The organism is Gracilimonas amylolytica (assembly GCF_002911695.1).
GTDB classification, from domain to species: domain Bacteria; phylum Bacteroidota; class Rhodothermia; order Balneolales; family Balneolaceae; genus Gracilimonas; species Gracilimonas amylolytica.
In genome coordinates this window covers 57,672-104,124 of sequence record NZ_PQBS01000016.1, presented here as the reverse complement: position 1 = coordinate 104,124, position 46,453 = coordinate 57,672, and the positions used below count along the sequence as shown (strand labels likewise).

Below are 46,453 nucleotides of genomic sequence, written 5' to 3'. Positions count from 1 at the left end.
GGGTCTTATGAAGTATAGCATGTTATAAAATCTTGTAACATATTGCTATACAATGAATAACAAGTATTATAAACGGTCACATATTTCAGAAGCTAAATTTCGGCATCTGATCAAGTGTTTTTCGTTAGATTTAACCGCAACGGAAACGGCTGAGTTAACCGGCATTTCATTGCGATCGGTTACCGTGATCTTTGACAAACTGCGCCATCACATCGCTCGATGGTCTGAGCAATCGGCTCGGATCCAAGGCATCATTGAGGTTGACGAGTCTTATTTTGGTCCACGACGAATTCCTGGTAAACGAGGACGAGGAGCTTCGGGTAAAACCATTGTCTTTGGCATTTTCAAACGTAAGGGCAAAGTCTATACCGAAATTGTCCCTGATGCAAGAAAAAAGACACTCCAGTGTATTATACGTGGAAAAGTGGCCCCGGCCAGTGTGATTCACAGTGATGGTTGGCGAGGCTATAATGGCCTAGTGGATGTGGGCTATGACAAACATTATCGTGTTCAACATGGCCAGGATGAATTCGCCAATTCCTCGAGTCACATTAATGGCATTGAATCTTTTTGGAGTTATGCCAAACGCCGGTTGGCTCAATTTAATGGGGTATCGAAATCTCATTTTTATGTGTATTTAAAAGAAACTGAATATCGCTTTAATCATCGAAATCAAAACTTATACAAGATCTTACTGAAGAAGCTTAGAGAAGAACCTCTTTGAGCTCTAAACTTCATAAGACCCTTCTCTAAATCCTTTAAAAATATTCGTTCAAACTTTGTTGATTTGTTGTTTCATGGCTGCAGTAAAGCGGGCAATTTCTTCCCGGGTGGTATAAACATTAGGAGTAACCCGAATTCCTTTGAACTGATCATGAACGATCGGTGTCGTGATGATACGGTGTTCATTCCACAACGCTCCGTTCAATTTTCCGGGTTCTACTCCCTTGATCTCAACCGTGGCGATACCACAGGCGTACTTTGGATTTCGGCTGGTGTGTAGTACCACTTTGTCTCCATCCACGATCTCATCGATCCAAAGATCATTCAGATATTTGAGGCGGGCTTCTTTTCGTTTTGAACCGATTCCCTCATGGAACGTCAGGGCTTCACCGATCGCCAGATAATTGGCTGCGGGATGCGTGCCGATCTCCTCAAATTTTCGGATATCATCATCCTGAGATTCAGCCGCAGCCATCAGTGGCCAAAGATCTTTGATCTTATTCTTTCTCACATATAAAAGGCCGGTACCATGCGGAGCAAACAACCATTTGTGAAGACTGCTGGTATAAAAATCACAATCGAGGTCTTCATGTTTGAAATCAAAATGGGCATAGGCATGGGCCCCATCTACTATAACAGGGATACTTTTTTTGCGGGCCATTTGAACCACTTTCTTTACAGGAAGGATCTGTCCGGTCAGATTGATGATATGGCACATCAGGATGAGCTTTGTTTTAGGGGTGATCGCTTGCTCAAAGCGATGCACGATCTCCTCATCATTTTCAGCCGGAACCGGAATACTGATCTGATTGAGTTTGATACCATCACGCCGTTCCCTTTGTTTGAACGTATTGATCATGCGTGGGTAATCCTGATCGGTTGTCAGAACTTCATCACCGGGATTCAGGTCAAATCCTAACTGACAGATCTGAAGGCTTTCTGAGGCATTTCTTGTCAAGGCAATTTCTTCTGTATCAACCCCGAAATTTCTGGCGAGACGTTGGCGAACGCCCTCCCTACGAGGTTCAAGGATCCGCCACATGTTGTACACGGGTGCCTGATTGGAAAAATCGAGATGCTTTTTCATGGCTGCCTGCACAAAATCGGGTGAGGGACTCACGCCTCCGTTGTTCAGGTTGATGAGGCTTCGGTCAACCGTAAAAGCCTGTTGAACGCGTGCCCAGTAGTCTTCATTTTTAGCGATATCGGTCGCCGAGCCTGTGAATCCTTTGAGATCTTGAGTGATCTCATGGGCTTTGATCGGACTAAAGAAGGTACTTGCTCCAAATGCGGCCGCTCCGGCTCCGAGTTTTTTCAGAAATTGTTTTCGTGATTCCATGTTCCCGATAGGTTGATTAGAGAGTATCGGGAATTACCCAATGACAGTGAAAAATGCAAGGGCTAAAGGCCTTGGCCTACAAAGTTTTGCAGTTTGGGTAATGGACATAAAAAAAGTCCCTGACACAATTGTGAAAGGGACTCTTTAGAAATTTGGTGTGATCTAACGTATCAGGCTTTCTTTTTGGCCGTTTCAATAGATTCCAGAAGTTGCTCAGCTTCGGCAATAAGGCCTTCAGCCTTTTCCTTGGCATCAAGAACTACCTTGTCGCCTTTTTCTTTGGCTTCTGATACAAGGATCTCTTTTTCTTCTTTTAGCTGATCGATAAGGTCGTTCAGCTCGTCGTAATATTCACTGAGTTTGTAGGACAATCGATCCCGTGTATTTTTTCCCGAATCGGGTGCGTAAAGGAGCGCAAAAACAGCTCCTACCAATGCTCCTGATACTATTCCTGAAATAAAATCTGATGATCTACTCATAATTTTTCTCCTTTTTATTATTTAAAACAAGTATAGGCAGAACAAGTTCCAATTTCCATATGTGCAATAGGTATTTGGAGGATTTTCACCGGCATATGACCCGATCAAGAATTCACGGTCTCAGTTTTTCTCCCTTTGAATAATTCTTTGAACCATTCGATCGTCATGCTCAACGAAACAGACAACACAGGGGTGATAAAAAGCGTCAGAAGTGAACCGAACATCAATCCACCGATCACAGCCTTCGCTAATGGTGACCAGGTTTCAGCTCCGGAGCCGATCTCTAAAGAAAGTGGGATCATAGAACAGATCGTGGTAATGGCGGTTAACAAAATTGGCCGCATTCGTCGACGGCAGGCTTCAAGGATCTCCTTTAACAGTTTAGAGTCTTTCACAGTTGGTTTCTCTTTCCAGAAGAAAACAGGTATGAATAAGTTTTTCCAGCTTACGGATCTTCGGTTCAGCATATCATAATCCATGCCTTTGGTATAAAGGTGCATGTAATCCACCAGTACAATACCATTGTTCACGATAATTCCCACCAACATAAACATTCCAATATTGGCTGTGGTACTCAGTGGATCGCCGATCATAAATAGATAGGCGAGTGCACCGAACATGGCAAGCGGAATACACAGCCAGATCACAAATGGATCCCTGAAGTTCTCAAACAGGGAGGCCATGATCATGAACATGAGTACGAGGGCTGCAAGCAGTGCAAAGCCAAATTCAGCTTGCCCTTGCTGCGTTTCTGCAGTCCCTCCGGTAAATTCATATCGATATCCATCAGGCAGAACGATCTCTGATTCTATAAATTCGCGGATCACCCCTTCATATTCCAGTGCATTTCCCTGAACCTGAATGTTCACATCAAGTACTGTTTCCCGGTCTCTGCGCTGAAACGAATCTACGCCACGAACCGGAATGAACTCACCCACAGCTGAAACCGGTATGCGTTGATCTTCAAATTGAAAGACTTCCAGATCAAACAATTCTTCTCGACTTGTAAGTGCTTCTCTCTGAGTTCGAACTTCAATAGGGATCTCACGCCCATCGTTTATAAAATAACCGGCCTGATTACCAAGCGTCTGTGTTCTTAAGGCACTGGCTACAGTATTGAGATTTGTGCCAAGACGTGCCAAACGCTCCCGGTCTGCTATAAAGTGAAGTTCAGGGGTTGGGTCCGTTCGCCCGTTATCTACGTCGATCACTTTTGGATCGCTCATGAGATTGGCTTCGATCTTTTGCGAGATAGCTAATAATTGCTCGATCTCGGCTCCGATAAGGCTTAGGCGAATGGAGTTGCCGCCTGAATCCCATCCACGTCCGAAACGCAAACCTCCGCCTTCAACACGAACCCGAACATCTACTCCGGGAGAGGTTAGTTCCTGCCGCAGTTTGGCTGCAAAATCTGTACTGCTTATTTCACGCTCGGTTTCAGGAACCAGGGTCAAGCTGATCTCACCACGGTTGCTGTTGGCACTCCACCGGCTGCGACCAATGTTCGAGATAATGGTCTCAACTTCCGGCATTTCATCCACGCGTCGGCTGAATTCATCGAGTACATCGGCCGTTCTGATGAGTTGACTTCCTTCCGGCAAGCTTATATTGACATCGATCTGACCGGAATCAGCCTCAGGGAATCCGGACTTCTGGATATTGGTGTAAAGGAGGAATGTACCTGCTGCGATAAGCAACATGGCCGTGAGAGGGATCCATTTATGTTGGAATAGCCAACCCAGGGCTGCCGTATATAACCGTTCAAGTTTGGCAATGCCTCTGAAGGCAAAATTCTTGGTATTAAACTGTTTGGCATCCAGGGCAAGCAGGGAAATGACCGGAACCAAAATAATGGAAGACAAAAAAGAAAAACCAATGGCGAAACAGATGGCGTAGGCAAACTCTCTGAAAAAGGCTCCCTGTGTTCCTGATATCAGGATGATAGGTACAAACACCCCAAGAGTGGTTAAGGTTGAACCGAGCAGGGCGCCGATCACTTCGTTGGTTCCTTTCAGGGCTGCCTCAAACCTTGAAAGACCTTCCTCAAGCTTTCTTGCAATACTCTCGGTTACCACGATCGAGTTATCAACCAGCAAACCGATCGCCAGCGCAAGAGCCGATATCGTTAAAATATTCAGGGTGAGGTCTGCGGCATACATAGCGGCAAAGGTAGCGGCAATGGAAACCGGAATAGTGGAAGCCACCACCAGCGAAATTCTCCATCCACCCATAAAGATCAGGATCACAAGAATTACTACCACAAGTGCTCCAAGTGCTGATTGAGACAGGTTATTGATGGAATCCTCAATGGTCTTTCCTTCATCAGACAGTACTCGCAGGGTTACTCCGGGCGGCAGGATCTCATTGATCTCCGGAACAAGGGCTTTAACTTCGTTCACCACGTCAAGGGTGTTGGCATCAGAGTTCTTTTGAATTTCAACCGATACACTGTTCTTGCCATTAACTTTAACCAGAGAGGTTATATCAGTGAAACCGTCAGAAACATCAGCCACATCACTCACACGGATCGGGATACCATTTTCAGACATTCTGATGATCGTATTCCTGATCTGTTCCACGGTTTCGTAAGTCGATTCAGCACGGATACTGTAATTGATCTTATCTGAGATCACATTTCCGATAGGAAGCTGAACATTGTTTGATCTCAGTGCCCCTTCTATATCCTGTGGAACAAGATTATACTGAGCCAGCGACATGGGGGAGACATCTACATAAATTCTTCGCTCAAGCCCACCCTGTGTTTCTGCCGAAGCCAGTCCCTCGATTCGCTCTAATCGAGTTTCAACGAGTTCCAGACCAATATTTCGAAGTTCATCAAGGCCACGGTTCTCTGCATCAATACTGAGGCGCATGATCGGCCGGTTTTCCGGATCGAATTGAAAAATGACCGGTTCCTGAGCCTGTTGCGGAAGATCGCCCCTGATCTGATCAAGAGCTTTCCGGACCTTCAATTCAGTTTTTCGAATATCGGAACCGTCACGCAGGCGAAGGATGATAAAGGCACTGCCACGACTTACACGGGCTTCGAGGGTTTCAATGCCTTCAATGGCAGATAAGGCACCCTCTATAGGATTTACAATGATCCGGTTGATATCTTCAGGTGCGACGTTTTTATAACCGGCTGATACGGCGAGTACCGGAATATTAAAGGATGGGTATAGGGTCACCTTTAGGTTGGTGAGAGAAAATACTCCAAACCCAATAACGATCAGGGTCATCATGATCACCGTGATCGGTCGTTTTAAAATACTGCCGGCTACTGAGAATTTTTTCATGCGAGGGCCTCTTGGGTTTTAGCAAGTGGGTCTTCTTTGTGAACCGCATCAAAACCAAGGCGTTCAACCAACCCATTGATGATGTTGTAAAAACACGGTACCACAAATAACATAAGCAGGGTACTCATGGTCAAGCCACCGATCACAGTTCGTGCCATGGGACTCCAGGTTTCAGAACCTGAACCAAGTTCAAGTGCCAGGGGCACCATGGAAAGGATGGTAGTGAAGGCGGTCATAAGAATCGGTCGTAAACGACGTGTAGCTCCATCAACAATGGCTTTTTCACGCTTCATTCCCCGTGCCTGCAAGATCTTGATGTAGTCGATCATTACAATACCATTGTTTACCACAATACCGGTGAGCAGGATCAAACCTACCATAGAGGTGACACTGATGGAGGTGCCGGTGATCCAAAGCATAACCAAGACACCGGTGAGGGCGAGTGGAATGGTCAGGATAATGATGAAAGGCTCGACTAGACTTTCAAACTGTGAAGCCATCACCATGTATGTTAAAATACCGGCGATCATGAATGCAAACATCAGGTAGCTGAAAGATTCCGCCTGTTCCTCTGCCGTTCCGGATATCTCATAGCGGTATTCGTCCGGCCAGTTGACCTGATCTAAGGTAGCCCGGGCTCGTTCTGAAGCCGTTGCAAGGTCTATACCTGCAAGCTCTGCCGTAACTTCGGCCACGCGTTCCTGATCAATTCTAAGCACATTAGTTGGGCCTGTAAACCTCTCTACTCGTGCAAGGTTCTTAAGTGGCATCCATTCTCCACCGGGAGTTTGAATTTGAATGTTGGCAAGATCGACGGATTGAGATTTGTCTTTTGGATCCAGTTCCACCACCACTTCAAATTCAATACCCTGATCTACAAAAGAAGTCGCTACGTTGCCCTTAACGGCATTACTAACAGCACTGGCTACCTGATTGGTGGTCATGCCTACACGTGAAATTCGCTCGCGGTCCATGACCAGCCTCAACTCAGGCCGCCCCTGATCCGCAGAACTGAATACATTGTTGATGCCATCTATCTCGAGAAGTCGTTCCTTTACACCCTCAGCTAATTCTTTTTTGATCTCGGGATCGTATCCAAATATCTGAACGATCAAGCCATTTTCACCATCCGGACTGAGGGGATCTATGATCACTTCCTGTATTTCCACTCCGGGTACGACCTGAAGTTCTTGCATTAAATTACTTGTGATCTCAGCCTGTGTGCGTTCACGTTCATTTTGTGAAACCAGTTCAATACGTACAGTTCCTGTAAACCCTCCGGGATCATCGGCTCCCTCTATCCCTTCTTTATCGCCATAATCTGATACGATCAGCCTGGCTTCAGGTACTTCTTGCCGGACAATTGACTCCACCTGCCCCATAGATCGTTCCAGTTCGAATAAGTTGACTCCCGGTTCACGCTGAATTTCCAGAACAAAGGCATTTTCATCCACTCGGGGGAAAAACTCACCACCGATCACATAGAAAAGGGGAACGGAGGCCGCAAAAAGTATGACTGCTGCAGTTACCACTAACCCGCTTTTACCGATCACTTTTTGTAACTGATCATTGTATGTGGTTTCAAGCTTTTCAAGGAGATCACCAAAGTAGTTGGCGATCTTGTTTTTCGCACTGATGTTTTGAGTCTTCTCTTTGTAGAATTGAGAAGCCATAAGTGGAATGAGTGTCAAAGCCACAAGGGTAGAAACGATCAGTGAAAATGAAATAGTTAGCGCCAGATCTCTGAATAAAAACCCGGCGATGCCCGGTACAAACAGAATGGGCAGGAAAACCACGAGGGTAGTCAATGTCGATACAATGATAGGAACAGCGACTTCCTTAGCCCCGCTCACAGAGGCTTCGTCCCGGTTGGCTCCCTGTTCACGGAAACGGAATATGTTTTCGAGAACCACCACGGCATTATCCACAACAAGTCCAACCGCAAGGGTCAAGCCGGAAAGTGATATGATATTCAAACTCAGGTCGGCAATATCCATAACCATGAATGTGGTAATGATGGATACAGGTATGGAAATGGCAATGATGGTTGCAGAACGCCCGCTTCTCAGGAAAACGAGCAGGATCAATACTACCAGAAAGATGGCCTGAACCCCTGTCCATAGCAGGTTACTGATCGACTGTTCAATAAAATCAGCTTTGTTGGTGAGTACACTCACTTCAATATCACCGGGCAGAGTGGTGCGGATCTGATCCAGCCCGCCAACCACGGCATTGGCAGCGGTTACCACATTGGCATCACTTTGCCGGTACACATTAAGGACGATCCCATTTTCACCGTTGACACGCACATTACCGATCGGTTGTTCGATGCCATCCACTACATCGGCTACATCCTTAAGTAAGAGGGGTTGCCCTTCTCTGACCGTGATAATAGTGTTTCGGATCTGATCTACATTCTTGAATTCCCCCAGAGTTCGAAGTGAGTAATTGATATTACCCTCCGTAAGCTGACCGGCCGGAACCTGAATATTTTCCTGTTGTAATTTTTGAGCGATATCAGCAATGCTGATGTTATAGAGCCGCATCTTTTCGTTGTCGATGCGAACATTGATCTGCCGTTCAAGTCCACCCGAGGTTTCTGCTGAGGCGATCCCGTTAATGCGTTCAATGCGTTGTTCCAGAACCTGTTTAGAGTACGTACGCAGTTCGCGTGCACTCCGGGCATTCGAGGTCAGGGTAAGTACAACAATCGGTTCCTGATTGGGGTCGTAGGAAAAAACAAGGGGGGTTTCGGCATCATCAGGGATGGAGCGCTCTACGAACCCGAGTTCTTTACGAACATCATTTTCTGCTTCATACAGATCGGTTCCCCATTCAAAATTCAATTTAACAACCGATGCTCCCTGGCTCGAAAGCGAACGGACTCGTCTGATACCACTTATACTGCCAACCGATTCCTCAATAGGCCGGGTGACCAATGTCTCAATATCTTCAGGTGCTACACCCTCATAACTGGTATATACAGTGATAGTTGGGAAGGATACATCAGGATAGAGATTCAGCCTCAGGTTTTGCAGCCCGAACAGGCCAAAGCCCAACAGGATGAGGGTCCCCATTAAAAAAGTTATCGGACGGTCTACCGCCAGTTTGGATAAAGATCCCATTGTTTCCTTTTAGTTTGAGGTTGAATCGGAGTTCACTGATTGATCCTGTCTGAGCTCACGCAAAAAGGCTCTGCGCTCTTCTTGCGACATGCCCTGCATCTTTTCTCTGGCATCGGCTCGTTCTTCCTCACTCATATTAGCCAGTGGGTTTTGGCCACCCATGGCATTATTTCCGTTAGGTGCGTCACCTTCGGTGCTTATTTGTCGCTCTTCAGGTGTTCGAAAGCGTTCACCGGTAGCAACAGAAATTCGTGATCCGTCTTCAAGTCCACTCTGACCGGTAACAATGATCTTGTCACTTGGTAGTAAACCGGACAAGACCTCAATTCTTTCCCCTTGTTCAATTCCTAACTCAAGAGGCCGGCGTTCAGCAACACTGTCACCTTTGGAAACGAATACCGAATAGGTTCTTTCAAGGTCGATGGTATTTGTTTCCGGGTTGATGACCGTTTCAACCTGTTCCACTAAGGCACTTCTTGGCACGATCATAACCTCATTTTTAGTCGTAATATTGATCACGTTTTCAACCAATACACCCGGGTAAATAGAATTGCCGGTAGAGGTGAGAGTGATAACCACTTCACCCAATCCTGTAGTGGCGTCTAACTGAGGGCTTTTTCTGGATACCACGCCCCGGGCACTGATATCACTTTCATTTGAAACCCTGAGATTTACCTCCTGTCCGATCTCTACGGCACGCCAATCCTGCACAGGCAGGTAGATGCGTGATTCATAGCCGTTGGTGCTGGCGATCTGAAATAGTTCGGTACCGGTGCTGGCAAGATCACCTTCTTCCAGTGCTCTGGATACCACAACCCCATTTACCGGAGACTTCACTTCGGTATTATTGAAATTCTCCTGAGCCTGAGTCAGAGAAGCACGTGCGGCTTCAAATTGTGAGAGTGAACTCTGATAAGCAGCTTCCGCGATCTCAAGTTCTGATTCGCTTGTCAGGTCACGCTCCATTAGGGTTTGCTGACGAACATATTCGGCACTGTCTCTTTTTACAGCGATCCTGCTTTGTTCTAACTGAGAGCGAGCTTGTGCTAATTGATCCCTGAACGTGACATCATATATCTTGGCAAGGGTTTGTCCTTGTCTTACGGTATCTCCAAGATCCACGTAGAGGTTGGTGATACGGTTACTAACCTGCGGGAGCACAGACACGACATTTTGTGCCTTTACATTGCCATAAGAGCGAACCTGTTCAGCAATATTACCAATTTGAATATCACTGGTTTCTACACTTGTTGTGCGCTGCCCCGGCCCGCCAAAGGCTCCAAAACCCGGCATCCCGTTACCTTCTGAGTTATCACTACCACAACTGATTAGAGTTACGCTCAGTAAGGCGAATAAAATAAATTGTTTTTTCACTTGATCTGTGTCTGTTTTTAGTGTTTTCAAGTATTGTATGTTATACACCAAAGTTCTTGAGAAAGTTTGGTTTTATAAGGTGTTATTTTGTAAAAAAAAGAAAGCAGATAACTTGATGAACTCTTTGATTCACAATGAATGAGAGGAATGAAATACTTATCTTTATATTTGATGCTAATTCTTAATTAAACTTTCTCCCGCTGATGAAATTTTTTATTGATACCGCTGATCTAGATGAAATCAAAGAAGCCAACGATCTCGGTGTTCTTGATGGTGTAACCACGAACCCCAGCTTGTGTGCTAAAATTGGGGTCAAAGACTTTGAAGGACACATTGCCAAGATATGTGATATTGTTGATGGTGATGTTTCAGCTGAAGTTGTTTCCACCTCATACGAAGAAATGGTTGAAGAAGGGCGCAAGATCGCGGCCATCGCTGATAATGTGGTTGTTAAGGTGCCTTTGATCAAAGATGGGATAAAAGCCATCAAAACATTCTCTGACGAGGGTATCAAAACAAACTGCACGCTTTGCTTTTCCCCTACTCAGGCATTGATCGCCGCAAAAGCCGGGGCCACCTACATTTCTCCATTCCTGGGCAGGCTGGATGATATATCAACAGAAGGCATGCAGTTGATCCGGGATATTGTAACTATTTATGACAATTACGGATACGAAACAGAAGTACTTGCCGCCAGTATTCGCCACCCAATGCACCTGCTTGAATGTGCCAAAGAAGGAGCCGATGTGGCAACCATGCCATTGAATGTGATCAAGAGCTTGTTGAAGCATCCATTGACCGATATTGGATTGGAACGGTTTCTAAAGGATTGGGAAGATCTTCAGGAAAGCCTGAAATAACTTTCGGAACATATTTATTAAACAAAAAGGGCCCTCAAATGAGAGCCCTTTTTTATTTCAGGAATATTTTCAGGAGATCAAAATTTTGGAGCTTTCCTCACATTTGTAGCCTGTTCAAAAGAATAGGCCATTTCAATAAGGAGGGGTTCACTCCAGGCCCGGCCAAAGAACGAGATGCCAACAGGTAATTCATCAATGAAACCCATAGGCACCGTTATGTTTGGATACCCGGCACGGGCTGCCGGGGAGCTTGAGGATACCGCAAAGTTATCGCCATTGGTGAGATCCGTTTTCCAGGCCGGACCACCGGTCGGGCCGATAATGGCATCCAGGTCAAATTCATCCATCACCCGATCAATGCCTTCTTCACGGGTTATTCTGAGCATACGTTCCAAGGCTTCCTGATATTCCTCTGATTCCAGACTTCCTTTTTTACTGGCCTGAATGAGAATGTCATGGTCGAAATATTTCATTTCTTCAGGATCATTCAGGGTAGCTTCAACCAGCTCCTCCATATTTTTGACGGGAGCATCTTCGCCTAAAGATTCGAAGTATTTGTTCAATCCGTCCTTGAACTCAAACAGCATAATGTTGTAAGAATCACCACCGGCATTCTGTTCAGAAATTTGTTCGATCTCCACGATCTCGGCACCTTGTTCTTGGAGTAAACGAACCGTTTCATGCATAAGGGTATCTACCCTGAAATGCCCTCCCAATGAGCCTGTCCAAAGTCCGATACGTTTTCCTTCTAATCCGTTTTCATTCAGAAATTGGGTGTAATCGGTATGAGAATTTCCCTCACTCAGTTGGGTTTTGTCATCAGTCGGGTCGACCCCAACCATAGCTCCAAGAGCGATGGCTGCATCAGTGACGGTACGAGCCATAGGGCCGGCTGTGTCTTGTGTGTAAGAAATTGGGATGATTCCTGACCGGCTTAAAAGACCTACGGTAGGTTTGATCCCAACCAATCCGTTAGCAGATGAAGGGCAGGTTATGGAACCGTTGGTTTCTGTGCCGATCGCAAACACGGCCATGTTAGCTGATGCGGCTGCACCCGAACCGGCACTCGAGCCGCATGGATTTCGTGTCAGGTCGTAGGGGTTGTGAACCTGACCGCCCAGGGCACTCCATCCACTGGAAGAGAAACTGCTGTGAAAATTAGCCCATTCACTCAAATTGGCTTTCCCAAGAATAATGGCTCCCGCATCCCGAAGCTTTTTGGTGATGAAGGCATCCTCATCAGGTATGGAACCGTCTAAAACATTGGCTCCTGCCGTAGTTGGCATATCATCGGTATTGATGTTGTCCTTCAGTACAACCGGGATCCCATGTAACGGACCGCGGGTCGTGCCTTCCTGTAGTTCGGTATCCATTTCTCTTGCGACCTCCAAAGCTTTTGGATTGATGTAAAGCATGGAGTTCAACGTTGGTCCGCTTTGGTCTTTTTCAGTGATGCGTTCCAGATAAGCAGCGGTTACATCTTCAACAGAAAAGGTTCCATTCTCATATCCTTCCCGGAGATCAGAGATCGTGATCTCTTCAAGCCCAAGTTCATCAAATTTAGAGGAAGTCTGACAGGCAAGAAATAAGAGTGGCAGTACAAATAAAGGCAGTAGTTTTTTCATTGCATAAAAATTTATTCCGTGATTAGAAGCGGAATATACAATGTAGAGGGGGTACATACAGTGCCCTGATAGGATTTTACAAGAACAAGCCTTTAAATTGAAAGAAAAAGCACGATACCGAATATCAGGTTCGGAATACTGCCGTATTTAGCATCCTGCCAATCCCGCCAGATCAACGCCTGGGACAGGGTAACGCCGCAAACTCCCAAGCCTACATATATACCGGAGTTGAAAGTGTAAAGTGTGGCTGTGAGGATGAATAATAGAGTCGTGATAAGCCAGATAACTCCGGAGGCTTTTGTGATGGGCATCTTAAGTTCCTTGACCTCCGCCAGTTCAAAAGCTTTTAGGAATCCAAGCAAATGGATGAGTCCGTGTAAAACCATGAATATAATAAAGGCTGTTTTCATCGCTATTACCTCCATTGATCTGTATCAGCAACCTAATGGAAACTGATTAAGATATTATGAAGTAAAACCGATCAAACAGCCTTGATAGAAAATTGAAGTGATCTTCTAAGCTTTCCCGATCAGGTCCTGGGCAATGATAGAAGAAGACAGTACTCCGGGTAAACCGGCACCCGGATGAGTTCCGGCGCCTACAAAATACAGGCTTTCAACATCCTCAGATTTGTTATGAGGGCGGAACCAGGCTGATTGAGTCAGTATCGGTTCTACAGAAAAAGCGGAGCCTTTGTAACTGTTCAGTTCATTCTGGAAATGCAGGGGATCTATGTAATGCTCGGCCACCAGATTTTCCTGAAGATCCGGTAAATAATTCTCTTCCAGAAAATTCATGATCTTATCGCGGTAGATCGGAGCCATTTCGTTCCAGTCGGTTTTACTGTCTAAATGTGGAACCGGAGAGAGAACGTAAAAAGCTTCATGTCCTTTTGGAGCCATTGATGGATCGGTCTTCGTTGGCATATGCAGATACAATGAGAAATCATCTGCCAGTTTTTTGTCGTGGAAGATATCTGACAGAAGTCCCTTGTAGCGCTCGCCAAGAATGATATTATGGTGAGCCAGGTTCGTATCGTTGTAGCGTTTTTTGGTGCCAAAATAGATCACAAAAAGAGACATACTATACTTGGTCTTCTGGATCTTGCGATCGGTGTATTTCTTGCGGTGTTTTGGATTGATAAGGTTTTTGTAAGTGAATGCAACATCAGCATTGGAAACGACCTCGTCTGCTTCAAGTGTTTCACCGTTTTTCAGTCGGACCCCAACAGCTTTGCCGTTTTTGATCAGGATCTCCTCGACTTCAGTTTCCGTATGAATTTCCCCCCCTTGTTCACGGATCAATTTCTCCAGGGCATTTACAATGGCACCCGTGCCACCCATGGCATAATGAACACCCCACTCACGTTCCAGATAATGTATCATGGAATAGATGGAAGTGGTATCAAAGGGATTTCCGCCAACCAGGAGGGGATGAAATGAAAAAGCTCTTCTCAGGAAATCATCCTCAATAAACTGAGATACATATTTATAAACGGATTGATGAGACTTCAGCTTAATGAGGTCCGGAGCCACTTTCAGCATATCAGTGAACTTCAGGAATGGTTTGTCAGCCAGCTCAATAAAGCCTTTTTCAAAAATGGGCTTGGTGGTTTTAATGAATTCCTCATAACCTTTAACACCGCCCGGGCTACGTTTTTCGATCTCAGAAAGGATGAAATCGTGATCACTGTTATAATCGAAACCTTTACCTTCATGGTCAAAGATCCGGTAGAAAGGGTCACAAGGAACCAATTCAAAATAATCTTCGCGTTTTTTCCCGGCAGCTTCAAAAATATCGTCGAACATGAAAGGCGCGGTGATCACCGTTGGCCCGCCATCAAATTTGAAGCCATTTTTTTCGTAGACATATGCGCGTCCACCCAGCTTATCTCTTTTTTCCAGGATGGCGACATCATGACCGGCAGAAAGTAAACGCGATGCAGCACCTAATCCGCCAAATCCGCTTCCAATAACAATGATATTCTTTTTCATAACAGATATAGTTTTGTTGTTTGTGCGGAAAACGGAAAAAAAGGAATAATCAATCCCGGAAAGGATAATTAATTTTCGATCTGCTTCACAAAGCCTGCATGACCCAGATTATTGAGTCGCTGCATTTCCTGCCGTGCTTCATCGGGATCAGTATATGTCCCGAAGTAAACCCGATAAAAGGTGCTCTCATCTGTTTCGATGGTTTCAATTCGTGTGCCTTCAAGCTTTTCAACATGAAGCTCAGCCTGCTGAATATCTTTGTAGGAACCAAGTTGAACGGTGTAGGTGGGAACTTTAAGATCGGTCACTCTTGAATTCTCGAGGTCACCTTCAAGCAGGTAAAGTCTAACCCGTGCCGTGCCCGGACCGATCATGTCTATTCTTTCTGCGGCACCTTTAGATAGATCAATGATCCTGTTTTTGGCATAAGGCCCCCGGTCATTGATCCGAACCTGTACGGTTTTGCCATTATCAAGATTCTCTACAAGCAGGATAGTGCCAAACGGAAGGGTGCGATGCGCAGCCGTGACTCCATTCATATCGTAAGTCTCGCCATTTGCAGTTAACTTTCCGTGAAAATTCGGGCCGTACCAACTGGATACTCCATTCTCAATAGCTCGTGCATTTTCTGTGGAGGCGTAATCTGCATCCAGGGTTTCTTTGGACATCCCGCATCCGGTTAGCACAAATATACCCAACACAATGATTAACGTAGCTTGTAATGATCTCATGTAGATGATAATAGATTATGATTACGAAAATATATTCCGCTTTTTCCAGAAATGCTAAAGCAGGATATTCCGTTGATGCAGAAGTAGAATTATGAAATATAATTAAATGAGCCGAAGATCGAATTTGAACCGACGATCTATTTTTTATCCCTATGAGCCAATAGTCGGACTCGAACCGACGACCTATCCCTTACGAGGGGATTGCTCTACCAACTGAGCTATATTGGCTTATGGCCCTCTGGACTCTACCCCTGAGCTGCTTCGGTTAGTTTTCTTATCAAATTTACAACTCTTTATGGTTCTTCTGCAACAGACGCGTTTTCGTCTTAACTTAAAAAGAAAAAATTCATGTCGGTAACCATTTCGCTGATCGCTTTGAACGTACTGGTGTCTGTTGTGACGCTTTACGCCGCCCCTCAATTATTTAACAAATTCATGATGATGCCATATCGTACCGTTCGGCAGAAGACCTGGTATGAGTTGGTCAGCTCTGGATTTGTTCACGCCGGTCTCGGTCACCTTTTCCTGAATATGTTTGTACTATTCTTTTTTGGATTGGTATTGGAAAGAACCATCGGTCAGGGCCACTTTTTGGCGCTTTATTTCACGGGGTTGATCGTTTCCGGTTTACCTTCATTGTATAAGGAAAAAGACAACCCGGAATTTGCGACCGTTGGTGCATCCGGTGCAGTGGAGGGTGTTTTGTTTGCCTTTATTTTTCTGTTCCCGTTAGATCCTATCTATATAATGTTTATTCCGGTCGGGATACCGGCTATCATTTTTGGAGCATTATTTTTAGCCTACAGCGTCTATGCAAGCCGAAAGGAGGGAAGGATCAATCACCTGGCTCATATTGCCGGGGCGCTCTGGGGCTTAGTGTATCTGATCATCTTTGTACCTAATACGATCGATCATTTTCTGACCGTATTTGGATTACTTTGAGTTCGATCACCCGTATTTGCTTCTAAAATGATCCATGAAGCTAACCAGGGCCTCTACCGATTCTAACCGGCAGGCATTGTAGATACTGGCTCGGATCCCGCCGGCGCTTCTATGTCCTTTTAAAGCCACAAGTTCATTTTTGGCAGCTTCTTTGATGAATCGCTCTTCAAGACCTTCATCGTTGAGACGGAATGTGACATTCATTTTGGACCGGGAATTCTTCTCAGCAGTGCCTTTGTAAAAAGCATCTCTATCGATTTCACTGTAAAGTAGCTCAGCTTTTTTGGCATTTAAGGTTTGGAAATGAGGAATGCCTCCACGCTCTTCCACCCATTTTAAAACCAGGTTTACCATGTAAACGGCAAAGGTCGGTGGGGTATTGAATATTCTTTCAGCATGAGTTCTATAATCCAGAATAGTGGGAATATTTTCTTTTGAGATGGATTGCAGGAAGTCTTTTCTGACCATTACCACAGTGACACCGGAAGGACCCAGATTCTTTTGAGCTCCTGCATAGATCATCCCATATTTTTTAGGATCAATGGGGCGTGATATGAAATCGGAGGAGGCATCACAAATGAGAGGGATACCACCAGTATCCGGTTCCCCGGAAAACTGTGTTCCGTAAATGGTATTGTTGCTGGTGTAATGCACATATCGGCTTTGGTCATGAAAGGTCAATTCAGAATCCTGCGGGACACGCCTGAAAGCTTCATTCTCTCCGGAGTAAGACTCGTGGACGTTGCCAAATAGCCGTGCTTCCTTTATCGCCTTATTTGACCAAACACCGGTATTGATGTAATCTGCCGTTTCGTGCCTGTCAAGAAAGTTAAAGGGAACTTGCATGAACTGAGAACTGGCTCCTCCTTGTAAAAACATGATGTGAAATCGGTTCTCCAGTTTCAGAATTCGATCGAGCCTTTCTTTAGCTTGTTGATCGACTTCGGTATAGGCCTCGCCTCGGTGACTTTGTTCCATGATGGAAGTGCCTTGTCCGTGGTAGTCCATGATTTCTTCTTTGGCAATTTCAAGAACTTCGTCCGGTAAAGCAGCCGGGCCGGCACTAAAATTGTGAACACGATGCATAGATGCTCCTACTCAATTAGGGAGTTAATCAGATTTCTTAAAATGTGTGAACGAGAAGTCCCGACCGAAGTTTCGGCTCAAACCAGGTAGATTTTGGAGGCATGAGTAATCCGGCATCAGAAACATCCATTAATTCGTTAATGCTTGTGGGGTAAAGGCTGATGCCGAGTGCAGCTTCCCCATTATCCACCAGTTTTTCCAACTCATCTGTACCGCGAATACCCCCAACAAAATCAATATTGGGGTCCGTTCTCTGATCCTTGATCCCAAGAATGGGTTCCAGTACCCGCTTCTGAAGCTTGGAGATATCGAGAGAAGTTGTGGGGTCTGAGTGATCCTGATCCTTAAAATGAATGCTGTACCAGTTATCATTCACATAGAATGCTACAGTACCCTTTTCTTCAGGAACGGGTTGGGCATTCTTTTTGACCTGAAAACGCTCAGATAGTTGTTTCAAGAAATCGTCGGGAATTGATAATACGATCCGGTTGTAGGCCAGGATCTCAAGTTGGTCAGTAGGAAACAGGACCGCAGGAAAGTAATTATACTCCTCTGAGCCATTGTGGTCAGCATTTTTCTCAGCTGATTCTTTAGCCGCTCGGGCTGCACTTGCACACCGGTGATGACCATCGGCCACGTAGATCTTTGGGATCTTTCCAAAAGCCTCGATCAGATCAGAGGCTTCTTCTACTTTCCAAATAGTGTGAGAAATACCGTCGTCAGTTTGAATATCGTACACAGGGTCGTGATCACCTGTAAAAGCACTCATGTATGTTGAAATATTTTCAGAATCCCGGAAGGTCAACATAACCGGTTCAGCATGAGCTTGTTGAGTTATGATATGCCGCGTTCTGTCATTTTCTTTATCAGGCCGTGTCTTCTCGTGCTTCAGAATGATATCGTTGTTGTAATCGACTACACTCACACAACCAAATATTCCGGTTTGGGATCGGCCATTCATAGTTAATCGGTAGATATAGAGGGCTTCCTGTTCTTCCTGAGTAAATACCTCTGAATCTAATAGGCTCTTAAGGTTCTCCTTTCCCTTTTGATACACTTCATCTTTGTAAATTGATATTCCGGATGGGAGGTCGATCTCAGGCCTGATCACATGCAGGAAGCTTGTTGGATTACCGGCGGCCATTTCTTTAGCCTCAGATGTGTTAATGACATCGTAAGGTACACAGGCTACTTTATCTGCAAATTCGGGTTGGGGTCTCCATGCTTTAAAAGGCTTTAGAACGGCCATATAATGTGTGTAATTTTGGTTATCCTTAGAATTATTGAAGGTACATAAAAATGAACTTTATTAAATTTATCACAATCAAATTGTGTAAATAAAACGAGAATAAAATGGATATAAACAACAAGAACTTAAACGAAGAACAGCAGGAGCAACTACTGTTCATGATGCTTATTCAACAACATCAGCAAATTGCCATGATGGGTTTAGGAAAGCTTCAAAACCCGGCTACTCAGGAAATGGAAAAAGATCTTTCCTCCGCTAAATATGCGATCGATACTTTGGGTATGCTTAAGAAATATACTAAAGGAAATCTTTCTGATGAGGCTGCCGGATATCTGGAACAAACATTGACCACATTGCGCCTGAATTATGCCGACGAGAAGAAGAAAGAAAAGTCTGAGGCCGGAGAAGAGCAACAAAACGGAGAAAGTGAGTAACTCTGACGTTGTACCCATAACAGCGGCAGGAGGGGTTGTTTTCCGATTGAATGAAGAGCAGGCCCCGGAGATCCTGATGATCTTCAGGAATGGGGTTTGGGACCTCCCGAAAGGTAAACATGAGGAAGGAGAGACCTTAGAAATGTGTGCGGCCCGTGAAGTTTCGGAAGAAGTGGGAAGTGGGATCCCCGCGCTTATAAAAAAGTTGGGGGAGACCTATCATGAATATCCTGATCAGGGAAGTATGATGGGTAAAACGACTCACTGGTATTCTATGATCTTTACCCGAAATGAGGACTTGATTCCTCAAACTGAAGAGGGAATTGAGAAAATAGAATGGATGCCATTTGAAACAGCAGTCACTGTTTCAGGATATGACAACCTGAAAGAGATCCTGCAAAAATTTAAGTCATAAAAAAAGGGTGTGATCAAACGATCACACCCTTTTTTGTAAAAACATTTCAGAGAATTAGTTCTCCAAGCGGAAGTTAATTGAGAGTGCATACTGCACACGAACCGGACGTCCGCGCTGCATTCCGGGCTCAAACTCAGCCTTTTGAACAGCTTTCAGAGCTTCCTCATCACAGCCACCGCCAATTCCACGAACAACACGGGCGTTTTCAACTTTCCCCTGTTCGTTTACAATAAACTGTACGGTAACACGGCCTTCGATACCGGCACGTCGTGCCATTTCAGGATATCTTACACTTCCCTGAAGCTCGGCCATACCGCCAATAAGCTTAGGCATTTCCTCTACTACCACGAAGAAATCTTCTTCTTCTTCCTCTTCTTCAGGGGGAGGAGGCAGATCCATAGGTGGTGCATCAAAGTCTAATTCCGCATCAAGGTCGATCATTTCATCTTCAATGATCTCGTCATTTGGAACTTCAACCGGCACCGGTGGTCTGGGTGGTGGAGGTGGAGTTTCAATTTGTTTCGTTTGAACGATCTCTTCCATTTCAACAACTTCCTGCTCATCAAGCTGTATAACCTGAGGTGGTTCGGTCTCAAGTGTAACTTTAACAGCAGTAATCATTATAAGCAGAGCAAGAATCAAACCTGCCTCTAAATAGACAGTATATGATCTCTTGAGATCGGCTTTTGGTGATTTTCTTTCGTTTATCATAATTCAGGTACAGAGTTAGTCAGTTTTAATCCGCTAAAAAGAACGGAATTTATTAGATACTGTGCAAGTAATCAGTTGTTAATTTAACTAAATACTCAGGATAATTTAAGTTACTGTTTGCATTAGGCATCTGTATTCAATCAAACTAATCCCTTACAAAGTTTAAATCGCATTTTCATGTGGGTTGGAAGAAAACAGTGTAAAGGTCTTTGAAATAATGTATAGAACAATTACAGCGGCTCCGGTGCCCGCTATATCTGCAACAAGGTCTAGCATCTCAGGGTTTCGTCCGGTTGGCAGATAGTGTTGAAGTACCTCTATCAGGATGCCAAAGACCGCTCCTCCGGCAAAAACGATCATGAGTTTAAAATTTCCTTTTAAAAACCTGACGATCCCAAAAAAGAAGGTCCAGGCTCCAAACATGACAAAATGTACCACTTTATCCAAACCGTAAAATGATCTTGGCACATTATAATCTGCAGGAAATAGCGTGCCATACAGAATGCCAATGGTAGAAATGATCAACAAGATCAGGTAAAGTTGTACTGAGCGGGTCAGCTTCTTAAGAGGTTTCGTCATTAAATGATATCAATTGGTTCTAATGCCCCGGACTGTATCGAGTAAAATGCTTCTGATTTTTGTTTGCCGTCTATCAGTGCTTTGAAGCAAGCGATTTCTGCAGAACCGGACAGTTGCCAGAAAGCAGAGGCCTTTCCGGCCAGTACATCACCAAATCCGGCTCTGGAAAAAATTCGGGTGTCATATCCGGTTATATAACTCTTGCCGTTTTCTGTTCCAATAATCCCCGGCATCCCTTTTGATAAGATAGTAATATTTTTTTCAGCTGCTAAAGCTGAAACGGAATTTAATCTCTCCCGGTCATTGGTCAGGTTCTTTTTAACCAGTGAGGTCAATTCACCCGGGTGAGGAGTCAATATCCAGTTTGCTGATTCAGGTTTCTCCCAGTTTTCCATTTCTGATAATGCAAATAAGGCATCGGCATCTATGACAACATCGCCGGCAAAGTTTTTTAGTAATTCCTGAGTGAACCGAATAGTATCCTTCCGGCGACCTAATCCTGGTCCGATCAATAATTTACCGGGCTTTTCTTTTAATATTTTTTGAACCTCTTCAAGATGCGATTGCTTAAAAATAAGTTCATCCCGCTCTCCAACCGGTTTTTTGATTATCTGCTCCAGCTGTTTCTCGTAAATTTGCAGCAATCCTTTTGGAGTGATGAGAACCACGGCCCCCAATCCGGTTGACCATGCGCTACGAGCTGCTAAAATTCCGGCGCCGGTCAATCCTTCTGATCCGGCAATGATGTAAAGTACGCCTTCATCATACTTATGGTTTCTTTTTTTGGGTGTAGGGGTATTTGCTTCCACCCAACTTTCATCTATCAGGTAAGCAGTCGGATTCTTGTATTTATTTGGGAAGGAAAGTTCACACAGTATCACTTCACCCACAGTGTCGAATCCTTCGTTCAGGTAAAACCCGGTTTTAAGGGCTCCAAAACTAAGGGTGAAATCAGCCTGCACAGCGGTTCCCATGATCTCACCCGAATCGGCATTCAATCCGGTTGGTACATCCAGGGCAAAAACGGGGGCTTGTTGTTGGTTGATCCATTGTATGGCATCAGAATAGGGTGACCGTACATCAGAACTGAGGCCGGTTCCCAGCATTCCATCCACCACGAAATCATATTTACTCGGATAGAGATCATTCCAGGTCTTGATCTCAATATCAGTATCCAGTTTTTGGAGAAGCCGGTAATTTTTATCGGCATCGGGACTCAAATCCTCGGTACCTGACAAAAAGCAAACCGTGACTCTATAATCTTGTTGGGAAAGCAGTCGGGCTATAACTAAAGCATCTCCGCCGTTATTCCCTTTACCACAAAAAAATATACCGTGCGATCCTAAAGGAGTCTCTGACATAATAAGATCCGCAGCCCGGGTTCCGGCAATTTCCATCAGTGTAAACCCATCGATCCCAAATTCAGAAATGGTCTTCTCATCCATGAACCGGGATTGTTCAGCTGAGCAGAGATAATATTGGTGTGGGATCTTTAGCATATATAATGATTCATTGTCTCCAATGGTGTCATCCCGAGTGGTTTATTATATGAACTGTGATGTAGTGTATAACACGAGGTATCTCAAATCAAAAAACAGCATGTACTAAATTTTGAGATCCTTCGCGTAAGACATTTGAACCCTAGTCTATTTAATCTGCGCTCAGGATGACAACAGAATATGGTGAATCTAAGTTGAAAAAATTAATTAATACGACCGAGCAAATAGCACTTTCTGCTTCGATGGTTTGCCGGTGACCATACACTTGCCTTCTTCACTTTCTTCTAGAGGAATGAGGCGAATGGTGGCTTTGGTTTCTTCTTTGATCTTTTCTTCCGTTTCAGGTGTACCATCCCAATGCGCCCAGATGAAACCGCCTTTGTCTTCGATCACCTTCTGGAATTCCTCGTAAGAATCCACTTCTGAGGTCATCTCTTCACGACGGTTTTTGGCTTTCTCGAACAGTTCACCCTGAATATCATCCAGTAATTTTTTCACGCGAGAACCAAGTCCTTCACGGCTTTCAATATTTTTGGACTTGAGATCACGGCGGGCCAGTTCCACATTGTTATTCTCAAGATCACGGGGACCCACGGCAATTCTCAGTGGAATTCCGGCCGCTTCATGCTCGGCGAATTTGTAGCCGGGATTATAGTTGTCGCGATCATCCACTTTGATACGTATACCGAGTTCCTTCAGTTCATCATAAATACCATCGGCATATTCGAGTACGGCTTCACGCTGCTCATCGCTTCTGTAAATAGGTACGACGACAACCTGAGTTGGAGCCAATTTCGGAGGCAATACCAGGCCCTGATCATCTGAATGTGTCATGATCAAACCACCTATCAATCGGGTAGAAACACCCCAGCTGGTAGCCCAAACAAGTTTGTGTTCGCCGTCTTTATCCTGGAATTTTACATCAAAAGCCTTGGCAAAATTTTGTCCAAGAAAATGGGAGGTTCCGGCTTGAAGAGCTTTCCCATCCTGCATCAACGCTTCGATACAGTAGGTGTCTTCGGCTCCGGCAAAACGCTCACTTTCGGTCTTAACTCCGGTCAGAACCGGCATCGCCATCCATTCTTCGGCAAATGTTTTATATACTTCCAGCATCTGCAGGGTTTCGTCGGCAGCTTCTTCTTTTGTAGCGTGAGCCGTGTGACCTTCCTGCCATAGAAATTCCATGGTCCTGAGGAACAGTCGGGTTCGCATTTCCCAGCGTACCACATTGGCCCATTGGTTTACTAAAATTGGAAGATCACGATATGATTGTATCCAGTTGCGATAAGTATCCCAAATGATGGTTTCAGAAGTTGGACGAACAATAAGTTCTTCTTCCAGTTTCGATTCCGGATCTACTTCCACACCTCCGTCCACACTTTTAAGTCGGCTGTGGGTCACCACGGCACACTCCTTGGCAAAACCTTCTACATGCTGTGCTTCTTTTGAGAGAAATGACTTGGGAATAAACAGCGGGAAGTACGCATTTTCATGGCCGGTATCTTTGAACATCTGATCTAATGCGTTGCGCATATTTTCCCAAAGCGCCATTCCATTCGGTCGGATCACCATGCTGCCACGCACCGGAGAGTGTTCAGCCAGTTTCGCTTCGCGAACAACGTCGAGATACCATTGTGAATAGTCTTTGTCTTGTGATGTAATGTTTTTAGCCATGAACCTGTTTTAGTTTAATTTTTTTGAACCATGGAAGTTAAGAAACTTAACGTAGAGAATAAGGAGGCGAATGCGAAAAAACATTCCTCGCTATTAAGCTCCTGCTTCGTAACGTACTTTGGGAAGTTGTGGCTTCAGGTGGGTTTGAATAAGTGTTTGGGCCTTTAAACCTTCCTTGTTCTTTTGTACCGACAAAAGATCCAAAAACTCTCGACTGCGAAAAAAGAGCTAAAGCGGTCTCCATTGCACTAAAATAAATCAATGCTCCTTTTCCGGGCTTGCCTGTAATCAATTACCGTGCGGTATGATTTATTTCTTAACGTTCCATTCCGCCATCCTCTTAACGCTCTTTTTTCTAAGGTCGAATAATTTACTCTCGTTATGAAGCTCTGTTTTCTTAACAACTTCTGTGAGATCAGTTCTTTGTAACGATTCAGAAATATTTTTACCTCGTTACGAACGTCCCGTTCGTAATGCATACCGGAACCGGCGGTTCCAAAAAGTTGATGAAAGCAAATGACTCTGAATCTATATCATTGTTTATTTTGATTTGAGCCTCTGGTTACCGGGCCTTCCCGCATACGCGGGACGACGGAGAAAAAACATTTTACCCTTTGTTATATAAACCCGTATATTTGATGCTCTTTATGAAAAGAGACCTGCCGTGGTAGCTCAGATGGTTAGAGCGCACGACTCATAATCGTGAGGTCGACGGTTCAATTCCGTCCCACGGTACATAAATAAAGCCTGATTCTTCACTGGATCGGGCTTTTTTATTTTTGAGCCTACTTCTGAAACAATTTGATATATTTTTCGAACAGTATGAGTGTTAAATCAATAGGGCATTATGCGGAAATCAGAAGAATATGAGATGGCTTTAGTGGCTGATCAGGCGCTGGGTAAAGCTCTTAAGAAATATGACGAGATGGTGGCAGAGAATGACACCGGTGTTCAGTCAGATCTTATGATCACTATCCACGACTCCATCCGGAATCTCAGAAGAAAGATAGAGGCTTTTCTGCACGATAAACTGCCGATGGAAAGGGTAGTCGATGAGTTTATATTTGAGTATCAGGTACTGGAAGGTGAACTGGAGGTCAGAGAGAGTGAATTGGCCCGGTACAGGAAGTTTGCCAAAAAACTTATGGCGAGTTATGAGGACTTTATAACGAAGGTAGGTGGTCAGAAAAAAGTGTCTGTCATAAACGGTACCACTCATCTTGATTTCGAAAGAAAATCGAAGGGTAAAGCCTATTTGTTTTGGTTCATCTCATTTTTCGGGATATTTGGATTTCACCGGTTTTATTTAGGGAAGATCGGTACTGGGATCGGGTGGATCTTAAGTGGAGGAGTCTTGGGACTTGGGGCTTTGTATGACCTGTTCGCTCTTTCTTCTATGGTGGATGAGCATAACAATTACCATGAGCTCAAGGCGGCCAAATTGAAGCAACTCAAATCCAAAAAGTAATGGCATAAAAAAAGCCACCCTCAAATCAATGAGAGGTGGCAGATATCATCTACAGACGGCTATTACCCCATTTGCATCAATAACTTACATTAATAGGGCATGGCCGTCAATGGTGAGAATTACGTAATTTAACTACGTGTTTTTACGTAATTCTCTACTCAGCACCTTTTACATAGGTATCAAACCATCCAAGAAATCTTTCAAATCGGTCTTTCTGAAAGGTGGGTTTGCGAATTCCATGATGCTCACCCGGGTAAACCACAAGTTGAGTCTCGAGGCCGAGTCGTTTCATGGCCTGATACATTTGTTCTGAGCCGAGGATCGGTACATTCCAGTCAGCGGCCCCGCCGATCCAGAGAGTTGGGGTTGTTACTTTGTCTACATCATTAAATGGTGAAATTCGTTCCCATTTTTCAGGAGTTTCCCAGGGAAGACCGAGTTCCTTTTCCCAGGTTAACTGATAATGATCATGCCCATAGTTTGAACGGTACAGGGTTTCACTGGCTCCTGAAATAGCTCCTTCAAAACGTCCTGTTTTGGTGATCACATAATTTGTCAGTATTCCTCCGTAAGACCAACCGCCAACACCAAGTTTATTGGGGTCAGCCACACCTTTTTCAATGGCGTGATCCACTCCGGCCATAACATCCTCAAAATCTTTATTTCCCCAATCGGCAAACAGGATCTCAGAAAATGCCTGACCGTAACCGGAGGATCCTCGAGGGTTAATTAGTAGGACCGCATAACCATTGGCTGCGTAAAGTTGGGGGATAAAATCGAAGCTATGATCGTACTGGGCAACCGGTCCTCCGTGAATCCATAAAATGGTAGGTATCCTTTTATTGCCACTATAATCAGCCGGGGTGACCATAAATCCTTCGATAGGGGTACCGTCTTTACTGTCAAATTTGATCTCTTCAACCTTAGCGATATTTCGTGCATCGATCAGTTCATCATTAACCTGAGTGATACGGTCCTGGGAATTACCATCCCAGATAAAAATTTCGTGCGGGCGGTCGACTGTGGATTGCAAAGTCGCAATGATCTCATTTTCGACATCAAAACTTCTGATACTGAGGTCTCCGGCGATCACTCTTTTTAGATTACGTCCATCTGCATTTACAGAGGCAAGCTGACTCTCACCTCGGTCTTCCAGGACAAACCAAATCGTTTCTCCATCTTCTGAGTAGGTTGGGTCGGAGATATTCCGGTCTAGTCCGTCCAAATAAATTTTAGTGTCACCACTCCCATCAGCCGCCGAAACGGAAAGTTTGTTAGTGGCATACCAAATGGCACTGGTGTCGATCACTGATGTATGGACGATATGTTTTCCGTCAGGGCTCCAGGAAGGAGAGGAATCGCCCCCTTTATTCTTTGTGATCTTGGTTAGACCGGCATCCGGATCATCAGCATTCACGATCCAGATATCACTGTTCACATTGCCATCTGCATTTGATGTGCGATTGCTGACAAAGGCGATCTTAGTTCCATCAGGGCTCCAAACTGCCTGCGAATCATCAAAATCACCAAAGGTCAGCTGAACAGCAGCCGTATCACCGGGAGTGAAGGTATAAACATGCGTTCTCAGGCGATCAAGGTATCCTACATAATCCCTTTTAAATTGCAGTCGATCGATCACATAGGGCTCAGGACGTTCCGATTCTTCTTTTTTGTCCTTTATCATTAGCAGTAGTCGATTACCCTTTGGAGACCAGGCATAATCAGACACTCCCTGTTCAATATCAGTCAGCTGCACAGCTTCGCCACCCATCATATTGAGGGTCCAAACCTGAGTTTTTTCTACATCACCACGAGAGGCGGTAAAAGTCAGGTACTTTCCATCCGGACTCCATTGCGGATTTCCGGCAGAATACCCTTTGGCAGTCATTGGCAGTGCCTCGCCCGCTGAGGTTGATTTCATCCAGATCCGGGTTTCACGGCTGTCATCCTCATAATCCGTTTCTGTGATGGTATAGGCTACCCATTTTCCATCGGGACTGATAACCGGGGATCCAACACTCTTTAGTTCAAAATAATCGTCAATGGTGAGGTCTGTTTTTGTGGTTTGACCCTGAGCATTGAGTTGAACTGAAAGTATCAATCCAAAGAATACTAACAGGGAAGGGAAAAGCTTTGATTTCATAGTGATGGTTAGATAAGATTATGTGATACAGCTTGTTAGGCAGACAATTGCCTCATGAATATAAAAGATATTCCCTAAGATGCATTAAAAAATTGGTAAAGAAAGGCAGGCGTTACAGTAGGGCTTGCTCATTTTCCATGGCAAAACGAACAAGGGAGGCCGTATTTTTTAGATCCAGTTTTTTGAGCAGGTTTGTTCGGTGTTTTTCGACGGTACGCGGACTAATAAACAGTTTTTCGGCGATCTCAGTACTCGTGAGGCCTTCGGTGAGCAAGCCAAGGATCTCTCGTTCTCTTTTGGTTATGGATTTAACAGGATCGGGACGTTTTTTCTTTTGGGCGAGCCGTTTGTATTCCTCCGTCATCATTCTTGAGAACTGTTTGCCGAGGTATCGTTCACCCTGAGATACTTTTTGGGCAGCATCCAGAAGTTCATAACGATGGGCTGATTTATGGATCAGGCCAAATGCTCCTGAATCCAGAAATTCGTTGAGGGTTTTTCGGTTGGTGTCATCGGCCATTAATAGAATGTTGGCGTTGGGGTCACGGTCAAGGATCTTTTTGGCAATGATGATCCCTTCCATTTCGGGCAGGCTAAAGGAAACGATGCACAGATCAGGCTTTACACTTTCATAAGCGGTTAATACCAGAGCTCCGTTATCCACTTCACTCTCGATGTTAAATGAGCCTTCGTCGCGTAGTATTGCACTGAGGCCATGCCTGAAAATTTCGTTGCCGTCCGCAACAATAGTGGTGATGATATTCATTTTACCTCCCCAGGTAGAATGGTTTCTTCCACGACCCACTCGCAGAAGGGCATACAATGTACTTAAAAATGCTGTAATTGCGCCAATTTAATTTTTAAGGCTGATTTTAGTTAATAGGGATAGGCGTATTTCTACTGAATAAGTTCAGTGAGAAGATAAAAATTAAGAGAGGATTTGAGTGACCATAATACTGTTCTGAACCAATTTGTAGAAACCAGCTTTCTAATAGCCGGCTCATTTTTTAAGGATTCCAGTTTGGTATGAGCCGGAACGGAAAAGAGACCTGTACAAACCCAGATAAGGATCACGATGTAGAAACCTGCTGCATTCAAACTGAGGAAACCATCCATCCAGGCCAAACCAAATGAAGTGGCAATCTCTGCGATCATGACAGGAATAACGATCTTATCAATGCTATTTACGTGATGGAGCTGAAAGGCCTTGAAATTGTCGGCTCCCACATAATGAAAGGAAGGGTAATGAACGAGTTGCACGATCCAGATCAGCCCGGTCATAAAGAAGGAGGCAAAGGTATTTATAAGAAAAATAAGTTCCGGCGACATTGATTAAGCGATTCGTTAACATTATGCGTATTTTCAGCGCCTTAATAACCAAAAGTTTTCACTCTACGATTCATCGAAAATAATGACCCTTAAAAGAACACATACCTGCGGAGAACTTACTGCAGAAAATATTGGCGAAGAAGTAATTTTGAATGGATGGGTTGGTCCCCGTCGCGATCTGGGTGGTGTTATATTTATTGATCTCCGCGATCGATATGGCGTAACACAGGTCGTTTTTAAAGAAGAAGATGATCAGCTGCATAATAAGGCGGAACAACTCCGGGCTGAATATGTGATCGGAGTAAAGGGTAAGGTGATCACCCGGGGTGAAGAGAATTTAAATCCAAACCTGCCTACCGGAGAGGTCGAGATCGAAGCAACCGACCTGGTGATCTATTCTGAAGCTGAAACTCCTCCGTTTGAGATCAAGGATGGTATTTCCACAAATGAAGATGTCAGGTTAAAATATCGTTACCTGGATCTGCGCCGCCCTGAAGTTCAGGAAAAGATGATGCTGCGATCCAAATTCTATCAGTCTGTTCGGGAATTCTATCACAACCTTGAATTTGCAGAAGTGGAAACGCCCGTGCTGATGCGAAGTACCCCAGAAGGTGCCCGGGATTATCTGGTGCCAAGCCGTGTGAATGCAGGAAAGTTCTTTGCGCTACCACAAAGTCCACAAACGTACAAGCAGCTGCTGATGGTTTCCGGTTATGACCGGTATTTTCAGATCGTGAAGTGTTTCAGGGATGAGGATCTTAGAGCTGACCGCCAGCCGGAATTCACTCAGATAGATGTTGAGATGAGTTTTGTGGATGAGGAGGATGTGTATAAAACCCATGAAGCACTTTGGAAGAAGATATTCAAAGACACTATCGGATATGAGGTAGAAACTCCATTCCCTCGAATGACCTATGATGAAGCCATGAATACCTATGGTTCAGATAAACCGGACACAAGATTTGGTTTAGAGTTCAAGGATTTTTCTGAGATCGTAAGGGATGCGGAATTCAAGGTTTTCTCTGATACGGTGAAAAAAGGCGGTGGTGTGGTTGGTATCACCGTGCCAGGTCAGGGTGATATGGGGCGTGGTGCCATAGACAGACTCACTGATCGGGTAAAACAGGAAACCGGCGCGGGTGGATTGATCTATATTAAGATGCAGGAAGATGGTCCGCTCTGCAGTGTTGCTAAATTTCTGACGGATGATATCGTTGAGCAGATGGTTGAGAGATCAGAAGCTAAGAAGGGAGATCTGGTATTGATACTTGCCGGACCAAAACCGGATGTGTTAAAGCAACTGGGGCAGCTTCGTCTGATGATGGGGAAAGAGTTCAGCCTGATCGACGAATCCACTTATAACTTTCTTTGGGTCACTGAATTTCCACTGCTTGAGTGGGATGAGGAAACCCGTCGATATCATGCTATGCATCATCCATTTACCTCACCAAGAGAAGAAGATGTGGAATTGATGGAAAGTGACCCGGGTAAAGTGAAAGCCCGTGCCTATGACCTGGTGCTGAACGGAAATGAGCTGGGTGGTGGTTCTATTCGAATCCATGATCAGAAGATGCAGCGTAAAGTCTTTGAATTGTTAGGCATTGGCGAGAAAGAAGCGGAAGAAAAATTTGGTTTCCTCCTGGATGCATTCAAATATGGCGCACCTCCACACGGCGGGATCGCATTTGGTGTCGATCGTGCGGTGATGTTACTGACGGGGGCGAAGAGCCTGCGTGATGTCATTGCCTTCCCGAAAAATCAGAAGGCACAAAGCATGATGGATAATTCTCCTGATGTTGTGGATAAGCATCAACTGGATGAATTGCATATTCAACTTAAAAAGAACATAAAAGATCAGTTACAGTGAAAACAGCAGGAATAGACGGGTGTAAAGCAGGCTGGCTTCTCATTACCTTTGATGAAGGAAATGAGAAGTACGAAGTACTCAGAGACAGGGATGCCTTAAAAAAAGCGTTCGAAGATTTTGACCGCATCTTCATAGACATGCCGATCGGCCTTGAAGACGAAAATTACACCCGTGAAGCAGATGAACTGCTGCGTAAAAAAGTTGGAGGAGATTATGCCTCAAGTGTATTCAGTCCGCCGATTCGCCCTGCTTTGACGGCTCCTTCCTATGTAGAAGCCAATATGATCAGCCATGAGTACACAGAGAAGAAGCTGACCCTGCAATCCTGGAATATCACCCCAAAGATTCGGATGGTGGATGAATTGCTTCGTGCAGATGAAAGCCTGATTGATAAAGTCTTGGAATCTCATCCCGAGTTACTGTTTCAAACCATAAATGGTGGTATGATCTATCAGAAAAAGAATCTGAAAAAAGGGATCAAGCATCGTTTGGAGCTGATCAAAAACCGGGAACCCATTGCGGATGATTTTTTCCGTGATATCAAGGAAGACTTCCGTCGTAATGAAGTCGAGGAAGATGATATCGTGGATGCGATGGTGCTTGCCTATTCTGCAAAGATCTCTGAAGAAAAAGGTATCAAAACTTTACCCGAAGAGTTTGAATATGATTCTGAAGGCATGCGGAAAGCCATTCATTACGTGTAGAACATCCAATATCCAATAATCAACACGGAATGATCAATTAACCTTGAATATTGGATATTCCGTGTTGGATGTTGGTTATTATTTGTTTTTCAGGATCTTTTTGTACTTCACACCGGCTTCATAGACTCGGTTCATGCCATTAAACGCCGCGATCCGGTACGCTTCGCTGTAGGTCGGATAATTCAGAACGTGGTTGATGAAATAACGGATGTCCCCACCAAGCGACATAACGGCCTGACCAAGGTGAATGAGATCACTGGCACGTTCACCTATGATGTGAATACCAACCAATTTCAGGTTCTCGGTTTCGAAAACGAGTTTTAATAATCCATCCTGTTGGTTACTGATATCACCCTGAGTGATATTTTTGTAGTAAGCGCGACCAACTGTAACCTCATACCCTCTGGATTTGGCCTCTTTTTCGGTCAGACCAATACTGGCGATCTCCGGAATAGAGTATATGGCAAAAGGAATTTCAGGTGGTACATCCAAAGCCTGAATCCCGAACATATTACAGGATGCAAGTCGGCCTTCAGAAAAAGAGGCTGAAGCTAAGGCCGGGTACCCGATCACATCTCCACCTGCATAAATGTTATCAATGTTCGTGCGGTAATTATCATTAACGATGATATTTCCTTCTTTGTCGGTTTCAATCCCAAGATCGGATAGCCCAAGATTTTCTGTGTTGGGCACTTTACCTCCCAGATACAGCACATGCTCTGTTTCGATCACCCGTTTACGCTTACCTTCATTATCCTGACGGAGATTGTAGCTTACTTCTGTGGTATTACGGATGGTGTTGGTCTTGATGTTGATATGCTCAGCATTAGAGAATACTTCGATCTTTTGCTTTTCCAGAAGGGTTTCAAGCTGATCCCGTATTTCATTGTCCAGAAATGGAAGAAAGGAATCTGCTTCGTTAAGAATAGAGACCCGGCTGCCAAGGTTAGAAAAGGTAGTAGCATATTCCAAAGCCTGAACACCACTGCCGATCACCAGTAATTTTCTGGGGATGTGAGTGAGATCCAGTATGGATATGTAATCGAGGATCTTGTTATGATCCAGTTTAAATTCTTTGGGTTGAACCGGTTTGCTTCCCGGGGAGAGAAAAATGAATTCGCCTGTGTAGGTTTTTTTCTTTCCTTTTTTATCTGTGACCTCAACGGTGTGGTTGTCGATCAATTCCCCAAATCCATGAACCGTATCTATCTCATTTTTACTGAAATCATTTTCAACTTTGGTATTCTTACTGTGCTGAATTTCATTTTTGTACTTCAGCAACTCTGACATCTGATGATGCTGGTAGGCTTTTTCACCCGAAAGGTCCTCAAACTGACTCTGAAAGCGTTGGATGATACGGGCCGTTTCCCGAAGGGCTTTACTGGGAATAGTTCCGGAATTGATCCAGGTGCCACCGAATGAATCCTCATTGGCTTCAATAACCAGAACTTTTTTATCAAATTTAGAACTTTGCATGGCACACGAAAAACCGGCCGGCCCGCTGCCAATGATAATAACATCGTACTTGTACTTCATAAATGATCTGAGTGAGTAAAATAACTATGAGTGTGAAGGCTAAAGATACTTTAATTCTGAATGGATTTCAGAGCAACATTTGGCATATAGTATTAACATATCTAAAAGATAGAGGGTATTGATGGATGTCAGGAACGAATTTTAAAGCCGTTTTGCTTATGTTTGGGAACGATAAACAAAAGGCGCACAAGTTTTAAGCGTCGATAACATGAAAATAAAAAAGGAGTAAACAATGGCTTATACATTACCAGATCTGCCATACGATTACGATGCACTTGAACCAAATATTGACGCACGTACGATGGAGATCCATCATACCAAGCACCATCAAGGGTACACGAACAAAGTAAATGCCGCTCTTGAGGGCCATGAATTTGCTGATCTTGATATTGAAGAAGTACTAAGAAGAATTGATGAAGTACCGTCTGATGTTAAACAAGCTGTTATAAACAGCGGTGGCGGATACGCCAATCACAACTTATTCTGGACCATTCTTTCTCCAAACGGAGGCGGAACTCCTGAAGGTGAACTGGCAGATGCCATTAATGATACTTTCGGAAGCTTTGATAAATTCAAAGAAGAATTTTCAGCAGCAGCCGGAAGCCGTTTTGGCTCCGGATGGGCATGGCTATCTGTGGATGGAAGCGGTAACCTCGTGGTACATTCAACAGCTAATCAGGACAGTCCATTGATGGAAGGTTATACCCCAATTATGGGCATTGATGTTTGGGAACATGCTTATTACCTGAATTATCAAAACCGCCGTCCTGACTATGTAGCTGCGTTCTGGAATGTGATCAATTGGGATCAAGTTGCAGAAAATTACAAAGCTGCCAAGTAAGTTCGAGACTTAAAAAGATGATCCGTTAGTTCGGAAACTTTTAGATCTGACAAGGCTTCTCATTATCGGGAAGCCTTGTCTATTTTTGGCTCAAATATTTTGTATTTTTGAACCGATATAGCAATCAATAAAACAAAGAGATTATTATGCAATTTGGATTTGGAATGGGACCTGATACGTCCTGGATGAGAGAAGAACTGACTCAGTTTGGTGTAGAAGAACTTAAAACCACAGACGATGTAGACCGTGCCATGAAAGAATATAAAGGCACTATGCTTCTCGTGGTGAATTCGGTTTGTGGATGTGCGGCCGGTAATGCCCGCCCGGGATTAGGTATTGCTCTGGAAAGTACAGAAACCAAACCGGATCATATGGTAACCGTGTTTGCCGGACAAGATAAAGAGGCAACAGCGCATGCCAGAGCTTATTTCAGTGAATATCCCCCATCATCTCCATCTTTCGCTTATTTTGTTGACGGTGAGATCAAAGCATTGATCCCGCGTCACCGCATTGAAGGCCGAACCAAAGAGCAGGTTGCCAACGACCTGGTTATGGTATTTGATGCTTTTTCTGGAAAGAAGGAAGAGGAAGAAAAAACAACTGAATAGATTCAAGCTACTCTGAATCTGTAGTTGAACACAGCTTAAAAAATTAAAAGCCGGCTCATAAGAGCCGGCTATTTTTGTTTTAACACCAAGCTGGTAAACAGGTAAATTCGTAGCGTATTAAGGTTCCTACGGGAATCAAGCGGTTGTTTGCAGGTATTATGAACGCTTTGAGTACCACTTGACGCTCAATAGGTTCTCTATCTGTGTAGATTTCATGTTATGAGCTTTGGCTTTTTTATTTATTCGCTCCAAAATCTATTTCTTCTCCATCTCGATAAATTCGTATGCCTTCGGGTTTGCCTTTTTTACCTCCGGGACCAAATTCTGAAACAGCAGAGGCCAATTCCTCCTCGGTTCGTTCCTCGCCTACCTGTCGGGGCTGCTCTTTATAGAAACTGTCCATATGTAAGGTCTGAGTTGGGAAAGCAAATTCGACTCCGACTTCCTTGGCAAGGCGCAGTATTTCAAGAAAGAAGTTATGGCGCTGCTGAAGTTCAGTGCTCCAATCGGGGACATCAAAGAATACATACACCAGAACGTCAAGTGAGTGGGCTCCAAAAGAATTGAAGTGAACTTCGTAATAATCCTGCCGGAAATGTTCATTGGCTTTAACAATGGCTTTGATACCTTCTACAAAAGCTTCCATTTGCTCGGGTGTAGTGGAGTAGGTCAGGTTCAACACCGTTTTGAGTCTCCGATATTTTCTCAAACCAAGGTTATCAATATCGGCATTGGCAAGATTGGAATTAGGCACACTAACAAGTGAATTATAAAAGGTTCGGATTCGGGTTGATCGAAATCCAACTTCTTCCACGGTTCCTTCCACATTACCCGACTTGATCCAATCACCGATCTTGAATGGGCGATCCAGAAAAATGGTGACTGATCCGAAAAAATTAGCAAGGGTTTCCCGTGCAGCCAAAGCAACAGCAAGCCCCCCAATGCCGAGTCCGGCAATAAGCGAGGCTACATTCACACCGTTATTTTGAAGGATGGCGATCACGCCCATCACTAATACAAAGAACCGGAGTGTTTTCCGGATAAGAGGGATCAGCTGATCATCCAGTTTTGTTTCAGTTTTTGAGGTAACAACCGTCAGGTATTTGGAAAAAACATCCGCCAGGTTATAAAACAACCAAACGATAGCTGCTGACAACGCTACCTCAAGAAATATGGATAAGGCATGGCTAACGGTAACCGAGAACTGGAGATTTGAGTAGGTTAACAGAAAAAAAGCCGTTACAAAGATGTAACCGGAAGGCTTTTCAACCCCATCAATGAGATCATCATCCCAGGTAAACCTGGTTTTCTGCGCCAACCGGCGCACATAGTTGTCTAATAAGAATTCGAATATTTTCTTCAGGATCATACCAAAAAAGATCCATAAGAATACGGCCAGATACTGCCAGATCCTGATCCCGAACCATTCATTTTCCGTCCACTCAGGAAGCTGATCGATCACAAATGTAAACCAGCTTGAGAAGGTATTGGAATACAAATTTGGAATGGCTTGAGTGGTAGAACTCGAGAAGACCCATTCATTTTGCGCAGTTTTAGTCAGGTAAACCTCGGGCAGGCTTTGAAACAGAATATATTGTTGCAGTCCGGAAAGACTGTCAGTATAGTTGGGGTCACTTGGGATCGCATCATAGTCGATGAGTAAGCCTCGCGCATCGAATACTTTTAACAGGCGTTCGGCCAGTTCAAGTTTTTCCTCATCACTGCCGTCTGCGAGTTTCATTGTGGTGATCACATAATCAGGGTTTTTATGACCGGATTGCTGCCAGTGCAAAAAAGTGTGGACAGTCCGCTGTGGGTTGATTAACAGGTCCTGTTGCCGGGGTTCGGGGGAGGATTCGGTAGCTTGCTGAAACCCAAAAGCTGTTCCTGCAGTGAATAGGAAGATCGTTAAAAATAATGTCAGTGATCTGATGTGCCCCATTTCGAGATCTATATTTAATTAATCGGTTCGGCTCGAAATTAATAAAACTAAAGATAGGATGGGGAGGAATTGCTTATATAAAAAAGGCTCCGACGCAAAGCGTCAGAGCCAGTAATTTTTAGAGGTTGTGTCATACATAAATATGCCGAAGCATACATATGCATTTATATGACATGATTCCTTAGGTATTATTCATTGGAATCATCTTTCTTCTTGATCTGATCTGAAGGCGTCATTTTTTTGAAAGCTTCCAGGAAGTCCATGGGCAGTGGAAGGAAAGCAAACGTGGCGTTTTCTTCACTGATCTCATTCATGGTTTGCAGGAAACGCAATTGAAGGGCCGCCGGTGCCGTCTCGATCATCTTGGCGGCATCAACGAGTCTTTCGGCAGCCTGGAATTCACCTTCAGCGTTAATGACCTTCGCACGACGATCACGTTCAGTCTCAGCCTGACGCGCCATAGCTCGTTTCATATTCTCAGGAAGGACCACATCCCGAACTTCCACAGATACCACTTTAATTCCCCATGGGTCGGTTTGAGTATCAATATTTTGCTGGATCTGCTTGTTGATCTTCTCACGATTGGCCAGCAGTTCATCCAGTTCAACCTGTCCAATGATACTTCTTAATGTCGTTTGGGCTAACATGGAAGTGGCATGAATGTATCGCTCCACCTGAATGACGGCAGCTTCGGCATCAACTACTCTGAAGAAAGTGATGGCATCCACATTCACGGTTACGTTATCTTTTGTGATCACTTCTTGCCGGTCCACATTGATGGTGAGTACACGAAGATCCACCCGCTCAATTTTATCAATGAAAGGGATCAGGATGATCAGGCCGGGCCCTTTCACACTTTGGAATTTACCGAGCCGGAATACCACGGCACGTTCATATTCTCTTAAGATCTTGAATACTTGGGGGGCTAATAAAACAAAGAATACAACAAGAGTGATTACCCAGGTTAAATATCCTGACAATACTTCAGTTGGCTCCATGATGAGTCTCCTCTTTAGGGGTGTAAGGTTTTACGGTAACGGTTAGTCCTTCAAAACGGACGATCTCGCACCATTCGTTTGATTTAATTTCTTCTCCTTCAGTGATGGCATTCCAGTATTCACCGGATATCATCACTCGCCCGGATCGTTTATCCACATCATCGATCACTTTGGCCTTTTTACCGATCAGTGATTCGAGACCGGTTCGATGTCCGGTAAATTGAGCTTTGATGCCTGAGGTCGCGATCCATCCAAAAAATATGACCATAAGAATGGTAGCCGGAACCAGCCAATACCAATCCAGCTGCATTTCTTTGGGGAAGTCCTGAAATAGCATCAGGGCTCCAAGGAAAAATGAAACGGCTCCTCCGGTCATAAGAATACCAAATGTTGGGGTGAATGCTTCCGTAATAAATAAGACAATTGCCAAACCTATCAAAATAAATCCGGCTACATTGATCGGCATAGCGGCAGATCCATACAATAATAAGATCAAAGCAATGACACCGGCTACACCGGGCACAATAGCTCCCGGGTTCGTGACCTCCCCGACGATGCCATAGATAGCCACCATGGTCAGGATCAGCATGATCTCAGGGCGCATAATGAAGCTGAAGAATTTTTCAGCAAAACTTTCATCGAGCGGTTCGATAGTGGCATTTGAAGTTTGAAGTATTCTTCCTTCAATTTCTTGTCCGTCGATCTGCTCCATCAGGTCATTCAGGTCAGTAGCAATAAGATCGATCACGTTCAATTCCAGGGCCTCTGTTTCTGTGATCGCTTCGCCATCGCTTACAGCAGATTTCGCCCACTCGGCATTTCTATTTCGTTCTTTAGCAATATTTTCTATAAAGCTTTCTGAGTAATTAAAGATCTTTTTTTGCATCACTGTATCCTGCTGTCCGCCACCCATAGAAACGGGTGATGCGGCTCCAATGGTAGTGGTAGGTGCCATGGCTGCAATATGGGCGGCAAGTGTGATAAAGGTGCCTGCACTTCCAGCATTGCCTCCGGAGGGGGTGACATACACAACGATCGGCATTTCTGAAGCCAGCATTTCCTGTACGATATCCTGCGTTGAGTTCAGAAGTCCACCCGGAGTATCAAGCTCAATGATCAGGGCTTCAGCATTCCGTTCGATGGCAGTTTCGAGGCCACGGGTAATGTAGTTTGTGGTTGTAGGCCCTATGGTTCCTTTGATCGTTATGACCGTTACGGTTTTTCCGCTGACGGAATCTTGTGGCACAACGGTAGCGTATCCCTGCCGGACAGGATTAAATACCACCGTGATCAGAAAAAGGATATATGCAATCGTTCTCATATCAACCCAATGTTAGCCTCGCCTTAAAGGTTCCATAATGGTACATAAACCACATCAATTTTTAAAGATAAGATGTCTATTCGTTTCGTATGGCCTGAACCGGATTGATCATTGCCGATTTGATGGAATGATAACTGACGGTGACCATTGCGATAAACAGGATGATGGCACCCGTTGCTATAAAGATTACAGGTAAATAAGTTGCCATATCGAAACGATAAGGGAAATTTTCGAGCCATTTTAAAGTTCCAAAATAGGAGAGGGGCCATGCGATGAGATTAGCCAGTATGACAAGGATCAGAAATTCCTTTGAGAGTAATCGGACGATATCCGTAACAGATGCCCCCAGGCTCTTTCGGATCCCGATCTCTTTCTGCTTCAAATGGGCTGAATAAGAAGATAACCCAAGTAAACCGAGACAGGCAATCACGATACTTAACAAAGCAAACACGGTGGCCAGTGAGCTTATTTTTTGCTCTGATTCGTATATCTCATCCAATCGTTCATCCAGAAACCGGTACTCGAATGGGTCGATCGGATTTAATTCTTTCCAGATGCTTTCAATATGCTGAATAGCCGCTGAAGGATCACCCGGTGATATCTCAACAGCTGTGTGGACCACATAGCCTAATATTTCCTGAGTACCTTCAACGAGTTTAATAACCAAGGGTTCGATCTCTTTTTTTAGGGAAGAATAGTTGAAGTCGTCGATCACCCCTACCACGTTAAAACGCTCGCGTTCTCCTACGGGTGGATAAAAGTAAAAGGTTGAACCGATGGCTTCTTCGGCTGAAGTAACGTCAAGCTTTGTAAGCATCGATTCGTTAATGAGGATGCTCTGTTCAGGATCACTTGGGAATTCCCGGGAAAAGCTACGGCCTGCCAGTATGTTCAGGTCAAAGGTTTCAACAAAATCATGCGTTACATGCAGGGCAAGGTTTGTGTTGTCTTCACTGTCTCCGGTTCCGGCCGGCACATAACGATAGTATTCCTGAACTTCACTCCCCGGGATCTTCCCGATCCCGGTAATATTCTGTATCTGAGAATGGGAAAGGCTTTGTTGTTTAAATGAATCATATTCCCAGCTGATGAGATTTTGTTTGGTCGGCAACAAAAGTACATTGTTCTTATCAAAACCAAGGTCTTTTTCCTGAATGAATTTAAGCTGTAGAAAAATGACCGCTGTTCCAATAAGAAGGAGTACAGAAAGTGAGAATTGGAAGGTCACGAGTATCTTTCTAAACAAAACACCGGATCGGCTGCTTATACCACTGCCTTTCAGAACCTGAACCGGATTGAATGATGAAAGAAAAAAGGCAGGATATGAACCCGAGAAAAATGCGACAAAAAGGGTCAGAGCTAAAAGTGCAGGTAGGGTATATGCGTTAGTAAATAGATCAAATGTAAGTGTTTTTCCTGTGAGCTCGTTGAAAAAGGGAAGGGATAGTACAACTAAAATGCACCCTAAAATAATTGCGATAAGTGAAACAAAGAACGATTCACCCAAAAACTGATAGATCAGTTGTTCTTTATATCCTCCCATAACCTTTCGCAAACCCACCTCACGTCTTCGTTCCAGTGATCGGGCTGTTGAGAGATTCATAAAATTGATGCAGGCAATGATCAAAATGAAACCGGCAACAGCCAACAGAATGTTCGTATAGATGGCAGAGCTGTTTACTTGCATTTCCTGATCACGATTGGAATGCAGATGAATGTCAGTGATAGGTTGCAGTTCCAGCTTCACCGATTCATCCTCAGGCCAGCCGGAGTAGGCGTAATAATATTTTTCTGCTAAGCCCTGTACCTGTGTTTCAAGTTGAGCCGGGTTCGTATTTTCATTGATCAGTACATAGGTCCATATCGGATTCCAAAGCCAGCTTGAATTGTAATCGGGACTACTCGCATAGATATCATCTAAGCTTGAAAATGATGCCAGCAGATCGATCTTCATGTGTGAGGTTTCCGGCCAGTTTTCCATGACACCGGTTACCGTCATGTTTCGAATTCCCCGGTAGTTCAGCGCTTTCCCGATAGGGTTTTCATTGCCAAAATATTTAGTGGCAAGGTCTTTGGTAAGTACCAAAGATAAAGGGTCCCGAAGTGCGGTTTTAGGGTCTCCCTGAATTAGATCTACAGAAAACATATCAAAGAAAGTGGAATCGGTGAAGTAGAAGTTTTCTTCCCTGAATGAGATCCCATCTTCACGATTCACAAATGTGTGGGATTCCAGCTGCATGTCAAAGAACCGGACGCTTGTCAGAACAGAACCTGGAAACTCTTCTTCAATTACCGGGGAAAGCTCAAATGGAGTGGTAGCTTGTTTCTCATTTCGGTCTGCCGATTCAGTGGTTTGGACAATCCTGTAAATACGGTCTGATTTATCATGAAAAGAATCATAACTCCGTTCATTTAAAACATAAGTAATTATAAGTATGCAGGTAGCAAGCCCAATAGCCAACCCTGTGATATTGATAAGCGAATACCCCTTTTTTTTAAGGAGATTTCTTATCGCAATCTTAATGTAATTTTTTAGCATCAGTGAATCCTCGAAATACCAACGGAAGTATGTTTTACCCTAATTGTACCTTATGTATGCAAAGAGGAATCTGTAATGAATTTGTTACAAAATTATTAAATATATATTTCCGCTGTTTAGAGGGATTCGAGATAGGGGATTACGTTTGTTTCAAGAAGGTCAAAAATCGGTTCCTTGTAAGTTCTTCTCTGCGTGGCGTTTTGGAGGAATGATGTCATTACTACCACGCTATTTAGTTCTGGGATGATAAAGATATACTGGCCACCAAAACCCCAGGCAAAAAAGACGTTAAATTCACCGACCTGCCGATTCCACCACATGTAACCGTAATCATAGGGATTGAAATTACTTCGGGTGTAGGTTTGAAAGGAATCCTGAACCCATTCTTTTGATACAATTTGATCGTTATTCCAGGTGCCACCATTCAGCATAAGTTGCCCGATCCTTAAAAGGTCTTTAGGTGTAAGGGCCAGATTATTACCTCCCATGTAATACCCTTGAGGATCACGGTCCCACCCGCCTACCTGAATATTCAAAGGGTTGAATAGATATTTTTCAGCAAAAGATTTCGTGCTCATTCCGGTAGCTTTAGTAATGATCACAGACAAAAGGTGAGAGATACCGGTACTGTAAACCATTTTGCCGCCGGGTGCTTCAACCAAAGGCTGATCGAGCTGAAATTCCACCCAGTTATTACTGATCACCCAGGCTCCATAGTTATTGAAACTGGTAGTTTCGAGTCCTGCTTGCATGGATAACAGGTTCCGTATTGTAATGGCTTCTTTATAAGGATTCGGTTTTTCTTCAAAGTATTCCGGAAAATGATCCCCCAATGTTTCATCGATGTCAACATGCCCCTGATCAACGGCAATACCGACCAATAAGGTTATAATACTTTTTGAGGCTGATTTGATGTTATAAGGGTAATCAGGAGATGCATTTCGAAAGTATTCTACTCCCATAAGCTCACCGTCTTTTTGGATGAGGATGCTTCTGAGTGATTGGATTGTTTCAGCTTCTTCATAGATAGATGAAAGATCTGATACATCTACATTTGGTTGTGCACATGTGATTTGATACCAACCTAAAAATAAAAGAAATGTTAGATTAAGTATGTACGGGTGTTTAAAGAGCATTATCTAAGAAATTACCATGGGAAAAGTGACCTAACTTAGATTTTGAGTGCAGCATTTCCAAAAAAAATAAAAGCCCTGACTTACTTCCTAAACATGAAAGGCTTCTTCCTGTCCCTCAGTTACCACTTTCCCGTCAAACAAATTGATCAATCGACCGGCGTATTTGGCATCATGAGGGGAGTGGGTAACCATGACGATCGTAGTTCCGGATTTATTTAATTCGGTGAGCAGCTTCATAACTTCATCACCATGGTCTGAATCCAGATTTCCCGTTGGCTCATCGGCAAGGATCAGCTTGGCATCAGCAACTACAGCACGGGCAATGGCTACTCTTTGTTGTTGTCCACCTGATAATTGCTGAGGGAAATGATTTCGTCGGTGTATCATACCCATACGATCCAGTGTTTGTTCAACTTTTGAAGTTCGTACAGCCGTATCTAAACCGAGATAAAGGAGGGGAAGCTCAACATTCTCAAAAACAGTCAGTTCATCAATGAGATTAAAGCTCTGAAATATAAACCCAATATTGCCTTTTCTCAGCTGCGCCCGCTGTTTTTCGGTGTATCCTGAAATTTCATTCCCCATGAAATAATACTCACCGGATGTCGGGCTGTCTAACAAACCCATAATATTTAAGAGGGTGGATTTGCCACAACCCGATGGCCCCATTACTGCTACGAATTCACCATCGTTGATCGTAATATTTACCCCATTCAAAGCGGTGGTTTCAACCTCTTCTGTTCTATAAATTTTATTGAGATCCCTTGTTTCGATCATAATGCATTGTGTTTGATTGTAAGTATCAATAATAATTAAATGAACAGGCCAAATTCCCTACTCCAGGATCAGAACTTCATTACTCCCAAAGGAATCGTAACCGGAAGTGATCACTTTTTCACCCGGCTGAAGACCTGATTGCACCTCAAAATAATCGGGATTTTGCCGCCCAAGCCTGATATCTCTTTTGTAAGCTCTGTTTCCCGATTCATCGACAACAAATATCCAGTTACCACCTGTTGTTTGATAGAATCCGCCTCTCGGTAATTGAACGGCCTGAAAAGACGCGCCAAGTTCAAGCCTGATCCGCACAGATTGTCCACGCCGGAGATTACCCGGAGGCTGATCCATAAATTCCATATCCACTTCGAACTGTCCGTTATCAATTACAGGATAGATCTTGGTGATGACCAATTCATGGGTTTGTTCGTTATAGGTAAACGACCCTTTTAGTCCGGTAGCAACAGACGGTAAGTAATACTCATCGATGGCGAGCCTGACCTTATATCCATCCAGAATATCGATCTGCCCCAGACGCTCACCCGAAGAAATGGATTGTCCCTGATTTAACTCAATAGTGCTGAGTTGTCCCGTGATCGGTGCCGTTACGGTGAGGTTATCTAGAATTTTCTGAACGGCTTCAAGGTTTTGATACATGCGTGTTTCAGAGTCATCGAGCTGATTTAATTGATTGACAGACTGAATTGAGTCTTTTCGAAATGACTCGTAAGTGAGCTCATATCTTCGCTTCTGGAACTGAAAATTTTCTTTGGTGGTGTGAAAGGCTTCTTCCGATATCAGTTCTTTATCAAACAATTGTTTTTCCCGCTCATATCTTGCTTTAAGGATCTCCATTTGTGCTTTGGCGTTAGCAAGCTGCTCTTGGAGGCCAAGGGTGTTTTGTTCCAGGTTGAGCCGTGAATTTCTAACATTGTTGATCTGATCATATAATCCGGATGTTTGTTGCATCACCTGAAGCTGAAGCCCTGAGTTGGTAAGTGTCAGGATCGTATCTCCGGCTTCCACCATGGCTCCGGATTCCATCATTACCTCTTGTACAACTCCACCTTCAATGGCATCAAGATACGATGTCTGTATAGGTTGAACTGTTCCGTTGACCTGAAGGTATTCCTGAAAACTACTTTCCTCAACTTCTGATATAGTGATCTTGTTGAGATCCACATTGACAGAAGAACGGGTATCCATGAACCATATCATATATATGGCAATAGCAGCAACTCCCAATGCGCTAACTACAGAAACGATTCGTTTTGGTGTCCACGTCTTTTTTTCTATATGTCGATCCATTCCCATAAATAAAATGATAAGCCAGCTGCTATTCTACTTAAAAGCCGATGTTTAAATAACCCGATCACGCCAACTAAGAACAAAGAGGGTTGGTAACCGGTTTTGTTACAAATTTATCCGAAAATGTACTAAAACTCAGGTATTTACCGAACCGTTTAAAAAGAAAAAGGCTTCAATTTTAGTTTGAAGCCTTTTTGAATACAGTTATGTGGTGTAAATGTTAGTGAGTCCCGAAACAGGTACACTGTAAACCGGCCGGTGCGATGGTGATGGCATGCCAGTCAAAGCGCTCATCGTAACCGTCACGTTCCCACCAGAAAGGGAGTCGTTCTTGTTCCTGATTACCCACTTCATTCATGGTAGCGGCATCAAAAAGACGGCCATTCACCATGGTGTGTGTAACTGAATCGGTGTTCCGGATATTCTCAAGAGGATTTTTCTCAAGCACTACAAGATCTGCAAGTTTCCCAACTTCAAGTGAACCGATCTCATGATCCATACCCAGATAGTGAGCCCCATTAATGGTAGCCACTTTTAATGCGTCATGATTACTCATGCCGCCTTGCTCAAACATCCAGAGTTCCCAGTGGGCACCAAGTCCCTGAAGCTGCCCATGTGCCCCCAGGTTAACTTTCACGCCGGCATCGGCAAGTTTCTTGTCAGATTCTGCCGTCAGGATGTGTCCGTTTTCGTATTCCTCATCCGGGATCATGGTTCTGTGACGGGACCGGGGATCGATCACACTGCGAGGAGTGAAGGTCAACAGTCGTTCATTTTCCCATACATTAGATTTTTGATACCAATAATACTCTCCGCTCATACTGCCATAGTTGACCACATGAGTCGGCGTATACCCGGTTTCACTGGCAGCCCACAGGTTGACCACGTCCTTATAAAGTGGAGCGACAGGTATATTGTGTTCAATACCTGTGTGTCCGTCAAGGATCATGCTCATGTTATGTGTAAAGGTGGAACCGCCCTCAGGCATAACCATCATCTCCAACTCATTAGCTGCTTTTATGATCTGTTGCCGTTGTTCACGTCGGGGTTGGTTATAGCTTTTCACGGAAAATGCGCCCCAGGCTTTAGTGCGTTCCAGGGCAAATAGGGCATCCTCATAACTATTGATCTCCGTTTTGATCGATCCATCGGCACCATACAGAATCACACCTGTTGAATAGACGCGAGGTCCAACCATATTACCCGCTTTGATCGCCTCAGAATTTGAGAAGATCATCTCGGAATTTGAGGATGGATCATGAACCGTTGTTACACCATACGCTAAGTTCGCATAATATTCCCATTGCTGTTGAGGGCTGATCCCTAACCTGAAGTTACCAACGTGGGCATGCACATCCACCATACCCGGCATGATCGTTTTGCCGGAAGCATCGATCACTTTGGCTCCGGTCGGTACGGTAACATCCGCGCCAATAGCAGAGATCTTGTTGCCGTCAACTACGATGGTTCCATTCTCAATGACTTCATCCCCATTCATGGTAATGATGCGGGCATTAGTAAACGCGATCTGTCCTTCAGGTACATAGGTATCCAGCTCAAGATCCAGGGTAATACCTTCTGTTGGAGGCTCAGGTAATTCATCCGGTGCTCCATCCACAAAATCAAAGGTATTCTTCAGGTCCACTGTGAAATATTCACTTCCAAGGGTCCAATGGATCTTGTCGCTTTCAGCTGACCAATGCATATGATAACCGGCTTCAGATGAGATCTGTTTAACAGGAATAGCTTTTGTATTGGGATTGATCTCGATCGTTTTTCCGGTTTTAGGGATCGGGGCGAG

37 protein-coding genes and 2 tRNA genes (1 of these 39 running past the window's edge) are annotated in these 46,453 nt (G+C 44.2%); 11 read left to right on the top strand and 28 right to left on the bottom strand.

Going from position 1 to position 46,453, the window contains the following annotated elements:
- Positions 1–52: 52 nt before the first annotated feature.
- Positions 53–724, top strand: coding sequence for an IS1595 family transposase (locus tag C3B73_RS05155; protein ID WP_103663920.1), 672 nt, complete (start codon positions 53–55; stop codon positions 722–724).
- Positions 725–772: 48 nt separating this feature from the next.
- Here C3B73_RS05155 and C3B73_RS05150 read toward each other — a convergent pair whose 3' ends face one another.
- From C3B73_RS05150 to C3B73_RS05130, 5 genes are all read right to left on the bottom strand, one after another.
- The gene (locus C3B73_RS05150; RefSeq protein WP_103664555.1) at positions 773–2,062 is read right to left on the bottom strand and encodes an aminotransferase class V-fold PLP-dependent enzyme; all 1,290 of its coding nucleotides are present in this window, start codon (positions 2,060–2,062) and stop codon (positions 773–775) included.
- Between the two features lie 170 nt (positions 2,063–2,232).
- A complete protein-coding gene (locus C3B73_RS05145; RefSeq protein ID WP_103664554.1) occupies positions 2,233–2,541 on the bottom strand; it encodes a YtxH domain-containing protein in 309 nt (102 codons plus the stop codon).
- Between the two features lie 104 nt (positions 2,542–2,645).
- Complete coding sequence (locus tag C3B73_RS05140; protein WP_103664553.1) at positions 2,646–5,837, bottom strand: efflux RND transporter permease subunit; 3,192 nt, start codon at positions 5,835–5,837, stop codon at positions 2,646–2,648.
- The gene (locus tag C3B73_RS05135) at positions 5,834–8,962 is read right to left on the bottom strand and encodes an efflux RND transporter permease subunit (protein ID WP_103664552.1); all 3,129 of its coding nucleotides are present in this window, start codon (positions 8,960–8,962) and stop codon (positions 5,834–5,836) included. The genes C3B73_RS05140 and C3B73_RS05135 overlap by 4 nt, the downstream gene beginning before the upstream one ends.
- 9 nt (positions 8,963–8,971) lie before the next feature.
- Positions 8,972–10,336 carry an efflux RND transporter periplasmic adaptor subunit gene (locus C3B73_RS05130; protein ID WP_103664562.1) on the bottom strand — a complete coding sequence of 455 codons (1,365 nt, stop codon included), beginning with the start codon at positions 10,334–10,336 and terminating at the stop codon, positions 8,972–8,974.
- Between the two features lie 203 nt (positions 10,337–10,539).
- On the opposite strand from C3B73_RS05130, the gene fsa reads away from it, so the two are divergent.
- The gene (gene fsa / locus C3B73_RS05125) at positions 10,540–11,196 is read left to right on the top strand and encodes a fructose-6-phosphate aldolase (protein WP_103664551.1); all 657 of its coding nucleotides are present in this window, start codon (positions 10,540–10,542) and stop codon (positions 11,194–11,196) included.
- A 77-nt stretch (positions 11,197–11,273) separates the two neighbouring features.
- Here fsa and C3B73_RS05120 read toward each other — a convergent pair whose 3' ends face one another.
- From C3B73_RS05120 to C3B73_RS05100, 5 genes are all read right to left on the bottom strand, one after another.
- Positions 11,274–12,821, bottom strand: a complete 1,548-nt coding sequence (locus C3B73_RS05120) for an amidase (protein WP_103664550.1) — start codon at positions 12,819–12,821, stop codon at positions 11,274–11,276.
- Between the two features lie 92 nt (positions 12,822–12,913).
- Positions 12,914–13,231 carry a hypothetical protein gene (locus tag C3B73_RS05115; RefSeq protein ID WP_232803013.1) on the bottom strand — a complete coding sequence of 106 codons (318 nt, stop codon included), beginning with the start codon at positions 13,229–13,231 and terminating at the stop codon, positions 12,914–12,916.
- A gap of 105 nt (positions 13,232–13,336) precedes the next feature.
- Positions 13,337–14,815 carry a phytoene desaturase gene (locus C3B73_RS05110; protein WP_103664548.1) on the bottom strand — a complete coding sequence of 493 codons (1,479 nt, stop codon included), beginning with the start codon at positions 14,813–14,815 and terminating at the stop codon, positions 13,337–13,339.
- A 68-nt stretch (positions 14,816–14,883) separates the two neighbouring features.
- Entirely contained in the window at positions 14,884–15,546 is a 663-nt protein-coding gene (locus tag C3B73_RS05105) for a septal ring lytic transglycosylase RlpA family protein (protein WP_103664547.1), read from the bottom strand.
- Positions 15,547–15,701: 155 nt separating this feature from the next.
- A tRNA-Thr gene (locus C3B73_RS05100) sits at positions 15,702–15,774 on the bottom strand.
- A gap of 120 nt (positions 15,775–15,894) precedes the next feature.
- Between C3B73_RS05100 and C3B73_RS05095 the strand changes: the two genes are divergently transcribed.
- A complete protein-coding gene (locus C3B73_RS05095; protein ID WP_103664546.1) occupies positions 15,895–16,488 on the top strand; it encodes a rhomboid family intramembrane serine protease in 594 nt (197 codons plus the stop codon).
- A gap of 6 nt (positions 16,489–16,494) precedes the next feature.
- Here C3B73_RS05095 and serC read toward each other — a convergent pair whose 3' ends face one another.
- Both serC and C3B73_RS05085 read right to left on the bottom strand, forming a co-directional pair.
- Positions 16,495–17,574, bottom strand: coding sequence for a 3-phosphoserine/phosphohydroxythreonine transaminase (gene serC / locus C3B73_RS05090; protein WP_103664545.1), 1,080 nt, complete (start codon positions 17,572–17,574; stop codon positions 16,495–16,497).
- Positions 17,575–17,611: 37 nt separating this feature from the next.
- Positions 17,612–18,823, bottom strand: a complete 1,212-nt coding sequence (locus C3B73_RS05085) for a DUF1015 domain-containing protein (protein WP_103664544.1) — start codon at positions 18,821–18,823, stop codon at positions 17,612–17,614.
- A 104-nt stretch (positions 18,824–18,927) separates the two neighbouring features.
- Here C3B73_RS05085 and C3B73_RS05080 point away from each other — a divergent pair, with 104 nt between their 5' ends.
- Both C3B73_RS05080 and C3B73_RS05075 read left to right on the top strand, forming a co-directional pair.
- Positions 18,928–19,257: a DUF1844 domain-containing protein gene (locus C3B73_RS05080; protein WP_103664543.1), complete on the top strand. Its 330-nt coding sequence runs from the start codon at positions 18,928–18,930 to the stop codon at positions 19,255–19,257.
- Complete coding sequence (locus C3B73_RS05075) at positions 19,250–19,672, top strand: NUDIX hydrolase (RefSeq protein WP_157939434.1); 423 nt, start codon at positions 19,250–19,252, stop codon at positions 19,670–19,672. Before C3B73_RS05080 ends, C3B73_RS05075 begins: the two co-directional genes overlap by 8 nt.
- A gap of 54 nt (positions 19,673–19,726) precedes the next feature.
- Here C3B73_RS05075 and C3B73_RS05070 read toward each other — a convergent pair whose 3' ends face one another.
- The 4 genes from C3B73_RS05070 to proS all read right to left on the bottom strand — a co-directional run bounded on the left by C3B73_RS05070 (position 19,727) and on the right by proS (position 24,135).
- Complete coding sequence (locus C3B73_RS05070; protein ID WP_103664541.1) at positions 19,727–20,383, bottom strand: energy transducer TonB; 657 nt, start codon at positions 20,381–20,383, stop codon at positions 19,727–19,729.
- A 162-nt stretch (positions 20,384–20,545) separates the two neighbouring features.
- Complete coding sequence (locus C3B73_RS05065; protein WP_103664540.1) at positions 20,546–20,962, bottom strand: VanZ family protein; 417 nt, start codon at positions 20,960–20,962, stop codon at positions 20,546–20,548.
- Positions 20,962–22,461, bottom strand: a complete 1,500-nt coding sequence (locus tag C3B73_RS05060; protein ID WP_103664539.1) for an NAD(P)H-hydrate epimerase — start codon at positions 22,459–22,461, stop codon at positions 20,962–20,964. The genes C3B73_RS05065 and C3B73_RS05060 overlap by 1 nt, the downstream gene beginning before the upstream one ends.
- A 207-nt stretch (positions 22,462–22,668) precedes the next feature.
- Entirely contained in the window at positions 22,669–24,135 is a 1,467-nt protein-coding gene (gene proS / locus C3B73_RS05055) for a proline--tRNA ligase (protein ID WP_103664538.1), read from the bottom strand.
- Positions 24,136–24,796: 661 nt separating this feature from the next.
- On the opposite strand from proS, the gene C3B73_RS05050 reads away from it, so the two are divergent.
- Positions 24,797–24,870, top strand: a tRNA-Met gene (locus tag C3B73_RS05050).
- Positions 24,871–24,982: 112 nt separating this feature from the next.
- Positions 24,983–25,603, top strand: a complete 621-nt coding sequence (locus C3B73_RS13995) for a TM2 domain-containing protein (RefSeq protein WP_198597281.1) — start codon at positions 24,983–24,985, stop codon at positions 25,601–25,603.
- Between the two features lie 154 nt (positions 25,604–25,757).
- On the opposite strand, the gene C3B73_RS05040 is transcribed toward C3B73_RS13995, so the two are convergent.
- The 3 genes from C3B73_RS05040 to C3B73_RS05030 form a co-directional block, all read right to left on the bottom strand.
- On the bottom strand, positions 25,758–27,746 hold the full coding sequence (locus C3B73_RS05040) for a S9 family peptidase (RefSeq protein WP_103664537.1): 1,989 nt from the start codon (positions 27,744–27,746) through the stop codon (positions 25,758–25,760).
- A gap of 112 nt (positions 27,747–27,858) precedes the next feature.
- Positions 27,859–28,512, bottom strand: a complete 654-nt coding sequence (locus tag C3B73_RS05035) for a LuxR C-terminal-related transcriptional regulator (RefSeq protein ID WP_103664536.1) — start codon at positions 28,510–28,512, stop codon at positions 27,859–27,861.
- 131 nt (positions 28,513–28,643) lie between these two features.
- A complete protein-coding gene (locus tag C3B73_RS05030; RefSeq protein WP_103664535.1) occupies positions 28,644–29,075 on the bottom strand; it encodes a hypothetical protein in 432 nt (143 codons plus the stop codon).
- 82 nt (positions 29,076–29,157) lie between these two features.
- Between C3B73_RS05030 and aspS the strand changes: the two genes are divergently transcribed.
- Entirely contained in the window at positions 29,158–30,942 is a 1,785-nt protein-coding gene (gene aspS, locus C3B73_RS05025; RefSeq protein WP_103664534.1) for an aspartate--tRNA ligase, read from the top strand.
- Positions 30,939–31,646 carry a DUF429 domain-containing protein gene (locus tag C3B73_RS05020; protein ID WP_103664533.1) on the top strand — a complete coding sequence of 236 codons (708 nt, stop codon included), beginning with the start codon at positions 30,939–30,941 and terminating at the stop codon, positions 31,644–31,646. The genes aspS and C3B73_RS05020 overlap by 4 nt, the downstream gene beginning before the upstream one ends.
- A 78-nt stretch (positions 31,647–31,724) precedes the next feature.
- Here the strand turns inward: C3B73_RS05020 and sthA are convergent, their stop codons facing one another.
- Complete coding sequence (gene sthA, locus C3B73_RS05015; protein WP_103664532.1) at positions 31,725–33,182, bottom strand: Si-specific NAD(P)(+) transhydrogenase; 1,458 nt, start codon at positions 33,180–33,182, stop codon at positions 31,725–31,727.
- A 232-nt stretch (positions 33,183–33,414) separates the two neighbouring features.
- Here sthA and C3B73_RS05010 point away from each other — a divergent pair, with 232 nt between their 5' ends.
- Together C3B73_RS05010 and C3B73_RS05005 are read left to right on the top strand one after the other, a co-directional pair.
- Positions 33,415–34,023, top strand: coding sequence for a superoxide dismutase (locus C3B73_RS05010; protein WP_103664531.1), 609 nt, complete (start codon positions 33,415–33,417; stop codon positions 34,021–34,023).
- 146 nt (positions 34,024–34,169) lie between these two features.
- Complete coding sequence (locus tag C3B73_RS05005) at positions 34,170–34,631, top strand: BrxA/BrxB family bacilliredoxin (protein WP_103664530.1); 462 nt, start codon at positions 34,170–34,172, stop codon at positions 34,629–34,631.
- A 235-nt stretch (positions 34,632–34,866) separates the two neighbouring features.
- Here C3B73_RS05005 and C3B73_RS05000 read toward each other — a convergent pair whose 3' ends face one another.
- From C3B73_RS05000 to C3B73_RS04965, 8 genes are all read right to left on the bottom strand, one after another.
- Positions 34,867–36,573: a mechanosensitive ion channel family protein gene (locus C3B73_RS05000; RefSeq protein ID WP_103664529.1), complete on the bottom strand. Its 1,707-nt coding sequence runs from the start codon at positions 36,571–36,573 to the stop codon at positions 34,867–34,869.
- A 188-nt stretch (positions 36,574–36,761) separates the two neighbouring features.
- A complete protein-coding gene (locus C3B73_RS04995; protein WP_103664528.1) occupies positions 36,762–37,571 on the bottom strand; it encodes a slipin family protein in 810 nt (269 codons plus the stop codon).
- Positions 37,558–38,892 carry an NfeD family protein gene (locus C3B73_RS04990; RefSeq protein ID WP_103664527.1) on the bottom strand — a complete coding sequence of 445 codons (1,335 nt, stop codon included), beginning with the start codon at positions 38,890–38,892 and terminating at the stop codon, positions 37,558–37,560. The genes C3B73_RS04995 and C3B73_RS04990 overlap by 14 nt, the downstream gene beginning before the upstream one ends.
- Before the next feature lie 76 nt (positions 38,893–38,968).
- Entirely contained in the window at positions 38,969–41,431 is a 2,463-nt protein-coding gene (locus tag C3B73_RS04985; protein ID WP_103664526.1) for an ABC transporter permease, read from the bottom strand.
- 116 nt (positions 41,432–41,547) lie between these two features.
- Positions 41,548–42,567, bottom strand: a complete 1,020-nt coding sequence (locus C3B73_RS04980) for a serine hydrolase domain-containing protein (RefSeq protein WP_103664525.1) — start codon at positions 42,565–42,567, stop codon at positions 41,548–41,550.
- Positions 42,568–42,654: 87 nt separating this feature from the next.
- A complete protein-coding gene (locus tag C3B73_RS04975) occupies positions 42,655–43,344 on the bottom strand; it encodes an ABC transporter ATP-binding protein (RefSeq protein WP_103664524.1) in 690 nt (229 codons plus the stop codon).
- A gap of 57 nt (positions 43,345–43,401) precedes the next feature.
- Positions 43,402–44,652, bottom strand: coding sequence for an efflux RND transporter periplasmic adaptor subunit (locus tag C3B73_RS04970; protein WP_157939433.1), 1,251 nt, complete (start codon positions 44,650–44,652; stop codon positions 43,402–43,404).
- A 220-nt stretch (positions 44,653–44,872) separates the two neighbouring features.
- Positions 44,873–46,453 carry the 3' portion of an amidohydrolase family protein gene (locus C3B73_RS04965; RefSeq protein WP_103664522.1) on the bottom strand. It continues 1,692 nt past the right edge of the window, so the window shows 1,581 of its 3,273 coding nt (coding positions 1,693–3,273); its start codon lies off the right edge, out of view; the stop codon is at positions 44,873–44,875.

Coding starts and splice junctions, on each gene's coding strand:
- C3B73_RS05070 (WP_103664541.1), bottom strand. CDS start 20,383: ATGATAAACGAAAGAAAATCACCAAAAGCCGATCTCAAGAGATCATAT.
- C3B73_RS13995 (WP_198597281.1), top strand. CDS start 24,983: ATGCGGAAATCAGAAGAATATGAGATGGCTTTAGTGGCTGATCAGGCG.
- C3B73_RS05040 (WP_103664537.1), bottom strand. CDS start 27,746: ATGAAATCAAAGCTTTTCCCTTCCCTGTTAGTATTCTTTGGATTGATA.
- C3B73_RS04975 (WP_103664524.1), bottom strand. CDS start 43,344: ATGATCGAAACAAGGGATCTCAATAAAATTTATAGAACAGAAGAGGTT.
- C3B73_RS05080 (WP_103664543.1), top strand. CDS start 18,928: ATGGATATAAACAACAAGAACTTAAACGAAGAACAGCAGGAGCAACTA.
- C3B73_RS05135 (WP_103664552.1), bottom strand. CDS start 8,962: ATGGGATCTTTATCCAAACTGGCGGTAGACCGTCCGATAACTTTTTTA.
- C3B73_RS05000 (WP_103664529.1), bottom strand. CDS start 36,573: ATGGGGCACATCAGATCACTGACATTATTTTTAACGATCTTCCTATTC.
- C3B73_RS05095 (WP_103664546.1), top strand. CDS start 15,895: ATGTCGGTAACCATTTCGCTGATCGCTTTGAACGTACTGGTGTCTGTT.
- C3B73_RS04985 (WP_103664526.1), bottom strand. CDS start 41,431: ATGCTAAAAAATTACATTAAGATTGCGATAAGAAATCTCCTTAAAAAA.
- proS (WP_103664538.1), bottom strand. CDS start 24,135: ATGGCTAAAAACATTACATCACAAGACAAAGACTATTCACAATGGTAT.
- C3B73_RS05155 (WP_103663920.1), top strand. CDS start 53: ATGAATAACAAGTATTATAAACGGTCACATATTTCAGAAGCTAAATTT.
- C3B73_RS04970 (WP_157939433.1), bottom strand. CDS start 44,652: ATGGATCGACATATAGAAAAAAAGACGTGGACACCAAAACGAATCGTT.
- serC (WP_103664545.1), bottom strand. CDS start 17,574: ATGCATCGTGTTCACAATTTTAGTGCCGGCCCGGCTGCTTTACCGGAC.
- C3B73_RS05005 (WP_103664530.1), top strand. CDS start 34,170: ATGCAATTTGGATTTGGAATGGGACCTGATACGTCCTGGATGAGAGAA.
- C3B73_RS05060 (WP_103664539.1), bottom strand. CDS start 22,461: ATGCTAAAGATCCCACACCAATATTATCTCTGCTCAGCTGAACAATCC.
- C3B73_RS05120 (WP_103664550.1), bottom strand. CDS start 12,821: ATGAAAAAACTACTGCCTTTATTTGTACTGCCACTCTTATTTCTTGCC.
- fsa (WP_103664551.1), top strand. CDS start 10,540: ATGAAATTTTTTATTGATACCGCTGATCTAGATGAAATCAAAGAAGCC.
- C3B73_RS05105 (WP_103664547.1), bottom strand. CDS start 15,546: ATGAGATCATTACAAGCTACGTTAATCATTGTGTTGGGTATATTTGTG.
- C3B73_RS05140 (WP_103664553.1), bottom strand. CDS start 5,837: ATGAAAAAATTCTCAGTAGCCGGCAGTATTTTAAAACGACCGATCACG.
- C3B73_RS04980 (WP_103664525.1), bottom strand. CDS start 42,567: ATGCTCTTTAAACACCCGTACATACTTAATCTAACATTTCTTTTATTT.
- C3B73_RS05035 (WP_103664536.1), bottom strand. CDS start 28,512: ATGAATATCATCACCACTATTGTTGCGGACGGCAACGAAATTTTCAGG.
- C3B73_RS04990 (WP_103664527.1), bottom strand. CDS start 38,892: ATGAGAACGATTGCATATATCCTTTTTCTGATCACGGTGGTATTTAAT.
- aspS (WP_103664534.1), top strand. CDS start 29,158: ATGACCCTTAAAAGAACACATACCTGCGGAGAACTTACTGCAGAAAAT.
- C3B73_RS05145 (WP_103664554.1), bottom strand. CDS start 2,541: ATGAGTAGATCATCAGATTTTATTTCAGGAATAGTATCAGGAGCATTG.
- C3B73_RS05065 (WP_103664540.1), bottom strand. CDS start 20,962: ATGACGAAACCTCTTAAGAAGCTGACCCGCTCAGTACAACTTTACCTG.
- C3B73_RS05110 (WP_103664548.1), bottom strand. CDS start 14,815: ATGAAAAAGAATATCATTGTTATTGGAAGCGGATTTGGCGGATTAGGT.
- C3B73_RS05010 (WP_103664531.1), top strand. CDS start 33,415: ATGGCTTATACATTACCAGATCTGCCATACGATTACGATGCACTTGAA.
- C3B73_RS04995 (WP_103664528.1), bottom strand. CDS start 37,571: ATGGAGCCAACTGAAGTATTGTCAGGATATTTAACCTGGGTAATCACT.
- C3B73_RS05150 (WP_103664555.1), bottom strand. CDS start 2,062: ATGGAATCACGAAAACAATTTCTGAAAAAACTCGGAGCCGGAGCGGCC.
- sthA (WP_103664532.1), bottom strand. CDS start 33,182: ATGAAGTACAAGTACGATGTTATTATCATTGGCAGCGGGCCGGCCGGT.
- C3B73_RS05085 (WP_103664544.1), bottom strand. CDS start 18,823: ATGGCCGTTCTAAAGCCTTTTAAAGCATGGAGACCCCAACCCGAATTT.
- C3B73_RS05030 (WP_103664535.1), bottom strand. CDS start 29,075: ATGTCGCCGGAACTTATTTTTCTTATAAATACCTTTGCCTCCTTCTTT.
- C3B73_RS05115 (WP_232803013.1), bottom strand. CDS start 13,231: ATGAAAACAGCCTTTATTATATTCATGGTTTTACACGGACTCATCCAT.